A 56275-nucleotide genomic window follows, 5' to 3' on the forward strand; every position below is an offset into this window, starting at 1 on the left:
GGATTGTGGTTTTATGATTATTGCTAATGAGAGTGATCAAGTGTCTTAAGGGCATTTGGTGGATGCCTTGGCGACTAGAGGCGATGAAAGACGTGATACGCTGCGATAAGCGTCGGGGAGCTGCGAATAAGCTTTGATCCGGCGATTTCTGAATGGGGCAACCCACACCTTTATGGTGTACCCGCAAGGGGGCAAACCCGGGGAACTGAAACATCTAAGTACCCGGAGGAAAGGACATCAACCGAGACTCCGCTAGTAGTGGCGAGCGAACGCGGACCAGGCCAGTGGTCATATTTTAAGAACCGGAACAAGTTGGGAAACTTGGCCTTAGTGGGTGATAGCCCCGTACGGGTAGAAAGAGATATGATCCTTGAGTAGGGCGGGACACGTGAAATCCTGTCTGAACATGGGGGGACCACCCTCCAAGCCTAAGTACTCCTAGTCGACCGATAGCGCACCAGTACCGTGAGGGAAAGGTGAAAAGTACCCCGACGAGGGGAGTGAAATAGTACCTGAAACCGAATGCTTACAAACAGTTGGAGCCCGTAAGGGTGACAGCGTACCTTTTGTATAATGGGTCAGCGACTTAATTTAACGAGCAAGCTTAAGCCGATAGGTGTAGGCGTAGCGAAAGCGAGTCTTAATAGGGCGTTTTAGTTCGTTGGATTAGACCCGAAACCGAGTGATCTAGCCATGAGCAGGTTGAAGGTGCGGTAACACGCACTGGAGGACCGAACCCACGAATGTTGAAAAATTCGGGGATGACTTGTGGCTAGGGGTGAAAGGCCAATCAAACTCGGAAATAGCTGGTTCTCCGCGAAATCTATTTAGGTAGAGCGTCCTGTGAATACTCCTGGGGGTAGAGCACTGGATGGGCTATGGGGGCTCACCGCCTTACTGATCCTAACCAAACTCCGAATACCAGGAAGTACTGCAGGGCAGACACACAGTGGGTGCTAACGTCCATTGTGGAGAGGGAAACAACCCTGACCGCCAGTTAAGGTCCCTAAGTTATGGCTAAGTGGGAAAGGATGTAGAGATCCCAAAACAACCAGGATGTTGGCTTAGAAGCAGCCATCATTTAAAGAAAGCGTAACAGCTCACTGGTCTAAATAAGGGTCTCCGCGCCGAAAATGTACCGGGGCTAAAGCCATACACCGAAACTGCGGGTGCGTCTTATGACGCGCGGTAGCGGAGCGTTCTGTAAGCTGATGAAGGTGGACCCGTGAGGGCTGCTGGAGGTATCAGAAGTGCGAATGCTGACATGAGTAACGATAAAGAGGGTGAGAGACCCTCTCGCCGAAAGTCCAAGGGTTCCTGCGCAACGCTAATCGGCGCAGGGTTAGCCGGCCCCTAAGGCGAGGCCGAAAGGCGTAGTCGATGGGAACGGGGTTAATATTCCCCGGCCAGTGGGTAGTGACGGATGCCGTGTATCGTATCTCCTTATTGGATTGGAGATGCGGTGAAGGTGTTCCTGGAAATAGCTCCCACGCTAAGACCGTACCCGAAACCGACACAGGTGGACAGGTAGAGTATACCAAGGCGCTTGAGAGAACTGTGCTGAAGGAACTCGGCAAATTGCTCCCGTAAGTTCGCGAGAAGGGAGCCCGGTACGAAGGCAACTTTGTATCGGGGGCACAGAATAGGGGGTTGCGACTGTTTATCAAAAACACAGGGCTCTGCGAAGCCGCAAGGCGACGTATAGGGTCTGACGCCTGCCCGGTGCTGGAAGGTTAAGAGGAGGTGTGCAAGCACCGAATTGAAGCCCCAGTAAACGGCGGCCGTAACTATAACGGTCCTAAGGTAGCGAAATTCCTTGTCGGGTAAGTTCCGACCTGCACGAATGGCGTAACGACTTCCCCGCTGTCTCCAGCACAGACTCAGTGAAATTGAATTCCCCGTGAAGATGCGGGGTTCCTGCGGTCAGACGGAAAGACCCCGTGCACCTTTACTACAGCTTCACACTGGTATTCGTGATGACATGTGTAGGATAGGTGGTAGGCGTTGAACCCCGGGCGCCAGCTCGGGTGGAGCCATCCTTGAAATACCACCCTTGTCCTCATGGATATCTAACCGCGGTACTACAATATCCGGGACCGTGTGTGGCGGGTAGTTTGACTGGGGCGGTCGCCTCCCAAATGGTAACGGAGGCGCGCGAAGGTAGGCTCAGAGCGGTCGGAAATCGCTCGTTGAGTGCAATGGCATAAGCCTGCCTGACTGCGAGACTGACAAGTCGAGCAGAGACGAAAGTCGGTCATAGTGATCCGGTGGTCCCTCGTGGAAGGGCCATCGCTCAACGGATAAAAGGTACGCCGGGGATAACAGGCTGATGATGCCCAAGAGTCCATATCGACGGCATTGTTTGGCACCTCGATGTCGGCTCATCGCATCCTGGGGCTGGAGCAGGTCCCAAGGGTTTGGCTGTTCGCCAATTAAAGCGGTACGTGAGCTGGGTTCAGAACGTCGCGAGACAGTTCGGTCCCTATCTGCCGTGGGTGTAGGAAATTTGAGAGGATCTGTCCCTAGTACGAGAGGACCGGGATGGACGTACCTCTGGTGGACCTGTTGTGGCGCCAGCCGCATTGCAGGGTAGCTATGTACGGAATGGATAACCGCTGAAGGCATCTAAGCGGGAAACCAACCTCAAAACAAGATATCCCTTGAGAGCCGTGGAAGACCACCACGTCGATAGGAGGCATGTGGAAGGGTGGTAACATCCGAAGCTGAGCCTTACTAATAGCTCGATCGATCTTGATCACTCCCATTAAGCTATAATCATAAAGCTTAAATCCAAAAACAAAGCTTCAACTAAACAAAACAGACCAGTTCATAATGTGACTTATTCCTGCCCGGTGGCTATGGCGGGGCGCCCCCACCCGATCCCATCCCGAACTCGGAAGTGAAACGCCCCTGCGCCAATGGTACTTCGTCTTAAGACGCGGGAGAGTAGGGCGCCGCCGGGCATGAATAAGACACACAAAAATCTCTCAAAATCACAGAACAAAAAATCACACAAAAGCCCCCGATGCATAATGCTCGGGGGCTTTTTGACGTTTGGAAGTCCTCCTCCAATATAACGAATGAGACTTTGACGAGCTCGAGTTTTGCGGCTGTGAGTGAGAGCTTGAGGTCATGCTTAGTCGTGGATTTGGCTTAGATTATTAGCCGATTATCAGCGGGTTAGGGGACAGACAGGTCAGGTGATTTCAACTCCATCTTGCTTGCATTTCTATTGTGTGGAAGGTTGCAAAGTGACGGTATGATGCAATTGCGTGATAATCGGTTTCTATGAGGTGTTGCTTTGACGCGGGATGAGTTTGATGGGTTTTGTAAGTCTTTGATTGGGACGACGAATGTCATTCAGTGGGGAAATGCTTCGGTTTGGAAGGTTGGGGGGAAGATCTTTGCGATTTGCTCTAACTGGGGTGAGGATCGACCAGAGATGGAAGGGATCAAGATCAGCTTCAAGTGCTCAGATCTTTCCTATCAGATCCTGACGGAGCAAGAGGGGATTATTCCTGCGCCTTATCTGGCTCGTGCCAAGTGGGTTCAGCTGGAGACGATGGGTGCGATGGCTGATGGTGATATCAAGGATTACATCACAGAGGCGCACAGTATCATCGCGAAGAAGCTGACCAAGAAGCTTCAGAAAGAGATTGGATTCGTACCTGCTTGATTTTGCAGGTGAATTGCAGGACATCGCTGCTTTGCGTTGTTTTGTGCGTTGATTTGCGTTTTTTGCGTGTTGGGTGCGTTGAAAGTGGTTTTTCAGCGTTGTTGTGTTTGAAGTCGTGAAAGTTGACCATGCCTTCGGTTAGGCGTGTGCGAAGGCTGGTCCCCAATAGCGCTAGCATGGTTATTGGGGAGGGGAGTAAGATTTTCTATCTGAAACCAGCAAAAAAGATATGCCCGCTTTGAGTCGCTCTGGCCTGAATGTTCCTGACAGACGTTATTCCCCTTCTCACAGACTGCGCTATTCTTAGAGGTGCTGCTTCTGAGATGCTTTGCTTGCCGAAACTTCAGATTGCTTTCGTTGCCTGCTGTTTTGTGCCAATAAGGCGCTATGGATCTGAACCAACTAGATGACCGCCTGAAAGCTGACTGTGAGAAGTGTGCAGCTTTGTGCTGTGTAGCGCTTGCTTTTGATAAGTCGAGCGTTTTTCCCTTCGATAAAGCTGCGGGTGAGCCTTGCCGAAATCTTGAGAGCTGCGGCACGTGCAAGATCCATTCTGATCTGGCGACGACCGGATACATGGGCTGTGTTCAGTTCCACTGTCATGGGGCCGGGCCGGTTGTCACGCAGGATCTGTTTTCTGGAAGCACATGGCAGACGCAGCCGCATTTGCTGCGGCCCATGATGGAAGCGTTCTGGGTGTATTTGCGGCTTCAGGAGCAGGTGCTTCTGCTGAAACATGCTGCCAATCTGCCGTTGCCTGAGGGCAAGCAAAAAGAGCTGCATGCGTTTCTGGATGAGCTTTGCCCCGAAAATGGGTGGAGCTGGGATGCCTTTGAGGGGCTGGACCATGCCAAGGTGTCTGCGAATGTGAAAGTGTGGCTGACCTCCCTACGGGATGTGCTGGCCTAGATTTGAGGCTTGGTTGCTTTGATCATCAGAAGGAACGCGGAGAGATCTTTCCAGCGGTGGAAGCGTGGAGCTTGAGCAATCGCCTCTTCTGTTGGTTTGGGTTCCTGAATTTCTTTGATCTGAAAACCCGCGGTGATGATGGGATTGATATAGTCGCTCAAAGTGCGAGGGAATCTGGGCACGCTGAAGTGTTGAATGTCTGTGCTATGTCCGTGCCTTGCGAATTTCCAGCGATCTGCGAAGTGGGTTTGGTCATAGTATTTTGAAACGACCAAACCGGTTGTGTTTCCATTCTCGTCTTTTCGCCAGGATAGGCCCGGTGTGATGAAACATGGGTGTAGAATTGAGAATGCGAGCGTACCGGCGGGCTTAAGAAGTCGGAATGCTTCCTGCATGGCTCCTCCAAAATCTGGCCCATCCATGAAAGCAAGGGTAGAGACGACCATATCGAACGCATTGTCTGGAAAGCCCGTGTTGGTGCTGTATGAGCTGGTGATGTAGTTTATGCCTAAAGGGGCCTTTTGTTCCTCAGCAACGGCGTGGGCGATCATGTTCTCTGAAAGATCAGCGCCAGACATATAGGCACCTGCTTTCGCCAGTTTGCGGGTGTTGTTGCCTTCTCCACATCCGAGATCAATAATGTGCTTACCGCTGACGTCCCCCAGAAAGTCCTCGAATGCTGGCCACGTGAACAGATCCCGGTAGACATCTAAACCTGCGTCTACGTCTTTTTTCCATTGATCTGCGTTCTGGTCCCAATGGTTGGCAACGAGTGCATCAGTGAACTGCTCGGCTGACATGGCAATACCTCTAAGCTGATAATTTGCTGAAAAGGGTGCGAACGTGGCACATAGGAAAAGGTTTGTCGAGCAGAGATAGCCAGCCTAGAGCTTACAGATTTCCATAGCGTGGGTTTTCTGCATTGTGTATAGGAGTGCAACTCCTTTGGCAGGTGAACTTACGGCGTGAACGAGACTTCAAAAACAATCAGCTTTGACCATGTTTCCATTGAGCGCAGTGGGACGACGATCATTCGTGATCTGACAGTGCAGCTGCCGGATCAGCGGGTTGGGATTATTGGCCGGAACGGATCTGGCAAGTCTACACTTGTGCGCAGCCTGAATGGTTTGCTGCCAGTGAGTGCCGGGTCTTTGCATGTTCATGGTGTTTCAGCTGAAGAAGGTGCCAAAAAGCTGGCGCGGGTGACGGGCTTTGTGTTTCAGAACCCGGATCATCAGCTGATCTTTCCCACTGCCCTGGAAGAGCTGAGCTTTGGCTTGCGCCAGATTGGTGTCAGCAAGGCGGATGCGAAGGCGCAGGGGCTTGCGCTGTTGCAGGACCATGGTATTGCGCCGTTGGCTGAGCGGCCCGTACATGAGCTTTCTGAAGGGCAGAAGCAGCTGATCTGTATTCTGGCTGTGCTCATTATGGAGCCGAAGCTGGTGGTGCTGGATGAGCCGTTTTCCAGTCTGGACCTGCGCACACGAGCGGCGTTGCGGCGCAAGCTGGAGAAGCTGGATCAGCAGGTTATCTTCGTGAGCCATGAGCTGGATGCCTTGAGCGATTACGACAAGGTGGTCTGGATTGAGGATGGGGCGGTCAAGCAGTTTGGTGCGCCTTCTGATGTGCTGACAGCTTATCAGGAGCATGAGCTTTCTGGTGCGGACCTTCATTTTGAGGGAGCTGCGCGCGCATGATCTCCCTTTACATGGCGGGTAACAGTTGGGCGCATCGGCTTCCTGCCAGAGTGAAGCTGATCTTTCTGTTTGTGCTGAGCCTGCTGATCATCCCGTTCAACACGCTTTGGTTCTCTGCTTTGCTGCTGGTGTTCGTCGTGGCGCTGTATGCCACGCTTGGCCGGCGTGGGCTGGAGAAGCTGAAGGTGGTGCGGCCACTGCTCTGGATGATGGGTATCATCTTTCTGGTGCATGTGTTTCTGGGAGACATCGAGCAGGGTATTATTGCTGTGTTGCGCCTATTGGCGATGGTGCTCCTTGCCAATTTTATTAGTATAACAACCCACATGGAGGCTTTGATGGATGCGGTGGAGCCGCTGTTCAAGCCTCTGCGTGTGTTTGGCATTTCCCCAAGACGCGTTTCGCTGGCAGTTGCTTTGGTTATCCGGTTTGTGCCGGTCCTGCTGGCGGTTTATGCGTCACTGCAAGAAGCGTATAAAGCCAGAACAGCCCACGCCAACAGCTGGCGCTTGCTTGCTCCATTTGCCTTGCACGCGATAAAAATGACAGATCATGTTGCCGAAGCTCTGACAGCCCGTGGTGGTGCTGACGGCTTTGATGATCACAAAAGAAGTTAGGATGACTATGTCTAGTGATCGTTCTCTTGTTCAGATTGCTTTTTATGCGGCCCTGATTGCTGCTCTTGGGCTGGTGCCTAAGATTGAGCTGGGTCTTGCTGGCGGTATTCCAATTACGGCGCAGTCGCTTGGTGTGATGCTGGCGGGTATGATGCTTGGTCCGGTGCGTGGCGGGCTGGCTGTTGCTTTGTTCCTGTTCCTCGTGGCGCTTGGCTTGCCGTTTCTGGCTGGTGGCCGTGGTGGCATTGGCGTGTTTTATGGCGCAACTGCTGGCTATCTGGCCGGTTACTTTGTTGGCGCGATTGTGGTTGGTGCAATCATGAAAGCCATGCGCAACATGAACGTGGTGTTTGGTGCGATTGTCTCCGGCATTATTGGCGGCATCGTTGTGGTGCATGCGCTTGGCGTACCGGTGCTGGCATACAAAGCTGGTATGACACTCGACAAAGCAATCATGGTGGGCAGCCTGCCGTTTATTCCGGGTGACCTGATTAAGGTGGCTCTGGCAACGCTGGTGGCACACACCATTGCACGCGGTTTGCCATCTGCCATGCTGTCCCGCAGCTAAGTTTGCGACAATGTGTTTTGAAGAAGCCGGTTCCGTTTGGAGCCGGCTTTTTCTTTGATCAGTTGCGCGCTAGTAATAGAACTAGCAATGCTTTCTCTGAGAGGCAGACATTGGTGCTAACCAGCAAAATTACTGCGTTTGATCCGGCTTGGTCCAATATGTTCGAGAAGGAAAGCGGCCGTATCTCGGGTGCTTTCGGAGACACTCTTGTTGCGATCTATCATGTTGGCAGTACAGCGATCACAGGATTAGCAGCAAAGCCTGAAATCGATATGCTGGTCGAAGTTTCCTGCCATCAGCGCACACCTGAAGTAGACAGCTTTATGCGGTCATTGGGCTATACTCGGGGAAAAGATCTTTCGCCGGGGCATCACTTTTATCGGCGGGATGTTGATGGAGTTCGGACACATAAAGTGCATGTCTGTCCTACAGGGCATTCGCAAATTTCAAGAATGTTGCGCTTCCGCGATTTGCTTCGTCAGGATGCTGAGTTGAGAGACCAATATCAGTACCTCAAGCTAAAGCTAGAGGCTGAAAACACTGAAGGCATCAAAGAGTATCTAGCTGGTAAGGCACCGTTTATTGATGCTCTTCTGAAGGGAAAGCCAGATACAAACCAGTAACTGCATCTGGCTACTGCATCAGTGCACCAGTGCCTGATCCAGGTGTTTCAGGGCTTTGATGAGCAGGCCCTGGAGGATGAAATCTTCATCCCATGGCAGGACTTCTAGATTGACGGCATCGAGCAGTGGTGCCAGCAGACTGCTTTCCAGGCCCTTGTTCATGCCGTGTTTGAACAGGTCGTAAGCCTGCATGGCTTTGCCGGTGAGGACGATGCGGCTTGGATCCAGCAGCGAGATTGTGCGGGCAAGGCTGACGCCCAGAGCGAACCCGGCATCAGTGAAGACCTTTTGTGCCTGTGCATCGCCCACACGGGCGCGGGCACGCAGGTTCTGGATGTACTCCGGCCCATAGAACATGGCGGAGGGAGAGGTTTCCTTCGGCAGCTTCTGGGCTTCGCGGTAGAGCGCGTAGTCGGCGATGTAGGCTTCCAGACAGCCTTTCTTGCCACATCTGCAGGCGGCGCCATCCGGGGTGAATGGGGAATGGCCGTATTCGGCAGCGGCTCCGGTTTCACCGCGGTAGAGGGCGTTCTTGATGAAGATGCCCATGCCGACGCCACGGTCGATGTAGACCACCACGAAGTTGCCGCTGTACTTTTCAGCGTCCTGCCGGTGCAGGGCCTCGGCGATCATGTTGGTGTCGTTGTACAGTGTGCAGGTGATGCCAAGAGTTTTGGAGAGCTTTGCGGTGAGCTCCACCTGCCGCTCTGCAATGGTGGGTGACCAGATGATGGAGCCGTTGTGCTTGCCGACGATGCCTTGCGTCGCCACGGTGATTTCCATGACACTGCGGGCGCGAAGCGGCTCTGTCTTCAGTAGGGCTTTGATTTCTCGTGCGAGCAGGGCGATGAAGGCATCGCCGCCCATATCGGAGGATTCCACCATGAATTTGGCTTCGGCGTGTTGATGGCCGGTGTAGTCCACCAATGCAAGAGACACGCGGTCTACCGAGAGCTTGACGGTGATGACGTGGGCCACATCATCGCGCAGGCGCAGATAGGTGCGCGGGCGGCCTCTTGTGTTGGCATCCGGATTGGGTTGTTCTTCCACCTCTGCGATCAGGCCGCGATCTTTCAGATCAGCGGTGATGGAGGTGACAGCTGCGAGGGACAGACCTGTGAGCCGGCCAAGGTCGACACGGGCCAGCGTGGTGTGACGCCGCAACGTGGATAACACCACGAACCGGTTTTGGCGACGAACCTGTTCTCTACTGGCTTTTTCGATCATTCGAGTACTGGCCTGCACTTCGCGCTTTGAGTTCACAAGCATTCATTTGCATTTACGCATGAGGCTCTGAACATTTGCTTTTTTGCGCGCGTTCTTTGTTTGACGCAATAAGCATAAGTTTTTGAGGACCAGTAAATAAAGGGAGGAACCGTATAAATCAGCGTTTTCACCCGAAAGTTGAGGTGACCTAATCGTAAGGATTACCCCGTTTGTTGGGGGGCTGCGCCGTCATCTTCATCTAATTGGGCTGGCAAAGTTTCCGGCATCAGGAACAGGTACATCGTGCCGCCGATGAAGGCGAGAATCGCCAGAGTTATGAAGGCCGGGGAATAGCCGAAGAACTGCACGATCTCTTCTGCCAGCAGGTTGGAGGCTGCCGAGCCGATGCCAACCACGGCGGCAAGCGCGCCCTGCACCAGATTGAAGCGGCCTGTGCCGCGGGTCAGGTCTGCGGCGATGAGCAGGATGATGACCCCGAAGATGCCGTTGGCGATGCCATCCAGTGATTGCACGGAGATGAGGGCTACAGGATCCTCCAACCACATGAACAGCATGCCGCGAATGGGCAGGATGAAGAAGGCCAGCAGGAAGAGCGGTTTGCGGCCCCACATGTCGGCGCGGGCTGCGCAGAGGATGGACATGATGGTCATCCAGAACTGCGCGACCACGATGCAGGCGGCGGCGAAGGCGATGCCGATGTTGACGTTGGAGTTGACGGAAAGTTTCTGCCCCACCAGCGGCAGCATGGCTGCGTTGGCGAAGTGGAACATGAACACGCAGAGCACCAGCGTGAGCAGGCGCTTATCCGCTGCGATGGTGCCGATGGTGGAGGGCTCGTCGCCGTCGTTGGGATTGTGGTGAAGGCCACCACGGGCTGCGTTGTGGTTGATGGCCGAACCGCTGACCATGCCGATGCTGATCGCCATGCCGACAGCCATGATTGCCACCAGCCAGAACACGCCTTCTGCTGAGATCCAGAGCGCTAGCCCGGCTCCCAGAATAGCGGCGAAGACATTGCCGGAGTGGTTGGCGGCCTGATTGGCGCCCATCTGCACGGTGAAGTGCTCTGGCCCCGAAATGCCGAGGGTTATGGCGGCGATGCAGGGGCCGACGAAGGCGACGGCGACACCCATGAAGATCTGGGCGATGTAGATGACCACCGGGTACTGCGAGAACAGCAGGATGGAGATGGTGGCGCAGCCAATGAGCAGGGCGCAGGAGGCAAGCAGCAGGCGTTTGCTGCGGGTGCTGTCGATGAAGGCGCCTGCGGGTGTTTGCAGGGCGACGGTTGTCAGCGAGCCGATGGCCAGCACCAGCCCGATGTTGCCGGGAGACCAGTGCAAGCCGGTGAGCAGGTAGATCGCCAGATAGGGTCCAATTCCGCCCACGACATCGCCCGCGAAGAAGTTCGTCGATAGCATGGCCTTGTTGAGCTTCATGGAGACCCTGATCCGGTTTGCTGTGCTCGCCGAGGATAGGGGGATGGCTCTAAGAAGCTGCCAAGGATTTCGCTCGATTGTGGCGGTGGTGGTTAAGCTGCTGTCAAACCACGCTGGATAGGGTGAGGCATGTCGGTCTCTCTTGGTATTTCCGCCCTCATTTTCCTCGGAATTGCCGTGCGCCAATGGCTCCCGCCCATGGTGCGGATCTGGCACATCATGCTGGCGGGTGCGATTGTGTTGCTGGTGCTGGGAGAGATTACACCGCTGGCAGCGTTCCATGCGGTGGACTGGCAGCTGATCTTTTACCTGTTTGCCGTGTTCAGCATCGCCTCCTCGCTGTATGACACCGGCCTTTCGCAGGATATCGCGGATATGCTGCTGAAGCGGTCGCAGTCTGGCATGGTGTTGCTTTGGTTCATTGTGGCGTCCGCGATCTGCGCGGCGGTGCTGACCAACGATGCTGCGGCGGTGATCGGCGTGCCCATCGCGATTATCCTGAGCCGGGCGTTCCGGTGGAAACTGGCGGTCGTTCTGGTGGTGCTGTGTGCGGCGGTGACGGTTGGCTCCATGGTGTCACCCGTTGGTAATCCGCAGAACATTCTGGTGGTGAATGCCGCTAATTTTCCGAACATGCTGGCCACGTTTATCGTATGGGCTTTGGTGCCCGGCGTGATCTGCCTTGTGGCTGTGTTCTTCCGCTTCCACTGGTTGGTGAAGAAGAATGGCTCAGATGAGAGCGCGCTGGTTTCACAGGAGGTGGAAACGCAGGCCGAGGCGGTGGAAGTAAGCCGTCGGCAATGGCCTGCCATGGTTTCCGCTCTGTTGCTGGTGGGCATCATCACGGGCGACAGTTTGGGGCGGACATACTTTCACCTCGGCCCCCTGCCGTTTGGCTGGGTGGGGCTGGTCTCTTGCCTGCCGATCTATCTGGTTGGGGATGAGCGGCTGCGGGTGTTCAAAGAAGTAGACTGGGCGACGCTGATCTTCTTTGTGGCCATGTTCGTCGTCACCGGCTCGCTCTACCAATCCGGCTCCCTGCAATACCTGCTTGGCTCCCTGCAGAATGAACTGGCAGACCTGACCATAACCGCGCTGGTGAGCTTTTGGGCCAGCCAGCTGTTTTCCAACGTGCCTGTGGTGGAGCTTTATTTGAAGCTGCTGGATGGCGGCGAAACCGGCACCTTCATGATGCTCTCCACCATCTCCACCGTGGCCGGAAACCTCTTCATCATCTCCGCCGCCAGCAACGTGATTGTGGTCCAACAGGCAGAAAAATTCGGCGCAACCCCCTTCACCTTCTGGCAATTCTGCTGGTGGATGTTGCCAATTACAGTGTTCTGCGTGGTGGTGAGCTATGGGTGGATTTGGGCGCTGACGATGTTGGGTGTGGGGTGAGTTTGCCTTTGCAGGGATGCTGCAAAGGCTCGTGTGTCAGTCAGCCTGCGTTCTGTCGTACTCTATGCGGGCGGTTTTTATGTGGTCCATTTGCTCGTGGGACCAGTAGACGAGGGGTTTCAGTGTTTCCAGCAGGCTGCGGCCAAGGGGGGTGAGCTCGTAGGAGACGGCGACGGGCGGGCCGGGTTCGACGGTGCGGGTCAGGTATCCGTCGCGTTGAAGGCCGCGCAGGTTTTCTGTCAGCACGCGCTGGGTGATATCGCCGATGCAGCGTTTGATCTGGCCAAATCGTTTTGGCTCATCTTCCAATGCCAGAATGATGATCATCCGCCATTTGCCCGTCACGTTTGAGAGAATGGAACGGATGGAGCAGTTGGATGCTTCGGCTTTGCTTGCGACACCGATTGGCAGCATGGTGACCTCTGGAACCTTTTGAATACCAACATCCATAATAATACCAGAATATCTCTTAGCAAGTGTCAGATTTTAAAGGCGGTATGCTTTAGCAAACTAGGTGTTTTTAAAGTGCGTAATTGCAACTTGGTGCGTTTTGAATACCATATCTCCATCACCAAATCAGAAGGAGATTCTTCATGACACCGAAAGAACTGGTCCTCACCCTTTTCATGGCTGTTTTCGCCGATCACGACCCGGAAGCTGCCCGCCAGGTGACTGCACCTGATTACATTCAGCACAATCCGCAGGTGCCTACAGGGGCAGAAGGTTTGCTTGGGCTGATCCCGATTGTGGAGCAGGCGGGTGTGACCGTGAAAACCCACCGTGTCATCACAGAGGGGGATCTGGTCGTGCTTCACAACACCTATGAGAATGCTGAGGCGTTTGGCGCTTCTTCTCTTGCGGCCTTTGATGTTTTTCGCGTGCAGGATGGTAAGGTGGTTGAGCACTGGGATAATCTTCAGCCTGTACCTGAGGTGACTGCATCAGGGCGTGGCATGACAGATGGGCCGACTGAGATCACTGATTTTGACCAGACACAGGCAAACAAGAAGCTGGTTGTTGGCTTCGTTCGTGATGTGCTTGGCGGTGGAGCGCCGGAGAAGGTCACCAACTACATGGATCCTGCCGTCTACATGCAGCACAATCCATCGATTAAGGACGGGTTGGCCGGACTGATGGCCGCCATTGAAGCCTTTGCTGCACAAGGCCAAGTGATCACCAAGTTTGAGCCACAGCTGGTTGTTGCAGAAGGCAACTTCGTCTTCGTCGCTTCCGATGCCACCATGGGCGGCGAGCCGTGGGCCTTCTTCGACCTCTGGCGCGTAGAAAACGGCAAAATCGTTGAGCACTGGGACGTAGTGTCTCCAACCCCAGCCGAAATGGCACATGAGAACGGCAAGTTTTGACGATTGATAAGAGATTGGGCTGGTTGGGGCCTGTTTGCCGGATATGGAGACCGGGAGCTGATGGGCTTCCGGTTTTTTCGTTACCGGGTGTGGTGGTTTGCTTTAAAATGAGATCAACGTAATGCGAGATAGCAGAGCTATGGAGTTGTGATGCAGCGGGTGATGATTGTTGGGTGTCCGGGCGCGGGAAAGACGACGGTGGCTAAGCGGTTGGCTGCTGTTACAGGTCTACCGCTTGTGCATCTGGACTTTCATTACTGGCAGTCCGGATGGGTTCGGACTGAGAGCGATGTTTGGGCCGAAAAGGTAGAGACTTTTGCTGCTCAGCCGCGTTGGATCATTGATGGAAACTATGGTGGCACTTTGGAGCCGAGGATTGCCCGTGCTGACACCGTGATCCATCTCGACTTCCCGACCCACATCTGCCTGTATCGTGTGTTCCGTCGAATGTTGGCTGGATTGGGAAAGAGACGAGAGGCTGAGTTCGTTGAGGGCTGTGAAGAGCGCTTTGACTGGAAATTTCTCTGGTTTGTCCTCAACTACAAACGGACAAACCGGCCACGTGACCTTGAAAAGCTAGAGAGTTTTGGCGGGCAAATGCTGCGATTTGAGCATCCCAGAGAGCTGGAGCAGTTTTGGGGAATGGTTGGGTGAGTTGGTGCGAAAGAGTTTTTAGTTCCTGTTCGAATAAGTGTGGGCTTTGAGCTAATGGCATTTTTCTAAAGCTTCGAACGGCTTACGATACTTTAAACTACTGAATTTTGACATTGCATTTTTACTCTTCGCAGAAAGCATCGAAAGATGGCCCATCCCTTAAAGTTAATTGATTATCGCGTAAACGAGCATGGTGATGTCTCAGGTGTTTTGTTCGAGAACCCACGGACTGGCGTTCGGCGAAATCTTTATTGGTCTATCTGTATTGAGTTGGACGGATTTACTTACTTTGAAGAAAATTGGAAAACGATCTTAAGTTTTGAGTGGTTGGTAGTGCCCTCAGAGAAAGCATCCTTTGAGATATCTGAGCAGAACACGGATGGTCTAGAATGCTCATGGTACTTCACTTATCAGCACATCCCTGCGAAGTCTGGAACCATTACGTTGGAACCAGTGGACGGCTTTCGAGCTTTTGAGATCTCGTTCTCAGTAGTTATCGACTCGCCTGGGTGGGATGAAGATCCATGTCAAGATATTGAAATATCAGGCTCAGTGAAACTTCCATGTTCCGGGATATCACTCATGCGGGACAGTTTTTTCCCAAAACCCAACTCAGAGGTTGAGGCTCGAGAGATGATTGCGCCTTTCTTTCCTGAGATTGCTGATTTCACCCTTAAACAGGAGGAAGATGAAGACGGCTGGCCAATTCAAGAAAAGACTAAGTTTTATTTTGTTCCGCAATAAGTGTTTTGCTAATTTCTATCTCTGGATTGAGCGTAAGTTGATGTCATTGAGGGTCGTATTTGAGGGACTATGCTTCAGTTGGTTAAAATCCTCGTCAGAAGTGTTCTAGCAATAGCTATTGTTTCCGGAATTACGTTCTACATTCTTGTAAATCATTCCACAGACGCCATGAATCTTACCTGCAAAGGAAAATGGCTTCAGTCTGGAAAAGGTGAAACTCTGTTTGCTGCCTTTGAATTTTATCGCCCTTGGATTTTGTGGGCTGAAGCAGATGGAAATGTTAGAGTAGAAACGGCCCAACTTCCCATATCTTCATACTTTTCTGAAGTAAAAATTATCGGACGAAAACCGCTGCGATTGTTTGAAATTACAGATTCTTATCGAGCAGGGATGATTGGAGGGTATCGTGAAGCTAGCAAAGAAATTGCGATAAACTTCTCAAAAGGTCTTACTTTTACGGGGAACTGTCGAGACGGGATTTGAGTATCGTTCCTAATACAAAAAAGACCGAAAGCGCCCCCGTTGCTTGCGGTCTTCGTTCAGCACCTCAGCGATTTCGCGAAGGGGCATACCTGCGGCTCGGTAGAACAAGATTTCCTGCAGTTTTAATGCCTCAGGTTAGCCGTAGATGCGTTAGAAATGTAGAGGTAGGAAGGTAAGATACTGTCAGATGGCAGCAGAACTTGCACTCTTATGATGCTTCCGGTTTTGCCTTTTGGACAGTTTGCTCGTTGATGCAAATGGGGATTCAACTTTTGCCATTATTTGTGGTGACAATAGCTGAGAAGAAGACTTTTACTTTGGTCAGATTGAACGTCTCACTAAATCATCAATTTAGGAGTGAACGTTGGTAAGTCAGACGCACGGTGACAGTTCAGGCCACCCCAAAAACAAAATGAGCGGGCTATCCGTCACTCGTGAGGGTTTAAGAGATGGGTCGCTCTTAAAAGCAGCGCGTCTGATTGCAGGGCCATCGAACACTTTGCTTTCTGACGGTGAAATTGAAACATCGCTGCAAAGGTTCATTTCTCACATCAGTGCAAACCAAGATGTTTGGGTGTTCGGGTATGGCTCCTTGATCTGGAACCCTGCATTTGAATTTGCAGAGAAACGAGCCACAGTTTTGCCGGGTTGGCATCGCTCTTTTTGCTTGTCAACTTTTGGTCGAGGTACTCGAGACAAACCCGGCGTGATGTTGGGTTTAGAGCCTGGCTCTTCTTGTGAGGGCATCGCTTTTCGTATCGGCCAAAAGAAAATTGAAGAAGAGCTTTTGATACTCTGGCGACGGGAGATGATATCCGGAGCTTATGAAGCGCGCTGGTTGAAAGCAGAAACAAACGATGGCCCGATCAGCACATTCGCATTTGTTGTAAAGCAGTCGCATCGGTCCTACATCGGGCATTTGAGTGAAGATGAGATTTCACAGAGACTTGCCTATGCTGAAGGTCCACTTGGTAGCTGTCACGAGTATCTCTTAAATACGTTATCCAGCTTAAAAGCCTTCGGCATATCAGATGATGGGCTGGAACGGATACACTCGAAAGTTCAAGAAAAACGTGAGGCGTCGAGAAACTAGTTTTGAGTTTCTCGCTGCTCAGGATCCCGCTTTCAGGAATGGAAACTTTGGGCATTTTGGATAGTTTGCTCGTCTAATATTGCCAAAGCACAGAGCTGGCCATGCATATCAAACAAAAAGACCGAAAGCGCCCCCGTCGCTTCCGGTCTTTTTTCAGCAATGGGTCCTGCTGTTTATTCGGCGGCGGATTGTTTTAGGACGCCGCGTTGGATCTGGTCTTCTTCGATGCTCTCAAAAAGGGCGCGGAAGTTGCCTTCGCCGAAGCCTTCGTCGCCTTTGCGTTGGATGAACTCAAAGAAGATTGGGCCGATGACGGTTTTGGAGAAGATCTGAAGCAGGATCTTGGTCATGCCGCCGCCAACAACGCCTTCACCATCGATAAGGATGCCGTGTTTGCCCATGCGGTCGAGTGGCTCGGTGTGGCCGTGGACGCGCTCGGCGCTGCGGTCGTAGTAGGTCTGTGGTGGACCTGGCATGAACTTGAGGCCATCTTCTGCCAGCATGTCGGTGGCTTCATAGATGTCATCGGTGCCAACGGCGATGTGCTGGATGCCTTCGCCTTTGTACTTCTTCAGGTACTCTTCGATCTGGCTGGTGTCGTCCTTGGACTCGTTCAGTGGGATGCGGATTTTGCCACATGGGGATGTGATCGCGCGGCTGACGAGGCCAGTGATACGGCCATCGATGTCGAAGAAGTGGATCTGCTTGAAGTTGAAGAGCTCACGATAGAACGCCCACCACTTATCCATGTTGCCGCGATAGACATTATGGGTCAGGTGGTCGAGGTAGTAGAAGCTCTTGCCGGTTGGTTTGGCGTCTGTTTCGCCGAGCCAGTCGAACTCTTCTGAATAGGCTGAGCCTTTGTCGCCGTATTTGTCGATGAAGTAGAGCAGGGAGCCGCCGATGCCCATGATGGCAGGTGCATCGAGGGTTTTGTCGGTGCCGGTATAGGCTTCTGCCCCGCGGCTGATGGCATGCTCAAAGGCCTGCTGTGCGTTGACTACGCGCCATGCCATGGACGGGGCGCATGGGCCGTGCTCATCGATGAAGCTGGAGGCGAAGCTGTTTGGCTCGGCGTTGAGGATGTAGTTCACATCGCCCTGACGGTAGAGCGTGATGTTTTTGCTTTTGTGCTTGGCAACAGGCTCAAAGCCCATGCGGCGGAAGAGAACGTCCAGCTTTTCCGGTTCCGGATGCGCAAACTCAACGAATTCGAAACCGTCGGTACCAGCCGGGTTTTCTGCTGTAATCTCAGCTGGTCCTGCATCGTGCGGAAATGGGCCCATTTGTTCCTCCTCAAACAAGGCGATGAATGCTGTTTGTCATCATTTGAGATGATGAAAACTGCATTCGCATCTGTTCTGCGTATCTTTTTCCGAAAACCGGTTCCCACTTTTCGGCGATACACTGCAACTTGGAACTATTCTGAAATATCTGTGACGCGACAGGTTTGCATTCTTACGTAAAATCACGCAATATATGCACAAATTGTGCGTCATGTTTTGATTTGGTGCGAAAGATGATTGAGCTTGACCAGTTTGACCTTAAGTTACTTGCAGCGCTGCAGGAAGACGCCAGCCAGACCAATCAGGAATTGGGAGAGGTGATTCACCTTTCTGCCTCGCAGGTTTCACGGCGGCGAACACGGCTGGAGCAGGAACGGGTGATCCGTCGCTACAAGGCTGATCTTTCGCCGGAGTATCTGGGGCTGGATGTGATGGCGTTTGTGGGGGTGGCGCTGGCTACGCACAACAAGGAGAATGCCCGGCTGTTTCGTGATCTGGTACGCACCATTCCCAGCGTGCAGGAAGCCTACGCCATGACGGGGGACATGGATTACATGCTCAAGATCCGGGTGAAAGATCTGAAGGCCTTGAGCGAAGTGATCAACAATGATCTGCTGCCTCATGAGGCAGTGCAGAACGTACGCAGCTCCATCGCGATGGATACGCTGCGGGACGATAACCATCTGCCGCTCGGGCAGTAGGTGTGCTCTCAAACATTACAATTTTGTCAGGTTGCACTTTTGCGGGAAGAGGCATCTTGAAGTGAAATTGATGGCTTCCCATGTCCTAAGAGGTTTGGCGTGTAGCGCCCAAGATCAACGAGATAGGATTACAGATGTTCGACAGCAAGGCACTTCTTGATCAGTTCTTAGGTTCCAACGGGGGTAATCAGGCCCGTGGTGCCATGGAGAAAGGGCAGTCGTACATCAAAAACAATGCTGGCGGACTTGCGGGTGGTGCCCTTGCCGGTGGTTTGGCTGGTTACCTTCTTGGCAGCAAGAAGGGCAAGAAACTTGGCAAAAAGGCCGTAAAATACGGTGGCATGGCGCTGGTTGGCGGCCTTGCCTACAAAGCTTTCCAGACATGGCAGGATGGTAAGAACAATGGCGGCGGTGGCGGTGGTGCTGCGGCTTCCCACGGTTCTGCCCAGACGCAGACACAGGCGGCTCCCGCCACTGTGGTGCCTGTGCCAGAGCCTCTTGCCCTGCCGGACCCAACCGGAACTGCGTTTGACCCGGATGCAGGGAACGGTGATGCCAAAGAGTTTGCTATGGCGCTGATCGTTGCGATGATCCAGGCGGCCAAGGCAGATGGTAATGTAGACGGCGAAGAGATGCAGCGCATCTTTGAAAAGCTGGATGAGCTTGGTCTGGGTGCAGAGGAAAAAGCGTTCGTTCTGGATGAGATGCGCGCACCACTGGATATCGACCGTGTGGTGGCGTTTGCGACCTGCCCGGAAACAGCAGCAGAGATTTACACCGCATCCCGCCTTGCCATTGATCCGGACCTTCCGGCTGAGCAGGCGTATCTGATGATGCTGGCTGCGCGTTTGCAGCTGGATAGCGGCTTGGTTACGGAGCTGGACAAGGCGATCGCCGCGGCTCAAGCGCAGGCATAACCGCGCTTATTTTGTATTGCTCGCAAATCGGGTGGTTACGGTTTGCGGAAGGCCATAGGTTGCTCCCAACTTAAGGAGTGACCTATGGCTTTTATTATTTCTGGATTGAAATCCAACGAGTTTGAAGCACTGAACGGCCTGAGCGAAGAGCAGTTGGCGGAGCGCAACGTGGTTGTTTATGTGGCTGATGAAAAGCCGGGTTTTCCGTGCCGCATCACGCTGGATGATGCCGAGGTTGGAGAGCGGGTGTTTCTGCTGAACTACGCCTACCAGCCCAATGACACGCCTTACAAAGCCTCTCATGCGATTTTTGTGCGTGAGAATGCCTCTGATGCCACGCCCTATGAAAACGAGGTTCCTGTATCGCTTTCTTCTCGTTTGCTGTCGCTGCGTGGGTTTGATGCAAACCACATGATGGTTGAGGCGGATATCGCGCAGGGTGATGACATCAAACCGATGCTGGAGAGCTTCTTTGAGAACCCGGATGTCTCTTATATTCAAATGCATTATGCACGGCGTGGGTGCTTTGCAGCGGTGGCGCATCGCGGGTGATCTAAACATATCTTACTAGTGCAATTGGCCCGTTCAGTTTCTATCTTAGGTCGCAAAGAGATTTGGGGCTTGGGAGGGCCGATATGCGCGCATTGGGAACCTGGGATTACATCGTGGTTGGAGCCGGTTCGGCTGGCTGTGTTGTCGCGAACCGGCTTTCTCAGGACCCGGATGTGAAAGTGCTGCTGCTGGAAGCAGGCGGCAACGACAAACATCCGTGGGTGCATATCCCCGTTGGCTATCTGTATTGCATGGGCAATCCGCGCATGGACTGGGGTTTCCAGACCGAGGCGGAGCCGGGGCTGAATGGGCGCAAGCTGAACTACCCGCGTGGCAAGCTGCTGGGCGGGTGCTCTTCCATCAACGGTATGCTTTACTTGCGCGGGCAGGCGCAGGATTATGACAACTGGCGCCAGCTGGGGCTAACCGGCTGGGGCTGGGATGATGTGCTGCCATACTTCCTGAAATCAGAGGACCACTATGGAGGCTCTTCTGAGGTGCATGGAGAGGGCGGCGAATGGCGCGTTGAGGAACAGCGTCTGTCCTGGCCGATCCTTGATAGGTTCCGTGATGCCTGCGAGGAAGTGGGCATTCCGAAGATCGATGACTTCAATGGCGGTGACAACTTCGGTTCCTCTTACTTTCAGGTGAACCAGCGCAAAGGCGTGCGGTGGAACACCTCCAAGGGGTTTCTGAAACCAGCGGCAGGGCGCAGCAATCTGAAGGTTCTGACAGATGCGCAGGTGACGACGCTGGAGTTTGGTGGGCGCCGTGCGACGGGCGTTTGCATGATGGTGAAGGGCGAGATAGTTTCTGCCGCTTGCACCGGTGAGATTATCTTGAGTGCGGGGGCGATCGGCTCTCCGCAGATCCTTGAGCTGTCTGGCATTGGCTCAGCTGAGCGGTTGACGGGGCATGGGATCGACATGGTGCTGGATCAGCCACAGGTGGGTGAGAACCTGCAGGACCATTTGCAGATCCGCAGTATCTATAAAGTTCAGAATACAGTGACGCTGAACCAGCGAGCGAACTCGTTGATTGGTAAGGCAAAGATTGCGGCGGAGTATGCGCTGAGCCGGTCCGGGCCTATGTCCATGGCACCAAGTCAACTTGGGGTGTTTACCCGCTCTGACAGTTCTTTTGAAACGCCGAACATTGAGTATCACATTCAGCCGTTGTCGCTGGATAAGTTTGGCGAGCCGCTGCATGAGTTCCCAGCGATTACCGCCAGTGTCTGTAACTTGCGGCCAGACTCGCGTGGAAGCGTTCATATCGGCTCCGGCAATGCGACAGCGCATCCGAAGATCCAGCCAAACTACCTTTCTGAGGAGAGTGACCGACGTGTGGCGGCAGATAGTTTGCGTCTGACACGGACGATTATGGAAACCAAGGCGATGGCTGAGTTCTCGCCGGAGGAGTATCTGCCGAGTGCGCATCTGGTGAGTGATGAAGACCTCGCCATCGCTGCGGGGGACATTGGCACCACGATCTTCCACCCTGTCGGCACCTGCTCCATGGGCACGGTGGTTGATGAACGGCTGAAGGTGAAGGGCATTGAGGGATTGCGCGTTGTCGATGCCTCTGTGATGCCGCGCATTGTTTCCGGCAACACCAACTCTCCGACGATCATGATTGCCGAGAAGGCATCGGACATGATCCGTGAGGATCGCAAGAACTCTGTGGTGGCAGCTTAAGGGGCATAGCTGTGTCGTTTACTGAACTTCCGGTTCCCAGATTAGGGACTGAGCGGCTGGTTCTGCGTTCCTGGCAGGAGCAGGACTTCGAGTGTCTCAAGACTATTTTTTGCGATGAAGAGACTGCCCGATTTGTTGGTGGTGCCCGCTCAGAACATATGGTCTGGAGACAGATGGCAACCATCATCGGGCATTGGCATATGCGCGGGTTTACGGTGTTTGCTGTGGAGCGGAAAGAGGATGGCAAGACCATCGGCTACGCTGGGCCGTGGTATCCGCTTGAGTGGCCTGAGCCGGAAATCGGGTATGCGTTGATCCCGGAGGCTCAGGGAAAGGGCTATGCCTTTGAGGCTGTGCAGGCGGCTTTGGGATACGTTTATGATGAGCTGGGCTGGGAAACGGCAATCAGCGTTATCGTGCGGGAAAACGAAGGCTCACGCTCGCTCGCCAAACGGCTTGGTGCTCACCAGGTTGGTGATATCAACTTGCCGGAAAGACCCCCTGCTGAGATCTGGAGGCATCTGTCTCCTGCGGAGCTTCGGAAACGCTTGAATTCTGGCGAACTGCTGGATGAGGTGTGAGGCTACTTGCTCAGTCCAAGCATGGTTTCTGCAGCTTCTGTCATACCCGCGCGGTACTTTTTTTCCGTCGTGATTTCCAGCTTCAGGCCTTTTGAGTAGGTGTTGAGAAGCCGCGCGATCTTGAGCGGTGTGCCCTCTGCTGTTTGCTGTAGGTGAGGCAAGTTTGCTTGCTCAATTGCTGCTGCGATTTCAGACAGGAAGTTGGCTTCTGCGGACTGCATGATGTCGCCAGTTGTTTCAATCGCAGCCGCTACAAAGTCTGAGGCGACATGGTCGATCTTGCCAACGTACTGGCCGTGCCAGATGCCAAACATCTCCGTGACTATGCCTTGCAGAGGTTTGCCTGATTGGGCGGTCTGCTGCACCAGCTTTAGGTTTTCTTCAAATGTGAAAGCGCTGGCCTCGCGGAAGAGATCCGTCTTGTCTTTGAAGTGAAGATAAAGCGCCTGCCGGGAGACATTTGCGGCTTGGGCGACGTCATTGAGTGACGATTTTCTGAAGCCAAACTGCATGAACACCTCGACGGCCGAGCTCAGAATACGCGCCCGGGTATCACGAGGTTTTTGAGGATTGGTTTGCACAGCAGTCTCCCTGAATGCGGAAAGTCATAGTGCTGATCACGAACTTGTCAAGCTTTACAAACTTGCGAATCTTGTAAAGTTGGTAAAGAAAGGGCACTTCCGTTTAACAGGAAGTGCGGGGCTCGTGCTTCCCAAAGCTGAAGGACTTTTTATGTTGAAGTTGAAATCGCTGGGCATCGGGCTGGTGCTGTCTGTTTTGAGTGTGACTGGTGCCGTTGCCGAGAAGCTGGCGCCCGTTGATGCCATGGCCGCGTTTTATGAAGTGGCAGATGCGCGCCCGTTTGATCAGGAGGCCTTTGTCTCGTTCTTCTCCGAGACGCATACAAACCATGATCCGCGTCCGGGCCAGACAAATGAAAGCAGCGGGGATATTGTGGCGGACTTTTATAAGTCTCTGCAGGATGGCTCGTCTGATGGGCGTCACGAGATCACGTTTATTGAGCCTGTTGGTGAGAGCAAAGCGCTTGTGCGTTGGCGCTATGTGGGCACGCATGATGGCCCTCTCTTTGGCATTCCGGCATCTGGCAATGAGTTTGATGCTGCGGGAATGGAGCTTTGGGAGTTTGATGAGAACGGCAAGATCAATGGGCTTTGGCACGTTGAAGAGATTGCCACGCTTCTGCGGCAGATTACAAAGAAACCATGATCTGTTTGGAATGAGGGAGTCTTCGATTGGCTCCCTTTTTTGTTCGGCGGTGATGATGTCCTGCTGTGTTTAAGGATGCTTTGGTGAGGGTGAAGTACTGTTGGCCAAGGAACTGGATGTCAGCAGCAGAGGGCCCTGAAGATGCATGATGTGATTGTGATTGGGGGGAGTTATGCCGGGATGGCAGCGGCTTTGCAGCTGTTGCGGGCGCGCAGGTCTGTTCTGGTGATTGATGCGGGTGAACGGCGGAACCGCTTTTCAGAGCATGCCTATGGCTTTCTTGGACAGGATGGGATGAAGCCTGATGATATCTGGGTGCAGGCACGGCAGCAGCTGGATGCCTATCCTGATCTGACCTGGTACGAGGGACAGGTGCAGGAGATCTTAGGTGAGATTGGAGCGTTTCGGGTTAGTACCGATAAGGGCACAGATTTCACAGCGCACCGGATTTTGCTGGCCACGGGTGTGCGGGATGAGCTGCCGGATATTCCGGGATTGGCAGAGCGTTGGGGCATGTCTGTTTTGCATTGCCCGTATTGCCATGGCTATGAGTTGAATAAAGAACCAATTGCTGTGATTGCTTTCAATCCCGTCTCCTTGCATCAGGCGGAGATTATGCCGGAGTGGGGACCGACGACCTTCTTCACCAATGGCACGGCTCCCCTGGAGGATGGGCAGCGTGAACATCTGCTGCGCAGTGGCGTTACCCTTGAAGATATTCGGATCAGCCGTATTGAGGGCACTGCGGATGTGGTGCTTGAAGATGGGCGTACACTGCCGTTTTCTGCGATTTTTGTTGTCTCCAACACCTATCCATCCAGTGGGCTGGCTCAGGATGCCGGGTGTGCGGTGGAAGGTCATCCCATGGGGCAGCAGATAGTGACCTCGGAGTTCAAGGAGACAACCGTTCGCGGTGTGTTTGCCTGTGGGGATGTAGCCCGCGTTCCGCATTCCGTTTCCTTTGCCGTGGGGGACGGTGTCTGGGCTGGAATGCAGGTGCATCGGTCATTGCTTGATCCGGAGTTGTAGCGGCGCTTTATCTTGGAGCTGCTTCCAGCTCCTTCATCGGTGGATCCCATGGCTGGGCGGCTTCTTCGAAGACGGTGAAAGCGGGAGAGAAGCGGCTTGGATCGTCCAGTGTGGCGGCGTGGATGTAAATGCGGTCTGGAAAGCGTTCTGTGCGGCTGGTGAGTGGGGAACCGCAGGTGGGACAGAAGCCGGAATAGGTTGCTGCACCGTTATCGCTTGAGGCTTTATACTCGCGGATTTCTCCGTGAAACTGAACCTGACTGGTTGACATCGCAAAGGCTGATGAATGGCCAGTGCCGGTAGCCTGTTGGCACTTTCGGCAGTGACAGTTGAAGGAAAATTCGATTTCGCCAGCTGCTTCATAACGGACTGCACCGCAGGCGCATCCACCGGTGAGTTGCTCTGTCATTCTTCCAATCTCCTTAGCCAGTGGCCAAAACAGATGATGCCGCGGCCCCAGCCATAGGTGAGGGACTGTGCTGCTTCCTGTGTTGGCAGTTGTTCGTGAAGGATGGTGATGCGGACGCCGCCGGTTTCCTCGGTGAATGTGATGGTCACCAGTGTGTCGCGTCCGTGTGTGAGGTGCTTGTCTTCCTCACTCTCCCACGTGAAGATCAAGGTGTTGGGGCGGGAGATTTCGACGTATCGGCCTGAATTGTGTGAGGGAGCACCTGTTTCCGGCACCATGCGAAACCGCCATTGACCGCCGGGGGTGAGGTTTAGCTCCAGAACTTCCGCCGTATAGCCGGGTGGACCGAACCAGCTGGCTATGGCCTTGGGATCTGTCCAGCCTGTGAATGCGGTTTCCAGGTCCGTGTCAAACCACATGCTCTCGTTGACGCTGTAGTCGGGGTTTGCAGTGCTAGCCATCGCCGTCTCCCTGTTTTTCGAGGTAGGCGCCGAAGGAGGTCAGCTTTTGCTGCCAGAAGGCTTTGTGTCGCTCTGTCCATTCCAGCATGGGGTCGAGGCCTGCTGTGGCTAGCTCGCAGTGGTGCTCCCGGCCTTTGACGGTGCGTTTGATGAGCTGCGCTTCCTCAAGAACCTTGAGGTGCTGCGAGATCGCGCCGGGCGTCATGTCGTGGTGGATGCTGAGTTGTTTGACGGTTTTACTACCATGCAACAGGTCATCCAGCATCTGGCGACGGACGGGATTAGCGAGGGCGGCGAAGGTGATGTTCAGGTCGATCATAGTTTAGCTGATTCTATACTGTTTAGTTATATCTAAACTATATATCCGTTGCGTCAAGTTCTGGATTGGAGACGGTCCAACCAAGGGCAGTGGTGAGGTGGGATTATAGATGGTTGATCAGAGGCTTAATGCTTTGAAGCCATCATCTCTTCCCAGGCTTTGATGAGTGCGGCGCGGCGGCCAGGGTATTGGTCGGACTGAACTTCCATCTCGCGAACCCGGTCTGTCCGAAAGTGCCGGTAGTCCTCTCGAGTTTCGCACCAGGCTATGATGAAACGGGCATTGTTCAGATAGGCGATGAGGAGCGGCCAGATCAGGCGGGTGGTCAGGTTTTCCTTCTGATCTTCGTAAGTGATTTGCAGTTTGCTGCGGTCCCGGATGGCGCGCCTCAGGGCTGCTCCGTCGAATTGCTCGCTGGCAGTCGGTTTTATTGAGATTGGTTTGAGACCAGCATCCAAAATGATCGGGCGCAGTTCTTTTGGAATGGCAGCTGAGAGTTTGGCCACCAGATCTCTGGCGGAGCGGGCAAGGGATGGGTCTGACTGGGTTGCGACCCATGCGGCGCCAAGGGCAGCAGCTTCTAACTCGTCTGCTGTCAGCATCAAGGGGGGCATGTCGTAGCCATCATCCAACACGTAGCCTGTTCCGGCTTCTCCGGTGATGGGCACGCGCTGAGCCATCAGCTCCGACATATCGCGGTACAGGGTGCGGAGGGAAATTTCGAGCTCGTCCGCGAGGGCACGTCCTGTCACTGGAGTCCGGCTTGACCGCAAAATCTGGATGATGTGGAAAAGGCGTTCTGTACGACGCATTGCGGGCTCCTGCTGTCATGCTGCTGCCATAACGGTGTCAGCAGCGCCACTGTATCAAGGGTTCAGCACCACGCAAGATGTTTGCGATGATTGAGGAGAACCCGATGATACGCTGCGAAAGAACAATGGTGATTGATGCCAGCCCGGAAGCTATTTGGAATGTTATTGGCCGGTACATGGATCTTGATGAGTTTGCCCCTCTTGTGAAGTCTGTTGAGGCGTTGACCGAAGGGGCTGACGGTGTTGGTTCTGTGCGTCGCTGTCACTTTGAGAATGGCACCTTCCTCGATGAGGAAGTGTTGGAATGGGAGCCCAATCACAGAATGCGAGTGCGTATGTTTTCTATGGACGCTTTACCGCTGAAGGAAGCGCAAGCAGAGATCTGCATTAAGCCTTACGCCGGTGGAAAATCGCAGATCAACTGGTACCTGGAGTATCGCATGAAGTACGGGCCGTTGGGGTGGTTGCTGGGCCAAACGCTCGTGAAAAGTGGGACGGGCAAAGTAATTCTAGGTAACTTGAAAGGACTTGCCGAGAAGGTGAAATCACCTCGCGCCATTGCGGCTTAGAGCTCCAGGCAACTCTTCAGTGAAAGTCGGCTTCGAGATCTCGGGGAGGTGCTGTAGAGACGAATACGCTTGACGAAACCTGTGTGGGCCTTGATATGAGTCAGTGGTTCGAGTGGGTTAGGTCCTTATAGTTCAAGCCGGACTCGCGAAATGGAGTTATCTGGTTGTGACTGGTTTCTGGCGTTTTCTTTCTACGGCTGTTGTAAGCCTTGCGCTGATCGTTGGCGGTGGGGCTGGCTCGTTTGCGCAGCAGCCGGAGCGCATTCTGGTGTTCGCGGCTTCCAGTCTGAAGGATGTGCTGGAGGATGCTGGCGCTCAGTTTGATCAGTCTCACAACACCAAGACAGAGTTCTCCTTTGGAGGTTCGCAGACCATAACCCGCCATGTTGTGGCCGGTGCGCCTGCTGATGTGCTGGTGACAGCTGATGATGCGTGGATGGCGTATGCCGTGAAGAATGGTGTGCTGGTGGATGACAGTGTGGTGGAGCTTGCCTCCAACGGGCTTGTGCTGGTTGGCTCTGAGGCGCTGGGCGCTGAGGATGTTGAGCTGACTGCTGAGGCTTTGCAGGCTGTGCTGGCGGATGGACGTCTTGCTATGGGAGAGCCGGAGACGGTGCCTGCCGGGCGTTATGGCAAAGAGGCGCTGACCAACCTTGGTTTGTGGCAAAGCGTGGCGCAGCGCGTGGCTCCTTTGGAGAATGTGCGTGTTGCTCTGGCCGCTGCTGCGCGGGGTGAAGTGCCTCTGGCGCTGGTTTATTCTTCTGACGCGAAAGTGGAACACGGTGTGCGGGTGCTTGCGGAAATACCGCAGGACAGTCATCGTGTTATTGTTATTCCGGGAGCCTTGACCTCTGGCCATTCCAAGGCTAGCGAAGGTTTTATGGAGTTTTTGAAGAGTGCTGAGGGGCGCAAGATCTTTCAGGCTCATGGTTTCAAAGTGAGCGGCGATTGAGCTTTTATCTGACGGATGCAGAATGGGCAGCGATCCAGCTGTCGCTGCAGGTTGCAAGCCTTGCAATTGCGATTGCGCTGCCGCCTGCGGTTCTACTCGGCTATGCTCTCGCCCGCTGGAAGTTTCCCGGATACACGCTGGTCAATGCCTTGGTGCATTTGCCCATTGTGCTGCCGCCTGTTGTGACAGGTTATGTGCTGCTGGTGCTGTTTGGACGGCAGGGTATGTTGGGTAGCTTTTTTGCTGATGTGTTTGGCATTGTGTTCGCCTTCCGCTGGACGGGGGCAGCTCTCGCCGCTGGGATTATGGCGTTTCCGTTGATCATTCGTCCGGTGAAGCTTTCCTTTGAGTTGTCAGATGGGCAGTTGGAAGAAGCGGCGCATTCGCTGGGGACGTCTCGGCTCAAAACCTTTCTGCTCATTACGCTGCCGCTGGCGCTGCCGGGTATCCTGAGTGGCGCGATCCTTGGGTTTGCCAAGGCGATGGGGGAGTTTGGGGCGACGATTACGTTTGTTTCCAACATCCCCGGTGAGACCCGCACACTGTCGCTTGCGCTTTATACTGAGATGCAAAGCCTTTCTGGTGATGCGGGTGCAATCCGCCTGACGGTGATTGCGATTGTGGTTTCCATCTGTGCATTGGTGTTCTCTGAGGTGATTTCACGCCGCCTCTCCCGCAAGTTGGGAGGGCAGCATGATTGACGTCGATATCACCAGTCGGTTGGGTGACTTCTCGCTTTCTGCCAAGTTTGAGGTGAACAGCGGGATCACGGCGATCTTTGGTAAGTCGGGTGCTGGCAAATCTTCATTGATCCGCATGATCGCCGGGCTGTCTGCTCCCGATCGTGGCCGTATTGCGCTGGGTGAGCGGGTTGTTTTTGACCGGGCGGCTTCCATCAGTGTGCCTATTCAGCAGCGCGGGGTGGGCATGGTGTTTCAGGATTCCCGCCTGTTTCCGCATATGAATGTGGAGCGGAACCTGCTTTACAGCCAATGGGCGGCGGGGCGGAAATCTGCTGTTGGGCTTGCTGAGATTGCAGAGCTGCTGGGGATCTCCCATTTGCTGAAGCGGCGGCCTCATGGGCTTTCCGGTGGGGAGAAGCAGCGTGTGGCGATTGGGCGGGCGTTGCTTTCCAATCCGCAGCTGCTTGTGTTGGATGAGCCTCTGGCCTCGCTGGATGCCTCGCGTAAAGCGGAAATCCTGCCGTATCTTCTGAAGCTGAAGAACGAATTCGGCATTCCCATGCTGTATGTGAGCCATAGCCTTGGTGAGATTGAGCAACTGGCAGATACGCTGGTTCTGCTGGATGCCGGTAACGTAGTCGCGCATGGGCCAATTGCGCAGATGCTGAGCAATCTGGAGCTGCCTCAACTGGCGAGTGGACCAGATGCTGGCTCTCTGCTGTTTGCCAAGCTGAACACCTATGATGAGCAGTGGCAGATCACCGAGTTTGGTCTGGAAGGGCAGATGCTGCAGTTGCCGGGGCAACTGGGCAAAGCAGGTCAAGATGCCCGCATTCGCATCAAGGCGAAGGACGTGGCTCTGGCTCGTAAAGCGCCGGAAGAGGCTTCTGTTCGTAATGTGCTCTCTGTTGTGATTGAAGGGATTACGGAGACCTCCGGCCCTTATGCTGAAGTGGATTGCCGGGTTGGAGAGCAGCATTTGCGGGCGCGGCTGACACGCCATTCTGTACATGAGTTGCAGTTGGCTGCCGGACAACAGGTATTTGCTTTGATCAAAAGTGTTGCGCTAGACCAGTGAACGAACACGCGTTACACCGTACGTGATTGAGCGCATTTGGTGATGTCTCGGGAGGCATTGCCACCATATTCTAAATCGGACAAGCGACGTGAACAGGACAAGCAGATCTGAGCGATGGCAGCGGGTCTCCAGTGTTGCACTGGTGACGTTTGCTGTGTTTGCGCTTGTTGTGGCCTGGGTCGTGATGCAGCTCAGCGGCCAGTTTTATATGGCGGACCTGCAAACGCGCAGTCAGGCGACTTTGTCTGTGCAGGCGGCGGGGCTTGAGAAGTATCTCGACAAGTATCGTTTATTGCCTCCGCTGTTGGCGCGGCGCTCGGACATTGTGCAGATCCTTGCTGAAGATGAGCATGAGCGCGGGCAGAATGTTGCCAAGGTAATCGCAGGCATGTCCGGTGCGCAGGAGGTCTGGTTTCAGAAACCTGATGGCGAGATTGTTGCGTCCAACCTGATCGACAACGCGAGTATGGCTGAGCGGGGCATGTCCTCTTACGCTGATGCTTTGAAGGCGGCGCGGCAGGGACGGCTTGGGCGTCAGCTGGTGCTCTCCCGCAATGGTGGGCCTGCCAGTTACGTGTTTATCGCGCCGGTTCGGCAAGGCGAGCAGGATTATGGCTTTATTGCTGTGCGTGTGAGCCTTGAGGAAGTGGAGCAGAACTGGGCGCTCTCCAAGGATCGCCTTGTTGCGGTGGACCAAAACGGCATTGTAGTAGCAACCAACCAATCCAGTTGGCGCGGGGAACGACTGTTCGCGCAACGCACAACACGGCGTGGGCGAGTTTCGGGGACGCAGAATGGTGTGATCGACCAGCGCTGGTATGATCTGGACTTTGAGCTGGTGCGTCTGAGCCCGCCTTTTAACAAAACCAACTTCCAGATGATTGAGCAGGAGCTTCCTGTGTTGAACTGGAAGGTGGTGCTGTTTGCAGATACCTCTCAGGTTCGGCAGCAGTCTATCTGGGCGGCTCTGGTGGCGTTGCTGCTGTGTGTTGTCAGCGGTGGCTTGTTCTGGATGGCGGGTGAGCGTCGCCGTCGATTGCTGGAGCGGATCCGGCAGGATAAGGTTTATGCGGCGCGGTTGGAAGAGCGGGTGCATGAACGTACGCGTGAACTTTCCAACATGAATGCACTGCTGGCTCAGGAAGTGAAAGAGCGCGAGGCAGCGGAGAAAGAGCTTCAGCAGGCGCAAGCGGGGCTGGTGCAGTCCGCCAAGCTAGCGACGCTGGGGGAGATGTCTGCTGCGATTTCCCATGAGTTTAACCAGCCGCTGGGCGCGATCCGCACCCACTCAGAAAATGCGCAGGTGCTGATTGAGACCGGCAAGTCTGATCGGGCGCTGAAGAGCCTTGGCAAGATTGTTGCCATGGTGGAACGGATGGCGGCGATCAGCCAGATTCTGAAAGGGTTCACCCGAAAAGCAGGGCGTGATCTGGTGCCGGTGAAGGTCTCTGCCGTGGTTGGTGAAATCCTGATGCTAACGGGGCCGCGCTGCAAGCAGATGGGCGTGCGCACAGAGGTGGTGCAGGAGGATAAATCCCTTGAGGTGCTGGCCGGGCAAGTGCGCTTGGCGCAGGTGCTGATGAACCTGATGAGCAATGCGCTGGATGCGATGAAAGAGCAGCTGGAACCGCGCATTCGGATTACTGTTTCTCACCAGGAGCAACAGGTGGTTATTCGGTTTGAGGACAACGGCCCGGGTGTGCCTGAAGATGTTGTTGCCAGCATTTTTGATCCATTCTTCACTACAAAGGATGTTGGTGAAGGATTGGGGCTTGGTCTTTCCATCGCCTATAAGATAATCGAGGACCTTGAAGGGCAGCTGCACTATGAGCAGTCTGAGCTTGGCGGTGCGTGTTTTGTGATTGTGCTGAAGGACGTCTCGGAGACATCCGGTGATCCTGAGGAAGAAGAAGTTTAGTATGGACGTATGGGCGATCGATAAAGCCACCATTCTTCTGGTCGATGACGATGAGGATATGCGTGAGGCGCTGGTAGAGGGGCTGGAACTGGCCGACTACCACGTGGTGCCGTTTTCCCGCGCTGAGGAAGCGCTGGAGCATATCACGCATGAGTTCTACGGCGTTTTGGTGAGCGATATCCGTATGCCGAAGATGGGTGGCTTTGATCTGATGAAAGCTGCCTTTGAAATCGACAGCGCGTTGCCTGTGGTGCTGATTACTGGTCATGGTGACGTCCCGCTGGCGGTAGAAGCCATGCGCGCCGGGGCCTATGACTTCAAAGAAAAGCCGTTTCCTGTCAGCGGGCTGGTTGCCGTTGTTGAGCGCGGGTTGGAAAAACGCCGTTTGACCTTGGAAAACCGTGTGCTGCGTGAGGAGCTGGGCAACCTTTCCGGTCTGGAAGAGCGCATCGTAGGCAAGTCACCTTCCATGGAAGCGCTGCGCAACACGATTACGGCGCTGTCCGGTACAGATGCTGACGTGCTTATTCTGGGCGAGACCGGTTCTGGTAAGGAGGTGGTCGCCCGTGCGCTGCACGAAGAGGGCTTGCGCAAAGACGGGCCGTTTGTGGCGCTGAACTGCGGCGCGCTGCCGGCGGATATCATCGAGAGCGAGCTGTTTGGGCATGAGAAAGGTGCATTTACCGGGGCAAGTGGTCAGCGGATCGGTAAGCTGGAACATGCTCATGGTGGCACGGTGTTTCTGGATGAGATCGAGTCCATGCCGCTCGATTTGCAGGTGAAGCTGCTGCGGGTGTTTGAGACACGGACGATTGAGCGCCTCGGTTCCAACAAGGCCATTCCGCTGGATCTGCGTTTTGTGGCGGCGACCAAGGAAGATCTGGAGGCCGCTTCTAATGAAGGGCGGTTCCGGAAGGATTTGTTCTATCGCCTCAACGTGATCACGCTGGCTATTCCGCCTCTGCGGGAGCGGCTAGAGGATATTCCGGTGCTGTTCCATTATCTGACGCGAGGGGCACGGGCACGTTATCGCAAAGAAGTTCCTGAGATTTCAAGAGAGTTTCTCTCAGAGCTGATGCAACGTGAATGGCCGGGTAACGTGCGTGAACTGCGCAATGTGGCGGACCGGTTCGTGCTGGGGCTTGAGGGGCAACCTAAGGCAACTGGGTCTGCTGCTGCTGTCGCCGGACCACAGAGCGGTACTCTGGCTGAGCGCGTCAGCTCTTACGAACGCGATATTATTGCGGCTGAACTTGAGAAGAACGACGGCAAGATCAAACCGACATACGAAGCTTTGTCCGTCTCCCGCAAGGCACTTTACGAGAAGATGAAGAAGTATGGGCTTGGGAAAGGTGATGAAGTTTGAGGGTCATGGTGAGGTGCTCTGAAGGTGCGAAACCTTAGCTGATAAGGCGTTCTGAATGTCAACTTACCACTTATGCAGCACTGCGAAGAACCTGAACTGGCAAAGTTACCAGCTCAGGTATGAGACAGTATCTGAACTCTCAATCGGCTAGACTACATTGTAGTAATAGCGCACCAACCAGCCGTCACCGAGCCGTTCCAGATGTTCTTCAAGTTGCCAGGATCCTGCCAAGGGGCCACTCTCACTAGGAATAATAGTAATGCCGTCTTTCCCGTCGAGTTTTGTTGTGAAAGACAGGTGAGTAGCCCCGCCATCTGGTGTGTAAACCCATTCCACTGTGTAAGGGGTGTCGGAGGCTGGCACTCCAAGGCCTCCATAAGTGCCTCGAGTAACAGTTTGAGGAAGTGAGATCGAACCGGTACTACTCGAACCTGTTACCTTACTGGATACAAGTGTTAGTGTTTCTGCCGATGAGTTAGTTAGAAGTACTGAAAGTGATGAAGTAATTGACATGCTAATCCACTCCTGTGGTTTGTATGCATGGCAGGTTATAAATATAAATGCATTCTCTATATATTAGTTCATTGTATTGCTGGTAACTCACTGGATAGATATACATGAGTGAAGTCTGCATCCGATTTATATTTTCGAATGGTGCATGTTTATATTTTATGTGCTGAGAACTATATTTCGACAGCCAGAGCTGTTCGTGAATGTGTCGAATTCGACACATTTTTAAATAGTCAATGTTACTTATTCGAAACAAATGCATTTTGAATGATTAGGTGAAATTCCGTAAGTATCTGTATTTATTATAGGTATTTAAACTGGCACGCAGATTGCTTTTAGTAGTGTGAGGAGCTTCGCTCCGTTCCATCTGGGAGGATACTATGAAGAAGATTATTACTGCTGCCACAGTTGCAGCTGGCATGTTCACCGCTACTCAGGCTGTTGCTGCTGAAGCGTGTGATCCGGGTGAAGTCGTTATCAAGTTCAGTCACGTTGTGTCCGCGACCGGCCACCCAAAAGGTGACTTCGCAACTGCACTTGCTGAGCGCATCAACAATGAGATGAATGGTAAGGCCTGTATGCAGGTTTTCCCAAGCTCCCAGCTGTTTGATGATGACAAAGTGATGGAAGCTCTGCTGCTCGGCGACGTTCAGATCGCTGCGCCTTCTCTTGCGAAATTCGAAGCTTACACACTCAAGTACCGTGTGTTTGACCTTCCGTTCCTGTTCTCTGACATGGATGCAGTGAACAAGTTCACACAGGGTGAAAAAGGTCAGGAACTGTTGGGCGCGATGTCTGACATCGGCTTTGTAGGTCTTGGTTATGTTTACAACGGTATCAAGCACTTCTCAGCAAACAAGCCACTGGTGACACCTGCTGATGCGGCTGGCCTGAAGTTCCGCGTTCAGACTTCTGACGTTGCTGTGGCAATGATTGAAGCGATGGAAGCAAACGCTCAGAAGCTTGCATTTAAAGAAGTGTATGGCGCTCTGCAGACTGGCGTTGTTGATGGTCAGGAAAACACCTGGTCCAACATCTACACTAAGAAGTTCTTTGAAGTTCAGGACGGTATTACAGAAACCAGCCACCAGCTGCTGTCTTACCTGGCTGTGACTTCTCAAGAATGGCTCGACAGCCTGGATCCAGAAGTTCGCGACCAGTTCATCACTATCTTCACTGAAGTGACCAACGATGCTAACGCTCGTTCTTCCGCCATCAACGAAGCTAACAAGCAGAAGATCATCGAAGCTGGTGTAGAAGTTCGCACTCTGACACCTGAGCAGCGTCAGCAGTGGGTTGATGTGATGAAGCCTGTATGGGGCAAATTTGCTGATGACATCGGTCAGGATGTGATCGACGCTGCCGTCGCAGCAAACAACTAATCCAACACATTTTGATAGGACCGTCCGGCCATTGGTCGGGCGGACCCTGAAAAACCACAATGGTTTCTTTTTCGGTGCCGCAACACACTGAGAAATGAGAGTGCTGTTGGGGGAGGGCGCTTTGTCTCGACTAAATAAAATAATAGATGCTTTCGAAGAAGGGTTTATTGCCACCATCCTTGCTGTGATGACGCTGGTAACCTTCTGGCAGGTCGTCATGCGGTACGGCTTTAACTCGGGTTGGGGTGGCGCGCTACAGTTCACCCGCGTACTGTTTGCGTGGCTTATTCTCTTCGGTATGAGCTACGGCCTGAAAATTGGCTCACACCTTGGCGTTGATGCTTTCATCCGCCTGTTTCCAAAACCAATCTTCCGCGCATTTGGCCTTCTGGGCGCGTTGGTGACACTGCTTTATGCGGCGCTGCTGTTTGATGCGGACTGGTTTGGTGTGTTGCTCGGACTGGAAAACCGCGGTTCTACCGGTGGTGCGTTCGACTACGTGGCCAAATACTACAAGCTTCCAATCGGCATGGAAGATCTGAAGTTCCCTGAGTGGTATCAGGAGATGTTTGGCGTGAAAGAGCGCGTTCCTCGCTGGTGGGGTTACGTCATTCTGCCAATTGGCCTTGCCCTTCTTGCTTTCCGGTCGCTGCAAATGTGCTGGCTCATTCTGACCGGCCAACGCGACACGATGATTGCCGCGCACGAAGCTGAAGAGCTCGTTGAAGAAAACAAAGACGTGCTGAAGGACTAAGCCCAATGGAAACCGCTGTTCTCTTTTTGCTGCTCTTTGGGCTGCTTCTTATCGGGGCACCAATCGCGATCGCGCTTGGTCTGTCGTCCGTTCTCTATATCGCGCTGTTCTCTCATGACTCCATGAGCTCTGTGACCATTCAGATGTTTAATGCGTCACAGAACTTTACACTGCTTGCGATCCCGTTCTTCATTCTGGCCTCCAGCTTCATGTCCACCGGTGGTGTGGCACGTCGTATTGTGAACTTCGCTGTTGCGACTGTTGGCTGGGTGCGTGGTGGTCTGGCAATGGCTGGCGTGCTGGCCTGTATGATCTTCGCTGCGCTGTCCGGGTCTTCTCCTGCGACCGTGGTTGCGATTGGTACCATTGCGATTGCCGCAATGCGTCAAGCCGGTTACTCCAAGGAGTTTGCTGCCGGTATCATCGCCAACGCTGGTACGCTGGGTATTCTGATCCCGCCATCCATTGTGATGGTTGTTTATGCGGCTGCGACCAACGTTTCCGTGGGTCGTATGTTCCTTGCGGGTGTTATTCCGGGCATCGTTGCCGGTCTGATGCTGATGGTGACCATCTACTTCATCGCGCGTAAGAAAAATCTGGCTGCACTGCCATTCCCAAGCATGAAGGTGCTCTGGACCACGTTTGCGGAAGCTGCCTTTGGCATGTTCCTGATCGTGATCATCCTTGGTGGTATCTATGCTGGTGTGTTTACGCCAACTGAAGCTGCTGCTGTGGCTGCTGTTTATGCGTGTCTGATTGCTCTGTTTATCTACCGTGATATGGGGCCGCTGAAGGATAAGAAGTGGCGTAAGCCGGGTGAGAGCCTGATTGAAGCTGTTGGCCGTAACATTGGTCTGCTGGTTCTTTACTTCTTCCCTGCGTTCTTCCACCGCGATACCCGCAAGGTGCTGGTTGAGAGTGGCAAGACCACGATCATGCTGATGTTCATCATCGTTAACGCGTTGCTCTTTGCGCATACGCTGACTGCTGAACGTATTCCGCAGATCATCACTGACTGGATGATTGGTGCTGGCTTCAACTGGTTCACCTTCCTGATTGCAGTGAACATCATTCTGCTGATCGGTGGTCAGTTCATGGAGCCATCCGGCTTGCTGCTGATTGTGGCGCCTGTTGTGTTCCCGATCGCGATTGAGCTGGGTGTTGATCCAATCCACCTCGGTATCATCATGGTGGTGAACATGGAGATCGGCATGATCACGCCGCCAATTGGACTGAACCTGTTTGTGACGTCGGGCATAACGGGCATGAGTCTGGTGCAGGTGGTACGTGCTGCTGCGCCGTTCGTGATGGTTCTGCTGGTGTTCCTCGTGTTGGTCACATACTTGCCGTGGCTCTCCACGGCGCTGCCGACCTACATGATGGGACCAGAGGTCATCGTCAAATAGCGGAACTGATGAGTTCTTTGAAAAGCCGGGGCATTTGCTCCGGCTTTTTTTGTATCTCCACTGATTTGCAGCAAATTCGCCGAATTAGCTTAGGCTGATTTTTGGGGTAAAATGCGACAATAGAGGTTCCCCAATGTTTGCATGAGGAGCCGATGAAGAGAGCGATCGTTTCTATCATTTTCGCTCTGGGCGTTGCTTTTGCTTCACCTGCGTTCGCCCAGATTGAGTGTAAGCCTGGCGAAGTTGTCATCAAGTTCAGCCATGTTGTGCCGCCGAGAGGCCATCCCAAGGGGGATTTTGCGCGCATGCTGGCGGAGCGGGTGAACTCCGAGATGAATGGCAGGGCGTGTATGCAGGTGTTTCCCTTTTCCCAGCTTTATGATGATGAGAAGGTGATGGAAGCCCTGATACTGGGTGATGTGCAGCTGGCCGCGCCTTCTCTTTCAAAGCTGGAAGTTTACACCAATAAATATCGGCTCTTCGATCTGCCTTTCTTGTTTGAGGATATGGATGCGGTGCAACGGTTCACTGCCAGCGAGCAAGGGCAGGAGCTGCTTGATGTGATGTCTGACTTTGGGGTTGTAGGACTTGGGTATCTTTTCGATGGCTTGAAGCATTTTTCAGCAGATAAACCGTTGCTCGTTCCTTCTGATGGGGCGGGACTGAAATTCCGCGTGCAGAACTCTGATGTGGCTGTGGCGATGATCGAGGCGATGGGTGCGAGTGCTCAGAAGCTGGCGTTCAAGGAAGTCTACGGGGCGTTGCAGTTGGGTGTTGTCGATGGGCAAGAGAACAGCTGGTCCAACATCTTCACGTCACGCTTCTATGAGGTCCAGAACGGGATTACCGAGACCAATCATCAACTGCTGGCCTATGTGGTGTTTGCGCCCAAGGAATGGTTGGAGAGCCTTGAACCTGATTTGCGGGATCAGTTTCTGACGATCTTCCGGGAAACATTGGTGAAGGCCAATGCACAAGCGGCCCAGACCAGTGAAGAGAACCGGCAACGGATTGTTGATGCAGGCTACACCGTGCGTGAGCTGACACCTGAGCAGCGCCAACAATGGGTGGATGTGATGCGGCCTGTGTGGGGTGACTTTGAGGATCAGATCGGCAAGGACCTGATTGCAGCGGCTGTGGCTGCTAATACGCCCGAGGACAACTAATGACCTTCAGATAGGCTCTCTGTAGCTGTTGCGCGCGCGCTTCTTATTCGTATGATCAATGTTGATCATGTAATAGGTGCACCATGTCTGAGGTTATTTATCTTTCCGCCAAAGAAGCTGCTAATGAATTGGGTGTTCGCCCAGCTACGCTTTATGCCTATGTGAGCCGTGGGCTTGTCCGCTCCGTTCAGGGGCCGGGGCGCACCCGGCTTTATGATGCTTCAGACATTCGTTTTCTGAGAAGCCGCCGGGCTGGTGAGGGCGTGGAAGACAAGGAAGGGCAATCCCGCAGCGCTGCGGCCAAGGGCGTGTTGGAGACGAAGCTTACCCTTCTGACCGAAGATGGGCACTACTACCGAGGACAGTCTGCGCTTGAGTTGGCGAAGGCGGGGACGCTGGAGAGCGTGGCGACGTTATTGTGGGACTGCGAGAATGATCCGTTTGCTCAGCCCGCCCCAAAGGGTGTTGGAGGCTTTAGCTCGCATCAACGGCCTGTTGAGCGGGCGATTGTTGCTCTGTGTTCGTGGCCGGAGCAGGACAACGCGGCTTATACGCTGTCTCAAGAGCTTTTGAAGAAGAAGGGTGCGAGCCTCATTCGCCTGGCTGCCAGTGCGCTGTTGATGCAGGAGCCGAGCACTGATCCGATGCATCGACAGATTGCGCAGGCTTGGGGGATCAAAGATGAGAAGGCCATTGATCTGATCCGTGCGACACTGGTTTTGTGTGCGGACCATGAACTGAACACCAGTGCCTATGCTGTGCGATGTGCTGCTTCTACCCGAGCGCCGCTGCATGCGGTTCTAGTATCCGGGCTTGGGGCGTTCATGGGGCCAAGACATGGAACAAATGCCGAGCGTGTGCTGAGTTGGCTGAAGCATATTCATGATGTTGACGATATAGAGAACGTGCTGCAAGAGCGTTGTATGAACGGCGAATATCTGCCGGGATTGGGCCATTCTATCTATGGTGGGATGGACCCTCGGGGCAAATTCTTATTAGACAAACTCATGCAAAGTGACCTGAATCACCCACTCATTGAATTGATTCCACAGTTGCTAGAAAGGTCGCGTGAGCTGTTTGGAAAGCCCGTGAATGTGGATATTCCACTAGCACTTTTGGAGCAGATTCTCGCGCTACCAAAAAATTCCGCCGGAATTTTGTTTTGTATTTCAAGAATTAGCGGATGGATCGCGCAAGCGCTGGAACAATATCAAATGCAAGAACAAATACGTCCGCGTGCTGCATATGTTGGTATTCGTCCAACCTGAAGCACGGCTCAGTTGAATAGTTAATTTTTTTGATCTTTAACCTGAGCGTGTATCTGAGCATTATTCTATAGTTTCCTAGCGTAAAATTCAGAAAGTTATGTTCTTTCTCTGTAATTATATTTGTATCGATTATTTGTTCTAATTATATATAAGTATTCCCTAGATTATCAATAATTGAGTAGTTGCCTATCGATGTTATCTATTGTGGAAATGTGGCTTTTTACATAATTTTTGACGTGACCTAGTTGATTTGAGGGTGTTCAAATTGGGGAGGCGCTATGTTACGTCTACATCATTAATCGGAATATTCGTTGTATCTCTCACTCTATCAAGAATAAGGCATTTCATGAATCGTTTGCCCCCTTTGAATGCTTTGGTCGCGTTTCGTGCAGTTATGGAAACTGGGAGTTTGGTTTCAGCGGCCCAAAAACTAGCGATTACTGCTAGTGCGGTCAGTCACCGGCTCAAAGCGCTGGAGGATCACTTGGGTCTGGAGCTGTTTGAGCGTCGGTCCCGTGCTGTGTTCCCAACTGCGGCCGCTTATAGATATGCCTCAGAAATTGCAGAGGCGTTTGACAGAATTTCGACTGCGACGCGCACTATTGAAGCTGTCGGGAACAGAGATACGTTGAGTATCCATTGTTCTTCCAGCTTTGCTAGCAACTGGTTGCTGCGCCGCCTTCGCTCCTTTACTGCGCACAACTCTGAAATCACAGTAACTGTCTCAAGCAGTGGTGCTGATCAGAGTATTGAAGGCGGTCTTTATGACCTTGTCTTCACCCGCCAATCTAACACTCCGGATGAGTTTGAAGAGCTGACACTGGGACGTGAAAAGTTCCGTCCTCTGATTTCGCCGGAACTGCTGGATACGCTTGGTTATCCGAAGAAGCCGAATGAGCTGCTGAAGCTGCCGATTATTCGCAGTGAAGGGGCTACGGTTTCCTGGGAAACATGGCTGTCTGAGGCTGGTGTTCCAAACCCAATCGTCAATGAGATGATGGTGTTTGAGAATGCGGCGCTTGCTCTGGATGCAGCTGAGAAGGGTTTTGGCATTGTGCTGGAATCCAACCTTCTGAGTGCAGAAGCAGAGACTGCTGGTCGCCTTGTGCCGATTTTCCCTGAGTATCAGCGGGATGGTCGTGAGCATAAGCTGATGTGGCGCGAGAAGCGTGGTGCGGAACCAAAAATCCGTAGCTTCCGTGATTGGTTGGAAAGCCAGCTGCGTTACGACTTTGTCGATGAAGAGGCGTATGAGCCGGTTGCGGCGCTTGTCGACTAAAAGACATTACGGCATGTGACTGGTATCGGGCGGGCAACTGCCAGTTTACATTGCTGAGTGTTTGATTTGGGTGGGTACATATGTGCCCACCCATTTTCGTTTTCAGAAAACGATTTTGTATCTGATGTGCTTTGAGGAACTGAATTTTTACAGTGAGTTCGTGAGGGCTAGGGCCTGCCCATCTACCTGAGACAAAATTCTTCTGTTCATCCTTGATGAAATCCCTTAGAAGCACCGTAAACAGGCGCTCCTTTGCTGTTTCCCAAAGACAAAGTATGAGGCGCCGCTCAATAGCTCGATAAAAGAGCTTTAGAAAACACCAGAGAATTTGGTCGCCAGAATGAGAACCTCAGAACTCCTGATGCCTGCGGGCAACTTGCAGAAGCTTAAGATTGCCGTTCTTTACGGAGCAGATGCAATCTACCTTGGTACGCCAGATATGTCCCTGCGCACGAAGGCAGAGTTTACGCTTGAGCAGGTCGTTGAAGGCATTGAGTTTGCGCACAAACACGGCAAACGTGTTTACCTGACGCTGAACCTATTCTCTCACAACAAGGACGTTCCTAAGCTGAAGGAATATGCGGAGACCATTCGCGATATCAATCCAGATGGTTTGATCATTGCTGATCCGGGCGTATTCCAGTTTATGCGTAAAGAACTGCCAAATGTGCCGCTGCACATTTCGACACAGGCGAACGTGTGTTCCTGGCTTTCCGTCGACTTCTGGAAAGAGCAGGGCGCGGATCTGGTTGTTCTGGCCCGTGAAGTTTCCTTCCCAGAGCTTTCTGAGATTCGTGAGAAGTGCCCGGATATCCGCCTTGAAGCGTTTGTTCATGGTGCGATGTGTATGACCTATTCCGGTCGCTGCCTGCTTTCCAACTTCATGGCGGAGCGTGGTGCGAACCAGGGGAACTGCGCGAACTCCTGCCGCTGGAACTACAAAGTGCGCATGCGCATGAAAGACGGCACCATCAATGAGCTTGAGCTGAACGAAGACAACATCGGCATGTTCGAGTTCCTGTTGGAAGAAGGCTGTCGTCCGGGTGAGTTGATGCCAATTCTGGAAGACGGTCGTGGGTCTTACATTCTGAACTCCAAAGACCTTTGCCTGATGCCAAAGCTCAATGACTATCTGCGCATTGGTGTGGACTCGTTGAAAGTGGAAGGTCGCAACAAGTCTATGTACTACGTGGCTGTTGTTGCGCGTGCTTACCGCATGGCGATTGATGACTACTACCGCGATCCGGAGAACTGGAACCCGCAGAAGTACATGGATGAGATGTACAGTGTTGCCAACCGTGGCTACACCACCGCGTTCCACGAAGGCCGCCTGAACAACTACGCCCACAACTACGAAGATACGCATTCCATCGGTGAATGGGAGTTTGCGGGTATCATTGAGGATGTGACAGACGAAGCCTTCTACATGAAGGTGAAGAACAAGATCGTTGCCGGTGAGGTTCTGGAGTTCTTGCAGCCATTGTCTGATGACAGCATCCTGCTGCGTATCTACGACTTTGAAGATGCAAAGTCCGGTGAGATGACACAGGAAGTGCAGGCTGGTAAGCAGCCGGTTGTGCGTATTCCATTCACGCTGTTCGATAAAGAAGATGCAGCGACGTTCAAAGAGCGCTTCCCGGTTAACACTGTGGTGCGTAAAGAACGTCCGTTGACCCCAGAGCAGTGGAGCCGCCTGAAGTTGGACCGCACCGCGGAGCGCATTGAAGCACGTGGTGAAGCGACTGACGCACAGCAGAACAAATATGAGAGCCAGCGTGATCGCTTGATTGATGCGATTGCGGAAGGCAGCCAGGATCGTAAACCGAAATCTCCACGTCTTGGTTTGGAGGGGTGCTGTGGTCGTGGCTGTAACGGCTGCATGATCTTCTGGGAAGATCCGAAGTTTGAGAAAGCGCGCGAAATTCTGAAAACCAAGAAGCAGGGTGAGATGCTTGCCCGTAACGCGCTGAAGCATGAAGTTAGCTGATAGCTTAGCATAACTTATGCATTGTGAGCCCCGGTCTGAAAAGGCCGGGGCTTTTGTTTTGCTTGGCCTCTGCGGGAACCTACTGAAGTTTCAGGTAAATATCATATTTATTGGGATGGTTAACTATTATTAGTATTAATTTATGTATGTTTGAAGCATGAGTCCTCCGAATTCATATTGGTGACGTTGGGATAGTTGCGCTGATTGTACTGGATGACTTGTCGCGGGGTACGTAAATACGCTGATCTTACTTATTTGATGCTCATCTCATTCGGGTGAGTTGAGTGGATGAGGAGGCGGCGTGTCGGGGATTATCTGCACTGGATGTGCAGTTTAGAAGGTAATTCGAGATGAATTGGTCCGGTATGTTGAAGGGCTCACCAAAAGCTCAGGCATCACATGAAGCGGATGTGGAACTCATCAGTCGTGAGGGAATTGATGCACTTCTGTTGGCTTTGATGGAGGATCGCCCGCTGCCTGAAGTGGATGGGATTTCGCCAGATCTTTATCAGCGATTTGAGGCGCTGAAGCAGAAGATGGATACTCAAGACGAGAACACTCTTGGCCAGACGGTAGAGTACTCATTGCAGGCCAGTGAATCTATGGCGGCGATCTCTCAGATCACCTGGCATATTCGTAAAGCAGATGAAGGCGCGCAGACGATCGCAACTGGCGTTGAAGAATTGAACGTTTCGTTCTCTGAAATCGCCTCCAGTGCGCAAGGTGCAGCAGATGCGGTTGAATCGGCAAATGTCGCCATGCAGCAAGGTGAGGCTGCGACACGTGAGTCTGCAGATGCGAGCCAGCATATCGGGCAGTTCTTTGAGACAATGATTGAGGCCGCAAATGAGTTGACGGCAGCAGCAGTGCAGATTGGCACCTTTGTTGGCACTATCGAGGGTCTTGCAAAGCAGACCAACCTGCTTGCGCTGAATGCGACGATTGAAGCTGCACGTGCTGGAGAGGCCGGCAAAGGTTTCGCTGTTGTAGCATCTGAGGTGAAGGACCTATCTGGCCAGACCCAGCAGGCGACTGATGATATTCGGACCCGGATCGAGACACTTCAGGGCCATGTGAATGATGTGAACTCGTCTGTGAGTGATGCGCAGTCGCTGGTGGGTAAGAGCATTGATAACTCTCAGAATGCCGAAAGCCTGATCTCTGAAGTGCTTCGTGATGTCGGCGTTGCAAGCACCCAGATGCGCGAGATTGCGCGCCAGTTGACCCAGCAGGAAGAAGCGACGCATGAGATCAATCGCGGCGTTCATTCCATCGCAGGTCATGCACGTGATGTAAATGAGCGGATTGAGCATGTGATTCAAACTGTTGCTCAGTCAGAGTCCATCGTTGAAGAACAGTTCACCGAGTTTGAGAAGCGTGGCGTGCCAAACTTCATTCTGCACCGTGCGAAGGCAGACCACATCATCTGGAAGAAACGCCTTGCGGAAATGTCCGTAGGCCTCAGCAGCTTGCAGGTGACTGAGCTTTCTGATCATCACCAGTGTCGTCTTGGCAAGTGGTATGACAAGGTGGAAGATCCCCGCGTGCGCGACAGCCTCGCCTTCAAGAAACTTCTGCCAGTTCACGCCGAAGTGCACGAACAAGGGAAAGAATGTGCCCGCATGCTGGAAACTGGCAACCACGAAGGTGCCGATGCTGCTTACAAGCGCATGGAGACCGCATCCGTCGACGTCCTTCGCTATCTGGATGAGCTGTTGACCCGTCGGTGAAGAGGTTTGCTTGTTGTGTGATTGATGAAGCGGTCAGGTTGACTGACCGCTTTTGGCATAGTGCGTATCCTGATTTTACAGAGAGCGTGTGCTGGTGGCTGATTAAACGTTCTGTGCGAGCATCTATGCTGTTTTGACAGCAGGTTTATTAGTCGAAAACAGTTTGGTTCTCAGCTGATGCGTATGCTGGCAGTTCGGGTATAGGTTTGGATGTTGGTGAGGGGGCACAGCAGGGTGAGATGAACGATTATTACTTAGTGTAGATCAAAAGACACGGCATCGTTTGATTGCTGTTTGGTTTTTCTGTTTTGGATGAAACTAGCTAACCTTTTATGCTGTAAGCGACGCCATTAGGTGTGTTTCATTGAATTAAGTGATTGAATTATATTTCGGAATTTAATTTCACAGAGATATTGAAATGTATGTGTTCCTCTTCAATTTAAATGATCTCTGTGTACGACAATCAGGGCATCGCTTGTTTCATTCTGTCATTGCCTCAATTGCTTAGTCGGTTAGCCTGTAAGGCAACTTTCTCCGCGTAGATTTATCATTTTATATCTAGTTGGTCTCATTTAGGAGATACTAAAATATTCAGGTGACGGCTCAAGCTGGCATCAGTTTCGTGCTGACTTGGGGCCACTTATGAAATCCGGTTTTAATATTCTTGCTTGCTGCACGCTGTTGCTGACGGGGGCGTGTGCTCAGATGCCTAAAGATGTTCTTCAGGTAAGCGAAAAGCATAGGGTTATGAAAGTAGCTCAATCCAGAAAAGTTGCGACACCCAAAAAGAAAGAGGTTCTTTTGGCTGGTGCGGCAGCCTTGCAGGATATGGGGTTCACCATTGATCAAAGTGATCCTGAGCTTGGGCTTGTTGTCGGGTCAAAGCAACGCGATGCCACTGATGGTGGTCAGATTGCTCTTGCTGTGGTTGGCGCGACCTTGACGACGCTGCTGGCTGGGCCTGCTGCTGGTGTTAACGGTTTTCGATATGATGACGAGCAGGTTGTAAGAGCTTCTTTAATTGCAGGTGACGGTGCTGATGAAACGGATCTTCGTATCAGCGTGCAACGTGTGGTTCTGGATCAGCGCGGCAAGGTTTCAAAGGCTGAAACGATCCGCGATGAAGAGCTCTATACTCAGTTTTACGAGACACTTGGTGGATCCATTCCATGGGAAGTCACAGGAGGTTAGAATGGTATTGAGGCGATCTCAGATAGTAGCTTGCGCAGCCATTCTGGCCATGAGCTTTGGAGCAGCAGGTTGTCAGATGAACTCCAAGGACAATGTCTTTGACATTGAAGCAGCGGAGCAAAGTGGCTTACGGCAAGTGCAGTCCCGAACCTTCAAGGTTGAAGATAAAGACAAGACAATGCGCTCTGTGATGACGACCATGCAAGACATGGGATTTGTTATCGGGAATGCAGATAAAGATTTGGGCACGGTGAGTGGCACCAAGCTGGATGGGTACCAGTTAAGGATGACGGTAAGTGTTGTTCCAATTGTTGATGGACAGATGCTGGTGCGTGCAAATGCATCCTACAACAACAAGCCGATAGATTCTGAAGCTGCTTATAATGACTACTTTAGCGTTCTGGAGAAAGAGCTGAAGGTTCCTGCACAAGAGTTGGGCTAGTCTTTTCTAGCTCATTGAAAAAGCCCGGGCAGGAGGTGCGCCGGGCTTTGGGTGTGTTGTTTTTTATTCTGTTATTTGGTTTGTTTGGCTCAGAGAGAGGCCATTGGCCTCTCTAAATCTTTCAAGATCAGACCGGGATGACGACCCAGTAATCCAGATCGAGGATCACGCCGTCTTCGTATTTCCCTTCTTCGTTTTTGTAAGGGAAATCTCCGCAGGTGAGATCTTTGGTAGCGACGAGGCGCAGGCGCATGGCTGCGATGTCGCTTCTGCCTTCAATCCGCTTCTTGTCCAGCACTTCAGACCATGCATAAACGGTGTCGCCTGCGAAGAGCGGGGCAACGTGGCGTCCTGCATTGATGCCTGTGATGTGGAATGCATTGCCCAAACCATTGAAAGACAACGCACGTGCGAGCGAGATGACGTGACCGCCGTAGATCAGGCGTTTGCCGAAGCGGCTGTTCTTCTCACTGTGGTGATTGAAGTGGACCTTCGCTGTGTTCTGGTAGAGACGTGTGGCCAGCTGATGCTCAGCTTCTTCCACGGTCATACCATCAACGTGATCGATCTTCTCACCCACTTCGTAGTCATTAAAGCGGAATGGAGATCCGGACAGGTCAAAGTCCCAATTCTCGATGGATAGCTCCGGAACGGCTTGTCCCAGAGTGTCTTCAGAAACGCCTTCTGGCAACTCCGGCAGGGTGGTTTCTGGTGCGGGCGCGTTTTCATCACGCTTCTTCACCATGACCCAGCGGGTGTATTCCAGAACCTTTTCAGGGTTTCCTGGCTCCTTGTGGCGATAGCCAGTAGAGCGCACGTAAACAACACCGGTTTTGCCGTTTGAGTTTTCTTTCAGCCCGATGACTTCTGACGTGGCGGAGAGCGTGTCTCCGGCATAGACAGGCATCAGGAAACGGCAATCGGAGTAACCCAGATTAGCAACGGCATTTAGTGAAATATCTCCCACTGTTTTGCCGAAGACCACGTGAAAGACTAATAAGTCATCCAGTGGGTAATACGGGTAGCCAATTTCTTCTGCAAAAGCAGTTCCCGACTGTACCGCAAATCGAGATCCGTACAATGCAGTATAAAGAGCTGTATCTCCTTCGTTTATTGTCTTTGGTGTTCCATGTCTTATGACCTGGCCCACGTGAAAATCTTCAAAAAAGTTACCGCAAGACGTTTTTGTCTTAACCGCAGTTAACGTCATGTATGTAGTCCCCCAACAACAACACGGCAGGCATTGAATAAGAAGTATTTTTAGTTATCAAGCAACACCTTAGAAGGTTGACACTTCGCATAGTATCTGTCGCTTTTGATCTTTTTTCTTGTGCCTTTGTATTTTCCTTAGTTGTCCGATTGACTTGTTTTGTTAAACAAATTCAATAGCTTGACGGATAATGTGGTGGTTCCCGCACTCCGTGCTCCAGATGATCGACAAAAATGCTCGAGAGAAACGAGCAAGCTTTCTGTCCGTTTGAACCCCTTTATATCTCAGAATCAGGAGGAATGAGCAAATTAAATGTAGATATTAGTTAGGTAATTGTGTCGTGTTTTTAGCTGAACCTACATCCTAACGTTGAAATTGTAGGATTGTGCAAGCGAATCACTAAAAATGTTAGCAAATCTCACCTGATTCACTTGAGAGGCTGAAGTAGTGATGTTCACTGTTTGGCCCCCTAAAACCGCAGGTTTTTCTTCCAGATCAACGCGTTACTATGAGTAGAGGGAGGTTTGTGCCCATGGTGAGCTTTTTCTGGCGGATTGTTGGTGTTGTGCTGCTGGCTTGGGTGGCGTGGGATCTTTATGCGGGATACACGCTTCTCTATGACGTGATCTACAGGTCTGCTGATCCCTTGATGTACTGGATCGGCATTGCGCTTTGGACGGCTCTTGGCCTCAGCTGCTTCTTCTCATCAAGTAGTCAGGATTAAGGCGGCAATTTCTCAATTGATCGGGATGGGGTTGGTTGTATCCTTGAAGCAATGGATGCTGGCGGTGGTTATGTCGCAGTATGTTGAGCTTTGGTTCAGGGAGGTTGTGATGTCAGAGAGAACCCTTATTTCCTCAGGTTCACCTTTTGAAAAGACAGCCGGATATTCCCGCGCTGTTGTTGATGGTGACTTCGTTCATGTTTCCGGAACGACCGGTTACGATTATTCCACTATGCAGATGCCAGAGGATGTTGGCGCACAGACCGTCAATATTCTAGAGACCATTAAGGGTGCGCTTGCTGAAGCGGGATGTTCGCTCAATGACGTCGTGCGCGCGCGTTATTACGTGACTGACCGGAGTAATGTTGAGGCGGTTTTTGCTGTTCTTGGCGAGTATTTTGGCGACATTCGACCTGCAGCGACGATGGTTATCTGTGATCTTATCAAAGAAGAGATGAAGGTTGAAATTGAGGTGACGGCGCGTAGAGGCTGAATCCGATTTATCTCCGGCTTTTAACTGGTAAGCTGCTTGCTCATGAGGTGAGCGTTAAGACTTTTAGCTTTCTGGTCTTATCGCCAGTTGAAAGATCGATTGCCTTAGCTATATAGGCAGATCATAGAGGGACAAAAGCGGCCTGTTTTGCTGACAAGCTGCTTTCAAGGATTAACTTCGCTCATCTCCGATGGCCTTTGGCTTTTGGAGATGGCTTTAAAGAGATGGCGACGAATGACTGATTTTCCGAAAGAACTGTTGGCTGGATATGGCCTTTATAAAGAACGGATTTATAGCCAGTTTGAAGAGGAATATCAAAACCTCGCCATCTATGGCCAAGAGCCTGAAGTTATGGTGATTTCCTGCTGTGATAGCCGGGTGACACCGGAAGGTATTTTCCATGCGCAGCCGGGTGAGTTGTTCGTGGTGCGTAACGTGGCGAACCTTGTGCCTCCGTTTATTCAGGGTGGTGGCACACACGGCACCAGCGCAGCGCTTGAGTATGCGGTGACTGGTCTGAAGGTGAAGCACCTTGTTGTTCTGGGGCACTGTAAGTGCGGTGGTGTACAGGCATTCCGTGAGAGCAACGGTAAGCTGAGCAAGACCGGCCAGTTTGTCGGTCCGTGGATCAAGATGCTGGAGCCTGCTGCGATTACGCTGGCTTGTACTCCGGTGGACAAGAACGAAGACCCTCAACTGGCGCTGGAATATGCCGGTATTCGCCAGAGCCTGAAGAACCTGATGACTTTCCCGTTCATCGAGAAGCTGGTCACCCAGGGCAACCTGCACATTCATGGTGCGTGGTTTGATATTGGGTCAGGCTCCTTGCGTGTCATGAACAAAGAAACAGAGATCTTTGAGGATGCTCAGGATTTGCGGGCTCGCATGAAAGAGCAGGAAACTGCTGAGCATGTTCCTGCTACTGCCGAAGAGAAAAAGTAAGCTCTTCGATCTGAAGAATTTTGAGAAGGCCACGTTCTACGGTGTAGGGCGTGGCTTTTTTGCTTTCTTGCGGGCCTTCCAGTTGGGGCTGCTGACTTTCCAGAGGATGAACGGAACGCTGAGTGTGAGGAACACACCGGGAATGATGATCGCGAGGTATGTGGTCGCTGGGAAGTCTGGTTCATCGGGTGGGCGGAAGCCGATAAGGAAGGCGATCAGGGAGATGGAAAAACCAATGCTGCCCAGAACCCAGATGCCCCAGTTGCCAAACGGGACTTTGTAGGTGCGGGGAACATTTGGGCGTTTGTAACGTAGGCGGATGGCTGTGCTGTACAGCAGCAGGTACATGACAGAGTAGAGCAGGACTGCTGTTGATGTCAGATATAAGAAAACCTCGTTCGTTTTAACGTGAAGCAGAAATGCTGTTGCGATGAGGGTGGCGATTGTTGCCTGTACGATCATCAGTGGGACTGGCATATCGTAGGCGTTTGAGCCATGCAGGAACTTGGGCAACATGCCATCACGGCCAGCAACAGCGAGGCTTTTGACAGGGCCTGCGATCCAGGTGCTGACTTGCCCTGCTGCTCCTACTGCGATGAACATCGCAGCGATGGGGAGGATATCCGGGACACCATAGTGATCCAGCAAAATGGTATAGGTTTGCAGCACGCCCAAGGTGTTTGAGATCTCTTTGTCCGGGATGATCATCGCTATGGTCAGGCCACCTAGCAGGGAGATTGAAAAACCTATGAATGCGGCGATGAGGATTGCGATTGGGTAGGTGCGGCGGACGTTCTGGACCTCGGTTGCGTGGCCGGCGGAGACTTCCATTCCGATGAAACCGAAGAGGAAGCTGAGGAAGAGGAACAGTGTTGAGGTCTGGGAGAGTGAGGGGACCACATTGGCGGTGGTGAGGCTGACGTCTATGACCGGCTGGGCTGGACCAGAAACGTAAAGCAAGCCGAGCGTGATCATGGTGAGTGATGGAAAGATGGTGCCCGCCAGCAGGCAATAACTGGCAATGCGCTTGGTTATTCGGGTACCGCGGAAGTTGGCGAAGGTCGCCCCCCAGTAGATGATGATGACGCCAGTGAACATGAGCCATGGGTTTTCATCGAGAGGCCTGTCGAAGACGAAGGCGAGGGCTGCGGTGGTATAGGCGACGGTGGCGACCATAGCGAAGATGGCTTGAAACCATTGCAGGAAGATTGCCATAAACCCGAAGGGTGCTCCGAAGGCTTCCTGCACCCACGTGTAAACGCCGTGTTTGGGCCAACCTGTTGCCAGTTCGGCTGAAATCAGGGCGACCGGTAAGATGTAGCAGAGGATGACTGCGCTGTTGAAGAACAGGATCTTCATGCCGGTTTGTGCCATGAGAGGCATGTTCAGCATGGTCATGAAGAGGGCTGTGGTCATAAACACCAGGTGCCAAAGAGTGATGTGGTGCTTTGGCTGATTGCGTGGTGTTTTGCCCATTACCTTTGCCCTTCATTCTGAGAAGGGTGATGGATGTTTTTGCGATGTATGAACCAGATGGCCAATGGAATGAGCAGGGCGAGGATAACAGCTACAATCATCAGTCCCTCAAAGCTCTCCAGTGAGAAGGGCAGGGATGGTGGCGGAATGAAGCCGATGGCGAAGCAGCTGATGGCGGTCAGCATGCCGATGCCGCCCAGAAGCCAGATACCCCAGTTACCTCCGGGGACTTTGTAGGGCCGTGGGATATGCGGATGGGTGTAACGCAGGCGGATGGCTGCGATGAACATCAGTAAATACATCATAGAGTACAAAAGCACTGCGGTTGAGGTGAGGACGAGGAAGACGAGGTTGACGTTCTCGAACACCACAAAGCTCAGCGCGATCAAGGAGATGAGTGAGGCTTGCAGGATAAGTAAGACTGTGGGTACGTTGTTCTTATTGGCTTGGGCGAAGCGAGGGGGCAGCAGGCCTTTGCGGCTGGCGGCCCACATGCCTTTGACCGGGCCTACAATCCAAGTGCTGACCTGACCGGCGGCGCCGATTGCGACCAGCAAGGCGATGAACGGAGTGAGGATGGCAAGACCGTAGGCATCCAAGTAGGCGGAGAAGGCCTGTAGGGCTCCATTGATGTTGGAGATATTGCCTTTTTCAAGGATCAGAGAAACCGCCAGGCCACCTGCCAGTGTGATGACAAAGCCTGCGATGGCTGCTGTGAAGATGGCGCGGGGATAGTTTTTTTGTGGGTTTTCGACTTCGTTGGCATGGCAGGCGGAGACTTCGATGCCGACAAAGCCGAAGACGAAGCTCATGAAGAAAACGAGGCTGGTGGTATCGGATAGAGAAGGCACCCAATTTGCGATGGTCGCCGATGTATCAAGCGCGATGGTCTCTCCAGAAAACAGATAATAGATGCCAAAGGCGATCAGCAATGCGGAGGGGAAGAAGACGCCGAGAGAGACGGCGTATCCTGAGATCATTTCTGAGGTTTCCGTACCTTTGAAGTTGATGAGCGTTGCGGCCCAGTAGAGGGCGAGCACCGAGAAGGTGATGTAGTAGCGGTTGGAGCCGAGTTCCGGATCAAAGGCATAGGTGAGCGTTGCGGTGGCGTAGGCAACGATGGACGTGACGCCGAAAATGGACTGGATCCATTGCAGGAAAACGGCGATGAAACCGATGGGAGTTCCAAAGGCTGCTTCGACCCAATGGAATACACCATTTTGGGGCCAACCAGTTGCAAGTTCTGCTGAAATCAGTGCTGTTGGTATGAGATACGCGAAGACGGTGATGGCGTTGAGCAGGACCATCTGCATGCCGGTTTCTGCCATCATGGGCATGTTGCGCAGGGTCATGAACAGTGCTGTGGTGATCAGCACCAGAGGTATAAAGGCGATCTTATGTGGTGCGCTGGGCGATTTTTCCTGCTGCATGGGCCACCGGCGTAGTCCTCGACACCCTGAACTTTAAAATGAGGGCCTGAAAAAAGACTGAGAGTGCAGGTGGTAAGCGGCTTGCCAGCATTAAGCTGCTGTTAGCTGTAGGTGCTGGGCTAGATGTCTTCCTTGCAGATGGAGCGGTCAACTTCCATCAGCTCAACGGGGGCTCCGTGCACTTCGATGAATGCGACAGTCAGACCTTCAATAGGAGAATTGGGTTCAATGATAACCTTCTGGTCTTTTAAAGCCTCTTCTAGATTGTCGACTTCGAAGGCGACATGGGCGACGGTTTTGACGATTTCCGGATACGGGGCGTCTTCGTCATAACGCTGCCATTGGATGCCAAACGGATTGTTTTTGTGGTCGCTGACTGTCATGTGCAGGTGGGGTAGGGGAATCTCTTCCTCAAAGTAGCCCTTGGTCGGAATGCCGATGTGATTGAATTTCATTGAACTTCTTTCAGTTTGGCTGCGTGGGACCATGATTGAGACCAGTGGCCCAAGGGTTGCAGATAGGTGAACAGGTCTTCACCTTCCTCTGTCAGTTCGTAACCGTTCTCTCCGTTTCTGACGATCCCGCATTCTCGTAGTTCTTTCAAGCGCGTATTGAGCACAGTGGGTGATACAGAGTCGCAGTTGGACTGAAGTGCGCGGAAGGTTTGCGGGCCGGTTGAGAGGTTCCAGATGATGCCAAGAGCCCATCTTCTGCCCAGCAAATCAAAAAGAACCATGATTGGCTTGCCGGATTTTGATCCGCGAACCGGTTGTCCTGCCTTAGGTATTTTCACAGATTATGGGCTTTCTTTTTTGCTAGGTTTAATGTAGCGATGTGTTGCTACGCATATTGTAGCACGTTTGGAAAGTTTTACTATGGTTGTTTTCGCTGTGTCGTCTGCTCTGGCGGCATCATTGGGGTGGGCCTGTGGTTCTATGTTGTCCCACCGACCGCTACAACGTGTTGGTGTTTTTGAATTTACTCGTATTCAGCTACTGACTTCAGGGGCCATCCTGTGTGTGCTGTGCTCTGTGTTGGGATACTGGCAATCTGTCGACTGGAGCCAGTGGCCTGCCTTTGTGGTGAGTGTTGTAGTCAGCGTGATCATCGGCAATGTTGCTTTGTTGGAATGCCTGAAGAGAGCTGGGCCTCGGCAAACAGAGTTATTGCTTTCACTTAAAACGCCGATTGTGGCTGTGCTTGCCTTTGCGTTTCTGGGTGAAGAGCTGAGCTTTACGGAAATGATTGGCATCGCAATCGCTCTCTTCGGCATTTGCTTAGCTATTTTGTTTGGAAGTTCTGATCAGGAAGCAGAAGCCACGCGCCGCAGTGGGGGACTAGTGGCGATTGTTGTGCTGGCGCTTATCGCAGCTGCCTCGCAAGGGATTGGGATGTTGGTTCTCAAGCCTTTGCTTCTTTCCGGAACTGAGCCTTTAGCGGCATCCGCGATACGCGTTACGGGGGCTGCGTTTATTGTGGCGCTGGTTGGGTTGATGCCTCTGTCTGCGGTTCAGGCGACGACAGAGATGAGCTGGATGCTGCTGTTCCGCGTGGTGCTGCCTGGATTCATTGGCTACGGCATATCGGTTTCGCTGCTGCTCTATGCCTACGCGCATTATGATGCGGCGATTGCCAGTGTGCTTGGTTCGCTTTCACCTGTTTTCATTCTGCCATTGCTCTGGATGAACACGGGCAACATGCCCCGCCCACTGGCCTGGGGCGGAGCTGCGCTTTCCCTGCTCGGGACAGCGGTGATTTTGCTTTAAGGGATACTTTTAATGCAGAAGCGTCGGCAAGGAGACCTTGCCGACGCTGTGTTCTAGTGACTTATCGAAACTTTCGAGGGTTAGAATGATACCGCAATATCGTGGGCTTTAAGCTGCTCAGACAAATTATTGGCCAGACCAGCAGCAACCTTAGGGGCGTTTACTTTATCCTCCTTAGGTGCGGCAAACGCTTGCATAATACCCTGGTACTTCTGCTTTACTTCTTCGTTGTGCTTCACTGCTGCATCATTTTGCGAGCGTCCCTCTTCACTGAGAGCTTCCAGTTCAGCTGCATCTGATACCATCGTTTGCTTTTCCAGACTTGAGATAGCTTCGACAAAGTTGGAAAGCAGATAGTCGATTGGTCGGGTTGCAGTCGCTGTGATGGTGTTTACTTCCAACACGGCATAGTCAGGATCAATCCCATCCCTGTTCGCTTTCAATATCAGTTGGTTCTCTACTGTATCGCGCAGTAGGTTTATGCCAGCTCCTAGTGCATTTGCATGCGCAGTAAGCTGCCCACTCTCGACATTTTGCAGCAGACTCTGTTTCAGGTCAGGATTGCTCCTGAAAATGTTAGCGAGCTGGATATCCAGAATTTTGCCAATGTCGTCAGCTCCGCTGGATTTTGCGTTTGCGGCAAATGTTTTGGCAATTTCAGTGAACTTGCCTGCGTTCAGATCTTTGCTGTTGAGTTGATCAATGAAACCTACAAGAGCGGTGCCTGCTGTTTCAAAGTGGCTCAGCTGCTTCCAAACCTCAGCTTTTGTAGCTTCGACAACACCGCCGCTTTCTTCAAAGGATTTTCCTGCAAGCATGTCCGCCTCTACTTGGCTTCTGCCCAGATGTGAGAAAAGTTTCTCCAAGTAGGCGGGAATCTCAGGAGTTCCTTCGGGGTTAAGGCGCGCGATGGCTTCCTTGAAGGCCTGTGTTTTGGCTTCAGCACGTGCGACATCTTTAAGAAGCGCCATGGAAACCGCTTGTTGGATGATCTTTTTTTCTGTCGCCTTCAGATCACTCGTGATTGTTTTAGTGCCATCCTCACCCAGCAAGATCTGTAATTCATGAGACAGGTCTTCTGAGATTTTCGTCTGGAACTCAGCACTCAACTCACTGGACTGCAGACCCAGCTCTTCCAGGGTTTGATCGAAGACTTCCCCACCCGGCAGAGCCATTTTTACTTCTGTCAGAATGCGTAGCTGATTGGTGATAGCCTGATCGACTTTCTCATCTGTGAGGAACTGTCGTTGCTTCGGTTCTTGCGCGCTTGCATGACTTTGCTTGATGAGTTTCACTTTCAACGAACTCAGAAGTTGGTTCCGATCATCTTCGGAAACTGAAGACCAATCGATGTTTATGGAAGCTTTTTCTGCGTATGCTTCAAGTGCGCCCGGTTCATTCAGTTTGCCCAGCCGGGATGAGATATCCTGATCGACTTCGGCAAGGCGGTCTTGATAGATGCCCTCTGCAATTTCTCTAACTGTTGCCTTGATCTGTTCAGGATTTTCGCCAGCTTTGGCAAACTCACTGGAGCCTTCCAAAAGTGTACTGGTTTCAAAAGCGACTGCATTGCCATAAGTTTTTCGGACACTTGCAAGGATATCAGTCTGCGCAGATGTGTTGCGGGTTTCTGCCTTTTCTTCCTGCGTTCTGAGTGCAAACTCGACGGTGTCCAGAACTTGTGCTTTTGTCAGGCTGTGGGATCTGCTGCCCTTGGGGGCAAATGCGTCGTAAGCGGCTTGGGCGGTGTCGTCTCCAAACTCAGCTTTCAAGGCTTCCTGAAAGCGGCTTTGATCTGCTGATTTCTGTCCACCATTCAGGGCCCAGGAGAGCAACTTTCCGCCGACCGACGTATGGGAGGTGCGCTCAGTAACTGCTTCGCTGGTGGTGTGTAGTTTGTCCAAGCCATTGTCGAATTGGGCGGCTTCTACAAAGCTGGAGAGTTGGATCGCGCTCATACTCTTACTCCAAGATCTGAGAGATTATTGGTTTTGCACGGTGTCGCGTGATTTGGATTTTCCCAGTCCGGGGTAAGGCTTTCCGGGGTTTTAAGGCGTTCGTGCCAGGAGGCTG

Annotated in this window: 57 protein-coding genes and 2 rRNA genes (1 of these 59 only partly in view); 41 read left to right on the forward strand and 18 right to left on the reverse strand. The window is 52.7% G+C overall.

What is annotated here, in order from left to right; translation table 11 throughout:
- Positions 1-34 precede the first annotated feature (34 nt).
- The 4 genes from PJE062_RS18790 (at position 35) to PJE062_RS18805 (ending at position 4585) form a co-directional block, all read left to right on the forward strand.
- A 23S ribosomal RNA gene (locus PJE062_RS18790) occupies positions 35-2759 on the forward strand.
- An 89-nt stretch (positions 2760-2848) separates the two neighbouring features.
- A 5S ribosomal RNA gene (gene rrf / locus PJE062_RS18795) occupies positions 2849-2963 on the forward strand.
- A 338-nt stretch (positions 2964-3301) separates the two neighbouring features.
- Positions 3302-3676 (forward strand): MmcQ/YjbR family DNA-binding protein, encoded by a 375-nt coding sequence (locus PJE062_RS18800; RefSeq protein ID WP_008551738.1) that lies wholly within the window; start codon positions 3302-3304, stop codon positions 3674-3676.
- Positions 3677-4063: 387 nt separating this feature from the next.
- The gene (locus PJE062_RS18805) at positions 4064-4585 is read left to right on the forward strand and encodes a hypothetical protein (RefSeq protein ID WP_008551619.1); all 522 of its coding nucleotides are present in this window, start codon (positions 4064-4066) and stop codon (positions 4583-4585) included.
- On the opposite strand, the gene PJE062_RS18810 is transcribed toward PJE062_RS18805, so the two are convergent.
- Entirely contained in the window at positions 4582-5385 is an 804-nt protein-coding gene (locus PJE062_RS18810; protein ID WP_008551318.1) for a class I SAM-dependent methyltransferase, read from the reverse strand. The two genes, PJE062_RS18805 and PJE062_RS18810, sit on opposite strands and share 4 nt — an antisense overlap.
- A 165-nt stretch (positions 5386-5550) precedes the next feature.
- On the opposite strand from PJE062_RS18810, the gene PJE062_RS18815 reads away from it, so the two are divergent.
- From PJE062_RS18815 to PJE062_RS18830, 4 genes are read left to right on the forward strand one after another with little or no spacing between them, the layout of a single operon-like run.
- On the forward strand, positions 5551-6282 hold the full coding sequence (locus PJE062_RS18815) for an energy-coupling factor ABC transporter ATP-binding protein (RefSeq protein ID WP_008551618.1): 732 nt from the start codon (positions 5551-5553) through the stop codon (positions 6280-6282).
- Positions 6279-6899 (forward strand): energy-coupling factor transporter transmembrane protein EcfT, encoded by a 621-nt coding sequence (locus tag PJE062_RS18820; protein WP_008551285.1) that lies wholly within the window; start codon positions 6279-6281, stop codon positions 6897-6899. The genes PJE062_RS18815 and PJE062_RS18820 overlap by 4 nt, the downstream gene beginning before the upstream one ends.
- 1 nt (position 6900) lies before the next feature.
- Positions 6901-7467 (forward strand): biotin transporter BioY, encoded by a 567-nt coding sequence (locus tag PJE062_RS18825; RefSeq protein ID WP_008551407.1) that lies wholly within the window; start codon positions 6901-6903, stop codon positions 7465-7467.
- 17 nt (positions 7468-7484) lie between these two features.
- Entirely contained in the window at positions 7485-8090 is a 606-nt protein-coding gene (locus PJE062_RS18830) for a GrpB family protein (protein WP_198136882.1), read from the forward strand.
- Positions 8091-8108: 18 nt separating this feature from the next.
- Here PJE062_RS18830 and PJE062_RS18835 read toward each other — a convergent pair whose 3' ends face one another.
- Complete coding sequence (locus PJE062_RS18835) at positions 8109-9359, reverse strand: ROK family protein (protein WP_050773953.1); 1251 nt, start codon at positions 9357-9359, stop codon at positions 8109-8111.
- 158 nt (positions 9360-9517) lie between these two features.
- The gene (locus PJE062_RS18840) at positions 9518-10756 is read right to left on the reverse strand and encodes an MFS transporter (protein WP_008551454.1); all 1239 of its coding nucleotides are present in this window, start codon (positions 10754-10756) and stop codon (positions 9518-9520) included.
- 129 nt (positions 10757-10885) lie between these two features.
- Here PJE062_RS18840 and PJE062_RS18845 point away from each other — a divergent pair, with 129 nt between their 5' ends.
- Positions 10886-12154: an SLC13 family permease gene (locus tag PJE062_RS18845; protein WP_008551668.1), complete on the forward strand. Its 1269-nt coding sequence runs from the start codon at positions 10886-10888 to the stop codon at positions 12152-12154.
- 36 nt (positions 12155-12190) lie between these two features.
- On the opposite strand, the gene PJE062_RS18850 is transcribed toward PJE062_RS18845, so the two are convergent.
- A complete protein-coding gene (locus PJE062_RS18850) occupies positions 12191-12604 on the reverse strand; it encodes a helix-turn-helix domain-containing protein (RefSeq protein ID WP_008551527.1) in 414 nt (137 codons plus the stop codon).
- 143 nt (positions 12605-12747) lie between these two features.
- Between PJE062_RS18850 and PJE062_RS18855 the strand changes: the two genes are divergently transcribed.
- The 5 genes from PJE062_RS18855 to PJE062_RS18875 all read left to right on the forward strand — a co-directional run bounded on the left by PJE062_RS18855 (position 12748) and on the right by PJE062_RS18875 (position 16492).
- Entirely contained in the window at positions 12748-13518 is a 771-nt protein-coding gene (locus PJE062_RS18855) for a nuclear transport factor 2 family protein (RefSeq protein ID WP_008551315.1), read from the forward strand.
- A gap of 150 nt (positions 13519-13668) precedes the next feature.
- On the forward strand, positions 13669-14172 hold the full coding sequence (locus tag PJE062_RS18860) for a DNA topology modulation protein FlaR (RefSeq protein ID WP_008551328.1): 504 nt from the start codon (positions 13669-13671) through the stop codon (positions 14170-14172).
- A 147-nt stretch (positions 14173-14319) separates the two neighbouring features.
- Complete coding sequence (locus PJE062_RS18865) at positions 14320-14916, forward strand: hypothetical protein (RefSeq protein WP_037037688.1); 597 nt, start codon at positions 14320-14322, stop codon at positions 14914-14916.
- A 69-nt stretch (positions 14917-14985) separates the two neighbouring features.
- Positions 14986-15399 carry a hypothetical protein gene (locus tag PJE062_RS18870; RefSeq protein ID WP_037037690.1) on the forward strand — a complete coding sequence of 138 codons (414 nt, stop codon included), beginning with the start codon at positions 14986-14988 and terminating at the stop codon, positions 15397-15399.
- A 364-nt stretch (positions 15400-15763) separates the two neighbouring features.
- Positions 15764-16492 carry a gamma-glutamylcyclotransferase gene (locus PJE062_RS18875; RefSeq protein WP_008551417.1) on the forward strand — a complete coding sequence of 243 codons (729 nt, stop codon included), beginning with the start codon at positions 15764-15766 and terminating at the stop codon, positions 16490-16492.
- Between the two features lie 173 nt (positions 16493-16665).
- Here the strand turns inward: PJE062_RS18875 and hppD are convergent, their stop codons facing one another.
- The gene (gene hppD, locus PJE062_RS18880; protein ID WP_008551398.1) at positions 16666-17778 is read right to left on the reverse strand and encodes a 4-hydroxyphenylpyruvate dioxygenase; all 1113 of its coding nucleotides are present in this window, start codon (positions 17776-17778) and stop codon (positions 16666-16668) included.
- Positions 17779-18011: 233 nt separating this feature from the next.
- Between hppD and PJE062_RS18885 the strand changes: the two genes are divergently transcribed.
- From PJE062_RS18885 to PJE062_RS18905, 5 genes are all read left to right on the forward strand, one after another.
- A complete protein-coding gene (locus tag PJE062_RS18885) occupies positions 18012-18479 on the forward strand; it encodes an Lrp/AsnC family transcriptional regulator (protein WP_008551672.1) in 468 nt (155 codons plus the stop codon).
- Between the two features lie 134 nt (positions 18480-18613).
- Positions 18614-19396, forward strand: a complete 783-nt coding sequence (locus PJE062_RS18890; protein ID WP_008551552.1) for a tellurite resistance TerB family protein — start codon at positions 18614-18616, stop codon at positions 19394-19396.
- Between the two features lie 84 nt (positions 19397-19480).
- A complete protein-coding gene (locus PJE062_RS18895; protein WP_008551427.1) occupies positions 19481-19948 on the forward strand; it encodes a DUF1203 domain-containing protein in 468 nt (155 codons plus the stop codon).
- 83 nt (positions 19949-20031) lie between these two features.
- On the forward strand, positions 20032-21642 hold the full coding sequence (locus PJE062_RS18900) for a GMC family oxidoreductase (RefSeq protein WP_008551394.1): 1611 nt from the start codon (positions 20032-20034) through the stop codon (positions 21640-21642).
- 11 nt (positions 21643-21653) lie between these two features.
- Positions 21654-22223 (forward strand): GNAT family N-acetyltransferase, encoded by a 570-nt coding sequence (locus PJE062_RS18905; RefSeq protein WP_008551261.1) that lies wholly within the window; start codon positions 21654-21656, stop codon positions 22221-22223.
- 2 nt (positions 22224-22225) lie between these two features.
- On the opposite strand, the gene PJE062_RS18910 is transcribed toward PJE062_RS18905, so the two are convergent.
- Positions 22226-22804 carry a TetR/AcrR family transcriptional regulator gene (locus PJE062_RS18910; RefSeq protein ID WP_008551704.1) on the reverse strand — a complete coding sequence of 193 codons (579 nt, stop codon included), beginning with the start codon at positions 22802-22804 and terminating at the stop codon, positions 22226-22228.
- Positions 22805-22955: 151 nt separating this feature from the next.
- On the opposite strand from PJE062_RS18910, the gene PJE062_RS18915 reads away from it, so the two are divergent.
- Together PJE062_RS18915 and PJE062_RS18920 are read left to right on the forward strand one after the other, a co-directional pair.
- A complete protein-coding gene (locus PJE062_RS18915; protein WP_008551301.1) occupies positions 22956-23450 on the forward strand; it encodes an ester cyclase in 495 nt (164 codons plus the stop codon).
- Between the two features lie 141 nt (positions 23451-23591).
- On the forward strand, positions 23592-24479 hold the full coding sequence (locus PJE062_RS18920; protein WP_008551488.1) for an NAD(P)/FAD-dependent oxidoreductase: 888 nt from the start codon (positions 23592-23594) through the stop codon (positions 24477-24479).
- A gap of 7 nt (positions 24480-24486) precedes the next feature.
- Here PJE062_RS18920 and PJE062_RS18925 read toward each other — a convergent pair whose 3' ends face one another.
- The 4 genes from PJE062_RS18925 to PJE062_RS18940 all read right to left on the reverse strand — a co-directional run bounded on the left by PJE062_RS18925 (position 24487) and on the right by PJE062_RS18940 (position 26480).
- On the reverse strand, positions 24487-24888 hold the full coding sequence (locus tag PJE062_RS18925; protein ID WP_008551411.1) for a GFA family protein: 402 nt from the start codon (positions 24886-24888) through the stop codon (positions 24487-24489).
- Positions 24885-25349, reverse strand: coding sequence for an SRPBCC domain-containing protein (locus PJE062_RS18930; protein WP_008551392.1), 465 nt, complete (start codon positions 25347-25349; stop codon positions 24885-24887). The genes PJE062_RS18925 and PJE062_RS18930 overlap by 4 nt, the downstream gene beginning before the upstream one ends.
- On the reverse strand, positions 25342-25668 hold the full coding sequence (locus PJE062_RS18935; RefSeq protein WP_008551477.1) for a helix-turn-helix transcriptional regulator: 327 nt from the start codon (positions 25666-25668) through the stop codon (positions 25342-25344). Before PJE062_RS18935 ends, PJE062_RS18930 begins: the two co-directional genes overlap by 8 nt.
- Before the next feature lie 125 nt (positions 25669-25793).
- Positions 25794-26480 carry a YafY family protein gene (locus PJE062_RS18940; RefSeq protein WP_008551503.1) on the reverse strand — a complete coding sequence of 229 codons (687 nt, stop codon included), beginning with the start codon at positions 26478-26480 and terminating at the stop codon, positions 25794-25796.
- A 104-nt stretch (positions 26481-26584) separates the two neighbouring features.
- On the opposite strand from PJE062_RS18940, the gene PJE062_RS18945 reads away from it, so the two are divergent.
- The 6 genes from PJE062_RS18945 (at position 26585) to PJE062_RS18970 (ending at position 33046) form a co-directional block, all read left to right on the forward strand.
- Complete coding sequence (locus PJE062_RS18945) at positions 26585-27049, forward strand: SRPBCC family protein (RefSeq protein WP_208982394.1); 465 nt, start codon at positions 26585-26587, stop codon at positions 27047-27049.
- Positions 27050-27215: 166 nt separating this feature from the next.
- On the forward strand, positions 27216-28001 hold the full coding sequence (modA, locus tag PJE062_RS18950; protein WP_008551739.1) for a molybdate ABC transporter substrate-binding protein: 786 nt from the start codon (positions 27216-27218) through the stop codon (positions 27999-28001).
- A complete protein-coding gene (gene modB / locus PJE062_RS18955; RefSeq protein WP_008551620.1) occupies positions 27998-28702 on the forward strand; it encodes a molybdate ABC transporter permease subunit in 705 nt (234 codons plus the stop codon). Before modA ends, modB begins: the two co-directional genes overlap by 4 nt.
- The gene (gene modC, locus PJE062_RS18960; RefSeq protein WP_008551557.1) at positions 28695-29762 is read left to right on the forward strand and encodes a molybdenum ABC transporter ATP-binding protein; all 1068 of its coding nucleotides are present in this window, start codon (positions 28695-28697) and stop codon (positions 29760-29762) included. The genes modB and modC overlap by 8 nt, the downstream gene beginning before the upstream one ends.
- Positions 29763-29850: 88 nt before the next feature.
- Positions 29851-31680, forward strand: a complete 1830-nt coding sequence (locus tag PJE062_RS18965) for an ATP-binding protein (protein WP_008551349.1) — start codon at positions 29851-29853, stop codon at positions 31678-31680.
- Between the two features lies 1 nt (position 31681).
- Entirely contained in the window at positions 31682-33046 is a 1365-nt protein-coding gene (locus PJE062_RS18970) for a sigma-54 dependent transcriptional regulator (RefSeq protein ID WP_008551435.1), read from the forward strand.
- Positions 33047-33193: 147 nt separating this feature from the next.
- Here PJE062_RS18970 and PJE062_RS26410 read toward each other — a convergent pair whose 3' ends face one another.
- Complete coding sequence (locus PJE062_RS26410) at positions 33194-33559, reverse strand: hypothetical protein (RefSeq protein WP_157039253.1); 366 nt, start codon at positions 33557-33559, stop codon at positions 33194-33196.
- Between the two features lie 377 nt (positions 33560-33936).
- Here PJE062_RS26410 and PJE062_RS18975 point away from each other — a divergent pair, with 377 nt between their 5' ends.
- From PJE062_RS18975 to PJE062_RS19020, 10 genes are all read left to right on the forward strand, one after another.
- Positions 33937-34938: a DctP family TRAP transporter solute-binding subunit gene (locus tag PJE062_RS18975; RefSeq protein ID WP_008551419.1), complete on the forward strand. Its 1002-nt coding sequence runs from the start codon at positions 33937-33939 to the stop codon at positions 34936-34938.
- A 121-nt stretch (positions 34939-35059) separates the two neighbouring features.
- Entirely contained in the window at positions 35060-35692 is a 633-nt protein-coding gene (locus PJE062_RS18980) for a TRAP transporter small permease (RefSeq protein WP_008551724.1), read from the forward strand.
- A gap of 5 nt (positions 35693-35697) precedes the next feature.
- Positions 35698-37098 (forward strand): TRAP transporter large permease, encoded by a 1401-nt coding sequence (locus PJE062_RS18985; RefSeq protein ID WP_008551429.1) that lies wholly within the window; start codon positions 35698-35700, stop codon positions 37096-37098.
- A 152-nt stretch (positions 37099-37250) separates the two neighbouring features.
- Positions 37251-38264, forward strand: a complete 1014-nt coding sequence (locus PJE062_RS18990; RefSeq protein WP_008551531.1) for a DctP family TRAP transporter solute-binding subunit — start codon at positions 37251-37253, stop codon at positions 38262-38264.
- A gap of 83 nt (positions 38265-38347) precedes the next feature.
- Positions 38348-39532, forward strand: coding sequence for a citrate/2-methylcitrate synthase (locus PJE062_RS18995; RefSeq protein WP_008551649.1), 1185 nt, complete (start codon positions 38348-38350; stop codon positions 39530-39532).
- A gap of 346 nt (positions 39533-39878) precedes the next feature.
- Positions 39879-40811, forward strand: a complete 933-nt coding sequence (locus tag PJE062_RS19000) for a LysR substrate-binding domain-containing protein (protein WP_014287137.1) — start codon at positions 39879-39881, stop codon at positions 40809-40811.
- Positions 40812-41151: 340 nt separating this feature from the next.
- Complete coding sequence (locus PJE062_RS19005) at positions 41152-42798, forward strand: U32 family peptidase (protein WP_008551384.1); 1647 nt, start codon at positions 41152-41154, stop codon at positions 42796-42798.
- A 350-nt stretch (positions 42799-43148) separates the two neighbouring features.
- Positions 43149-44528: a methyl-accepting chemotaxis protein gene (locus PJE062_RS19010; RefSeq protein WP_008551586.1), complete on the forward strand. Its 1380-nt coding sequence runs from the start codon at positions 43149-43151 to the stop codon at positions 44526-44528.
- A gap of 747 nt (positions 44529-45275) precedes the next feature.
- The gene (locus tag PJE062_RS19015; RefSeq protein WP_037037695.1) at positions 45276-45719 is read left to right on the forward strand and encodes a hypothetical protein; all 444 of its coding nucleotides are present in this window, start codon (positions 45276-45278) and stop codon (positions 45717-45719) included.
- Between the two features lies 1 nt (position 45720).
- Entirely contained in the window at positions 45721-46161 is a 441-nt protein-coding gene (locus PJE062_RS19020; RefSeq protein WP_008551432.1) for a hypothetical protein, read from the forward strand.
- A 127-nt stretch (positions 46162-46288) separates the two neighbouring features.
- On the opposite strand, the gene PJE062_RS19025 is transcribed toward PJE062_RS19020, so the two are convergent.
- A complete protein-coding gene (locus PJE062_RS19025; RefSeq protein ID WP_037037699.1) occupies positions 46289-47371 on the reverse strand; it encodes a MaoC family dehydratase in 1083 nt (360 codons plus the stop codon).
- 532 nt (positions 47372-47903) lie between these two features.
- Here PJE062_RS19025 and PJE062_RS19030 point away from each other — a divergent pair.
- The 3 genes from PJE062_RS19030 (at position 47904) to PJE062_RS19040 (ending at position 49530) form a co-directional block, all read left to right on the forward strand.
- A complete protein-coding gene (locus PJE062_RS19030; protein WP_008551626.1) occupies positions 47904-48095 on the forward strand; it encodes a hypothetical protein in 192 nt (63 codons plus the stop codon).
- A 109-nt stretch (positions 48096-48204) separates the two neighbouring features.
- On the forward strand, positions 48205-48588 hold the full coding sequence (locus PJE062_RS19035) for a RidA family protein (protein ID WP_014287133.1): 384 nt from the start codon (positions 48205-48207) through the stop codon (positions 48586-48588).
- 234 nt (positions 48589-48822) lie between these two features.
- Complete coding sequence (locus tag PJE062_RS19040; RefSeq protein WP_008551562.1) at positions 48823-49530, forward strand: carbonic anhydrase; 708 nt, start codon at positions 48823-48825, stop codon at positions 49528-49530.
- 36 nt (positions 49531-49566) lie between these two features.
- On the opposite strand, the gene PJE062_RS19045 is transcribed toward PJE062_RS19040, so the two are convergent.
- The 4 genes from PJE062_RS19045 to PJE062_RS19060 form a co-directional block, all read right to left on the reverse strand.
- Entirely contained in the window at positions 49567-51006 is a 1440-nt protein-coding gene (locus PJE062_RS19045) for an APC family permease (RefSeq protein ID WP_008551367.1), read from the reverse strand.
- The gene (locus PJE062_RS19050) at positions 51006-52436 is read right to left on the reverse strand and encodes an amino acid permease (RefSeq protein ID WP_008551549.1); all 1431 of its coding nucleotides are present in this window, start codon (positions 52434-52436) and stop codon (positions 51006-51008) included. The genes PJE062_RS19045 and PJE062_RS19050 overlap by 1 nt, the downstream gene beginning before the upstream one ends.
- Before the next feature lie 119 nt (positions 52437-52555).
- Positions 52556-52891: a hypothetical protein gene (locus PJE062_RS19055; protein WP_008551293.1), complete on the reverse strand. Its 336-nt coding sequence runs from the start codon at positions 52889-52891 to the stop codon at positions 52556-52558.
- A complete protein-coding gene (locus tag PJE062_RS19060; RefSeq protein ID WP_008551264.1) occupies positions 52888-53229 on the reverse strand; it encodes a helix-turn-helix domain-containing protein in 342 nt (113 codons plus the stop codon). The genes PJE062_RS19055 and PJE062_RS19060 overlap by 4 nt, the downstream gene beginning before the upstream one ends.
- Before the next feature lie 82 nt (positions 53230-53311).
- Between PJE062_RS19060 and PJE062_RS19065 the strand changes: the two genes are divergently transcribed.
- Entirely contained in the window at positions 53312-54202 is an 891-nt protein-coding gene (locus PJE062_RS19065) for a DMT family transporter (protein ID WP_008551567.1), read from the forward strand.
- Positions 54203-54282: 80 nt separating this feature from the next.
- Here PJE062_RS19065 and PJE062_RS19070 read toward each other — a convergent pair whose 3' ends face one another.
- Positions 54283-56160 (reverse strand): hypothetical protein, encoded by a 1878-nt coding sequence (locus tag PJE062_RS19070; protein ID WP_008551631.1) that lies wholly within the window; start codon positions 56158-56160, stop codon positions 54283-54285.
- On the reverse strand, positions 56157-56275 hold the end of the coding sequence (locus PJE062_RS19075) for a type III secretion system chaperone (RefSeq protein ID WP_037037701.1). It continues 361 nt past the right edge of the window; only the last 119 of its 480 coding nucleotides appear in the window; its start codon lies off the right edge, out of view; the stop codon is at positions 56157-56159. Before PJE062_RS19075 ends, PJE062_RS19070 begins: the two co-directional genes overlap by 4 nt.

It is taken from the genome of Pseudovibrio sp. JE062 (assembly GCF_000156235.1).
Classification (GTDB): Bacteria; Pseudomonadota; Alphaproteobacteria; order Rhizobiales; family Stappiaceae; genus Pseudovibrio.

Excerpts from the sequence above, each read along its gene's own strand:
- PJE062_RS26410 (WP_157039253.1), bottom strand. The coding sequence starts at position 33,559 with ATGTCAATTACTTCATCACTTTCAGTACTTCTAACTAACTCATCGGCA.
- PJE062_RS18825 (WP_008551407.1), top strand. The coding sequence starts at position 6,901 with ATGACTATGTCTAGTGATCGTTCTCTTGTTCAGATTGCTTTTTATGCG.
- PJE062_RS18805 (WP_008551619.1), top strand. The coding sequence starts at position 4,064 with ATGGATCTGAACCAACTAGATGACCGCCTGAAAGCTGACTGTGAGAAG.
- PJE062_RS19035 (WP_014287133.1), top strand. The coding sequence starts at position 48,205 with ATGTCAGAGAGAACCCTTATTTCCTCAGGTTCACCTTTTGAAAAGACA.
- PJE062_RS18895 (WP_008551427.1), top strand. The coding sequence starts at position 19,481 with ATGGCTTTTATTATTTCTGGATTGAAATCCAACGAGTTTGAAGCACTG.
- PJE062_RS18890 (WP_008551552.1), top strand. The coding sequence starts at position 18,614 with ATGTTCGACAGCAAGGCACTTCTTGATCAGTTCTTAGGTTCCAACGGG.
- PJE062_RS18900 (WP_008551394.1), top strand. The coding sequence starts at position 20,032 with ATGCGCGCATTGGGAACCTGGGATTACATCGTGGTTGGAGCCGGTTCG.
- hppD (WP_008551398.1), bottom strand. The coding sequence starts at position 17,778 with ATGGGCCCATTTCCGCACGATGCAGGACCAGCTGAGATTACAGCAGAA.
- PJE062_RS18995 (WP_008551649.1), top strand. The coding sequence starts at position 38,348 with ATGTCTGAGGTTATTTATCTTTCCGCCAAAGAAGCTGCTAATGAATTG.
- PJE062_RS19000 (WP_014287137.1), top strand. The coding sequence starts at position 39,879 with ATGAATCGTTTGCCCCCTTTGAATGCTTTGGTCGCGTTTCGTGCAGTT.
- PJE062_RS18985 (WP_008551429.1), top strand. The coding sequence starts at position 35,698 with ATGGAAACCGCTGTTCTCTTTTTGCTGCTCTTTGGGCTGCTTCTTATC.
- PJE062_RS18935 (WP_008551477.1), bottom strand. The coding sequence starts at position 25,668 with ATGATCGACCTGAACATCACCTTCGCCGCCCTCGCTAATCCCGTCCGT.
- PJE062_RS18930 (WP_008551392.1), bottom strand. The coding sequence starts at position 25,349 with ATGGCTAGCACTGCAAACCCCGACTACAGCGTCAACGAGAGCATGTGG.
- PJE062_RS18870 (WP_037037690.1), top strand. The coding sequence starts at position 14,986 with ATGCTTCAGTTGGTTAAAATCCTCGTCAGAAGTGTTCTAGCAATAGCT.
- PJE062_RS18945 (WP_208982394.1), top strand. The coding sequence starts at position 26,585 with ATGATACGCTGCGAAAGAACAATGGTGATTGATGCCAGCCCGGAAGCT.
- PJE062_RS18820 (WP_008551285.1), top strand. The coding sequence starts at position 6,279 with ATGATCTCCCTTTACATGGCGGGTAACAGTTGGGCGCATCGGCTTCCT.
- PJE062_RS19045 (WP_008551367.1), bottom strand. The coding sequence starts at position 51,006 with ATGGGCAAAACACCACGCAATCAGCCAAAGCACCACATCACTCTTTGG.
- PJE062_RS19040 (WP_008551562.1), top strand. The coding sequence starts at position 48,823 with ATGACTGATTTTCCGAAAGAACTGTTGGCTGGATATGGCCTTTATAAA.
- PJE062_RS18970 (WP_008551435.1), top strand. The coding sequence starts at position 31,682 with ATGGACGTATGGGCGATCGATAAAGCCACCATTCTTCTGGTCGATGAC.
- PJE062_RS18840 (WP_008551454.1), bottom strand. The coding sequence starts at position 10,756 with ATGAAGCTCAACAAGGCCATGCTATCGACGAACTTCTTCGCGGGCGAT.
- PJE062_RS19065 (WP_008551567.1), top strand. The coding sequence starts at position 53,312 with ATGGTTGTTTTCGCTGTGTCGTCTGCTCTGGCGGCATCATTGGGGTGG.
- PJE062_RS19015 (WP_037037695.1), top strand. The coding sequence starts at position 45,276 with ATGAAAGTAGCTCAATCCAGAAAAGTTGCGACACCCAAAAAGAAAGAG.
- PJE062_RS18920 (WP_008551488.1), top strand. The coding sequence starts at position 23,592 with ATGCATGATGTGATTGTGATTGGGGGGAGTTATGCCGGGATGGCAGCG.
- PJE062_RS18885 (WP_008551672.1), top strand. The coding sequence starts at position 18,012 with ATGATTGAGCTTGACCAGTTTGACCTTAAGTTACTTGCAGCGCTGCAG.
- PJE062_RS19010 (WP_008551586.1), top strand. The coding sequence starts at position 43,149 with ATGAATTGGTCCGGTATGTTGAAGGGCTCACCAAAAGCTCAGGCATCA.
- PJE062_RS18835 (WP_050773953.1), bottom strand. The coding sequence starts at position 9,359 with ATGCTTGTGAACTCAAAGCGCGAAGTGCAGGCCAGTACTCGAATGATC.
- PJE062_RS18915 (WP_008551301.1), top strand. The coding sequence starts at position 22,956 with ATGTTGAAGTTGAAATCGCTGGGCATCGGGCTGGTGCTGTCTGTTTTG.
- PJE062_RS19025 (WP_037037699.1), bottom strand. The coding sequence starts at position 47,371 with ATGACGTTAACTGCGGTTAAGACAAAAACGTCTTGCGGTAACTTTTTT.
- PJE062_RS18850 (WP_008551527.1), bottom strand. The coding sequence starts at position 12,604 with ATGGATGTTGGTATTCAAAAGGTTCCAGAGGTCACCATGCTGCCAATC.
- PJE062_RS19005 (WP_008551384.1), top strand. The coding sequence starts at position 41,152 with ATGAGAACCTCAGAACTCCTGATGCCTGCGGGCAACTTGCAGAAGCTT.
- PJE062_RS19030 (WP_008551626.1), top strand. The coding sequence starts at position 47,904 with ATGGTGAGCTTTTTCTGGCGGATTGTTGGTGTTGTGCTGCTGGCTTGG.
- PJE062_RS18865 (WP_037037688.1), top strand. The coding sequence starts at position 14,320 with ATGGCCCATCCCTTAAAGTTAATTGATTATCGCGTAAACGAGCATGGT.
- PJE062_RS18975 (WP_008551419.1), top strand. The coding sequence starts at position 33,937 with ATGAAGAAGATTATTACTGCTGCCACAGTTGCAGCTGGCATGTTCACC.
- PJE062_RS18860 (WP_008551328.1), top strand. The coding sequence starts at position 13,669 with ATGCAGCGGGTGATGATTGTTGGGTGTCCGGGCGCGGGAAAGACGACG.
- PJE062_RS18925 (WP_008551411.1), bottom strand. The coding sequence starts at position 24,888 with ATGACAGAGCAACTCACCGGTGGATGCGCCTGCGGTGCAGTCCGTTAT.
- PJE062_RS18990 (WP_008551531.1), top strand. The coding sequence starts at position 37,251 with ATGAAGAGAGCGATCGTTTCTATCATTTTCGCTCTGGGCGTTGCTTTT.
- PJE062_RS18855 (WP_008551315.1), top strand. The coding sequence starts at position 12,748 with ATGACACCGAAAGAACTGGTCCTCACCCTTTTCATGGCTGTTTTCGCC.
- PJE062_RS18845 (WP_008551668.1), top strand. The coding sequence starts at position 10,886 with ATGTCGGTCTCTCTTGGTATTTCCGCCCTCATTTTCCTCGGAATTGCC.
- PJE062_RS18940 (WP_008551503.1), bottom strand. The coding sequence starts at position 26,480 with ATGCGTCGTACAGAACGCCTTTTCCACATCATCCAGATTTTGCGGTCA.
- modC (WP_008551557.1), top strand. The coding sequence starts at position 28,695 with ATGATTGACGTCGATATCACCAGTCGGTTGGGTGACTTCTCGCTTTCT.
- PJE062_RS19050 (WP_008551549.1), bottom strand. The coding sequence starts at position 52,436 with ATGCAGCAGGAAAAATCGCCCAGCGCACCACATAAGATCGCCTTTATA.
- PJE062_RS19020 (WP_008551432.1), top strand. The coding sequence starts at position 45,721 with ATGGTATTGAGGCGATCTCAGATAGTAGCTTGCGCAGCCATTCTGGCC.
- PJE062_RS19055 (WP_008551293.1), bottom strand. The coding sequence starts at position 52,891 with ATGAAATTCAATCACATCGGCATTCCGACCAAGGGCTACTTTGAGGAA.
- PJE062_RS18810 (WP_008551318.1), bottom strand. The coding sequence starts at position 5,385 with ATGTCAGCCGAGCAGTTCACTGATGCACTCGTTGCCAACCATTGGGAC.
- PJE062_RS19070 (WP_008551631.1), bottom strand. The coding sequence starts at position 56,160 with ATGAGCGCGATCCAACTCTCCAGCTTTGTAGAAGCCGCCCAATTCGAC.